This is a genomic window from Nocardioides sp. (assembly GCF_014360585.1).
In the GTDB taxonomy this organism is placed as follows: Bacteria; Actinomycetota; Actinomycetes; order Propionibacteriales; family Nocardioidaceae; genus Nocardioides.
Genome location: NZ_JACIXG010000001.1, coordinates 57240 through 114335 on the forward strand (window position 1 = coordinate 57240; position 57096 = coordinate 114335).

The 57096-nt window shown below is 68.9% G+C and carries 52 protein-coding genes and 2 tRNA genes (2 of these 54 running past the window's edge); 36 read left to right on the forward strand and 18 right to left on the reverse strand.

What is annotated here, in order from left to right:
* The 5 genes from H5T77_RS00270 to H5T77_RS00290 all read left to right on the forward strand — a co-directional run.
* On the forward strand, nt 1-370 hold the 3' portion of the coding sequence (locus H5T77_RS00270) for a hypothetical protein (protein WP_292643787.1). It extends 194 nt beyond the left edge of the window; the window shows 370 of its 564 coding nt (coding positions 195-564); its start codon lies off the left edge, out of view; its stop codon occupies nt 368-370.
* Complete coding sequence (locus tag H5T77_RS00275) at nt 367-1185, forward strand: hypothetical protein (RefSeq protein ID WP_292643789.1); 819 nt, start codon at nt 367-369, stop codon at nt 1183-1185. Before H5T77_RS00270 ends, H5T77_RS00275 begins: the two co-directional genes overlap by 4 nt.
* Before the next feature lie 28 nt (nt 1186-1213).
* Nucleotides 1214-1459 (forward strand): hypothetical protein, encoded by a 246-nt coding sequence (locus H5T77_RS00280; RefSeq protein ID WP_292643790.1) that lies wholly within the window; start codon nt 1214-1216, stop codon nt 1457-1459.
* Between the two features lie 53 nt (nt 1460-1512).
* Complete coding sequence (locus tag H5T77_RS00285) at nt 1513-1926, forward strand: DUF5709 domain-containing protein (RefSeq protein WP_292643792.1); 414 nt, start codon at nt 1513-1515, stop codon at nt 1924-1926.
* Nucleotides 1927-1989: 63 nt separating this feature from the next.
* Nucleotides 1990-2544 carry a hemerythrin domain-containing protein gene (locus H5T77_RS00290; protein WP_292643793.1) on the forward strand — a complete coding sequence of 185 codons (555 nt, stop codon included), beginning with the start codon at nt 1990-1992 and terminating at the stop codon, nt 2542-2544.
* Between the two features lie 12 nt (nt 2545-2556).
* On the opposite strand, the gene H5T77_RS00295 is transcribed toward H5T77_RS00290, so the two are convergent.
* Nucleotides 2557-3018, reverse strand: a complete 462-nt coding sequence (locus H5T77_RS00295; RefSeq protein ID WP_292643795.1) for a DUF3817 domain-containing protein — start codon at nt 3016-3018, stop codon at nt 2557-2559.
* 64 nt (nt 3019-3082) lie between these two features.
* Between H5T77_RS00295 and H5T77_RS00300 the strand changes: the two genes are divergently transcribed.
* Complete coding sequence (locus H5T77_RS00300; protein WP_292643797.1) at nt 3083-3637, forward strand: Dps family protein; 555 nt, start codon at nt 3083-3085, stop codon at nt 3635-3637.
* A gap of 27 nt (nt 3638-3664) precedes the next feature.
* On the opposite strand, the gene H5T77_RS00305 is transcribed toward H5T77_RS00300, so the two are convergent.
* Genes H5T77_RS00305 through H5T77_RS00325 form a run of 5 tightly spaced genes read right to left on the reverse strand, consistent with a single transcriptional unit; the run spans nt 3665 to nt 7684 of the window.
* On the reverse strand, nt 3665-4681 hold the full coding sequence (locus H5T77_RS00305; RefSeq protein ID WP_292643799.1) for a DNA topoisomerase IB: 1017 nt from the start codon (nt 4679-4681) through the stop codon (nt 3665-3667).
* Nucleotides 4682-4691: 10 nt separating this feature from the next.
* The gene (locus H5T77_RS00310) at nt 4692-4913 is read right to left on the reverse strand and encodes a CDGSH iron-sulfur domain-containing protein (protein ID WP_292643801.1); all 222 of its coding nucleotides are present in this window, start codon (nt 4911-4913) and stop codon (nt 4692-4694) included.
* Nucleotides 4910-5845, reverse strand: a complete 936-nt coding sequence (locus tag H5T77_RS00315; protein ID WP_292643803.1) for an iron-containing redox enzyme family protein — start codon at nt 5843-5845, stop codon at nt 4910-4912. Before H5T77_RS00315 ends, H5T77_RS00310 begins: the two co-directional genes overlap by 4 nt.
* 17 nt (nt 5846-5862) lie before the next feature.
* Nucleotides 5863-6507 carry a methyltransferase gene (locus H5T77_RS00320; RefSeq protein WP_292643805.1) on the reverse strand — a complete coding sequence of 215 codons (645 nt, stop codon included), beginning with the start codon at nt 6505-6507 and terminating at the stop codon, nt 5863-5865.
* A 37-nt stretch (nt 6508-6544) separates the two neighbouring features.
* Nucleotides 6545-7684: a carboxylate-amine ligase gene (locus H5T77_RS00325; protein WP_292643807.1), complete on the reverse strand. Its 1140-nt coding sequence runs from the start codon at nt 7682-7684 to the stop codon at nt 6545-6547.
* 35 nt (nt 7685-7719) lie between these two features.
* Between H5T77_RS00325 and H5T77_RS00330 the strand changes: the two genes are divergently transcribed.
* From H5T77_RS00330 to H5T77_RS00340, 3 genes are all read left to right on the forward strand, one after another.
* Nucleotides 7720-8544, forward strand: coding sequence for a class II glutamine amidotransferase (locus H5T77_RS00330; protein ID WP_292643809.1), 825 nt, complete (start codon nt 7720-7722; stop codon nt 8542-8544).
* 338 nt (nt 8545-8882) lie between these two features.
* Nucleotides 8883-9752, forward strand: a complete 870-nt coding sequence (locus tag H5T77_RS00335) for a glycoside hydrolase family 16 protein (protein ID WP_292643811.1) — start codon at nt 8883-8885, stop codon at nt 9750-9752.
* 151 nt (nt 9753-9903) lie between these two features.
* Nucleotides 9904-10371, forward strand: coding sequence for a peptidoglycan-binding domain-containing protein (locus H5T77_RS00340; RefSeq protein WP_292643812.1), 468 nt, complete (start codon nt 9904-9906; stop codon nt 10369-10371).
* Between the two features lie 158 nt (nt 10372-10529).
* Here the strand turns inward: H5T77_RS00340 and H5T77_RS00345 are convergent, their stop codons facing one another.
* Nucleotides 10530-11228 (reverse strand): NAD(P)H-dependent oxidoreductase, encoded by a 699-nt coding sequence (locus tag H5T77_RS00345; protein ID WP_292643814.1) that lies wholly within the window; start codon nt 11226-11228, stop codon nt 10530-10532.
* 178 nt (nt 11229-11406) lie between these two features.
* On the opposite strand from H5T77_RS00345, the gene H5T77_RS00350 reads away from it, so the two are divergent.
* The 4 genes from H5T77_RS00350 to rhaS are packed head-to-tail and all read left to right on the forward strand — an operon-like array spanning nt 11407 to nt 16082.
* Complete coding sequence (locus tag H5T77_RS00350; RefSeq protein ID WP_292643816.1) at nt 11407-12933, forward strand: sugar ABC transporter ATP-binding protein; 1527 nt, start codon at nt 11407-11409, stop codon at nt 12931-12933.
* Nucleotides 12930-13973: an ABC transporter permease gene (locus H5T77_RS00355; RefSeq protein WP_292643818.1), complete on the forward strand. Its 1044-nt coding sequence runs from the start codon at nt 12930-12932 to the stop codon at nt 13971-13973. Before H5T77_RS00350 ends, H5T77_RS00355 begins: the two co-directional genes overlap by 4 nt.
* Entirely contained in the window at nt 13970-15049 is a 1080-nt protein-coding gene (locus H5T77_RS00360; RefSeq protein ID WP_292643820.1) for an ABC transporter permease, read from the forward strand. The genes H5T77_RS00355 and H5T77_RS00360 overlap by 4 nt, the downstream gene beginning before the upstream one ends.
* A 1-nt stretch (nt 15050) precedes the next feature.
* The gene (rhaS, locus tag H5T77_RS00365) at nt 15051-16082 is read left to right on the forward strand and encodes a rhamnose ABC transporter substrate-binding protein (RefSeq protein ID WP_292643822.1); all 1032 of its coding nucleotides are present in this window, start codon (nt 15051-15053) and stop codon (nt 16080-16082) included.
* A gap of 128 nt (nt 16083-16210) precedes the next feature.
* Here the strand turns inward: rhaS and H5T77_RS00370 are convergent, their stop codons facing one another.
* From H5T77_RS00370 to H5T77_RS00390, 5 genes are all read right to left on the reverse strand, one after another.
* Nucleotides 16211-17062 (reverse strand): sugar phosphate isomerase/epimerase family protein, encoded by an 852-nt coding sequence (locus tag H5T77_RS00370; RefSeq protein ID WP_292643823.1) that lies wholly within the window; start codon nt 17060-17062, stop codon nt 16211-16213.
* Nucleotides 17059-18243 carry a dihydrodipicolinate synthase family protein gene (locus H5T77_RS00375; RefSeq protein ID WP_292643825.1) on the reverse strand — a complete coding sequence of 395 codons (1185 nt, stop codon included), beginning with the start codon at nt 18241-18243 and terminating at the stop codon, nt 17059-17061. The genes H5T77_RS00370 and H5T77_RS00375 overlap by 4 nt, the downstream gene beginning before the upstream one ends.
* A complete protein-coding gene (locus tag H5T77_RS00380; RefSeq protein ID WP_292643826.1) occupies nt 18240-19391 on the reverse strand; it encodes a Gfo/Idh/MocA family protein in 1152 nt (383 codons plus the stop codon). Before H5T77_RS00380 ends, H5T77_RS00375 begins: the two co-directional genes overlap by 4 nt.
* 299 nt (nt 19392-19690) lie before the next feature.
* Nucleotides 19691-20725 carry a LacI family DNA-binding transcriptional regulator gene (locus tag H5T77_RS00385; RefSeq protein ID WP_292643828.1) on the reverse strand — a complete coding sequence of 345 codons (1035 nt, stop codon included), beginning with the start codon at nt 20723-20725 and terminating at the stop codon, nt 19691-19693.
* A 73-nt stretch (nt 20726-20798) separates the two neighbouring features.
* Nucleotides 20799-21845, reverse strand: coding sequence for a LacI family DNA-binding transcriptional regulator (locus H5T77_RS00390; protein ID WP_292643830.1), 1047 nt, complete (start codon nt 21843-21845; stop codon nt 20799-20801).
* 136 nt (nt 21846-21981) lie between these two features.
* On the opposite strand from H5T77_RS00390, the gene H5T77_RS00395 reads away from it, so the two are divergent.
* From H5T77_RS00395 to H5T77_RS00445, 11 genes are all read left to right on the forward strand, one after another.
* A complete protein-coding gene (locus tag H5T77_RS00395) occupies nt 21982-22320 on the forward strand; it encodes an L-rhamnose mutarotase (protein ID WP_292643832.1) in 339 nt (112 codons plus the stop codon).
* A 323-nt stretch (nt 22321-22643) separates the two neighbouring features.
* Complete coding sequence (gene rhaI, locus H5T77_RS00400; RefSeq protein ID WP_292643834.1) at nt 22644-23813, forward strand: L-rhamnose isomerase; 1170 nt, start codon at nt 22644-22646, stop codon at nt 23811-23813.
* Nucleotides 23810-25840, forward strand: coding sequence for a bifunctional aldolase/short-chain dehydrogenase (locus tag H5T77_RS00405; RefSeq protein ID WP_292643836.1), 2031 nt, complete (start codon nt 23810-23812; stop codon nt 25838-25840). The genes rhaI and H5T77_RS00405 overlap by 4 nt, the downstream gene beginning before the upstream one ends.
* On the forward strand, nt 25837-27324 hold the full coding sequence (locus tag H5T77_RS00410) for a rhamnulokinase (protein ID WP_292643838.1): 1488 nt from the start codon (nt 25837-25839) through the stop codon (nt 27322-27324). Before H5T77_RS00405 ends, H5T77_RS00410 begins: the two co-directional genes overlap by 4 nt.
* A gap of 32 nt (nt 27325-27356) precedes the next feature.
* Nucleotides 27357-30461: a glycosyl hydrolase gene (locus H5T77_RS00415; RefSeq protein WP_292643840.1), complete on the forward strand. Its 3105-nt coding sequence runs from the start codon at nt 27357-27359 to the stop codon at nt 30459-30461.
* 88 nt (nt 30462-30549) lie between these two features.
* Nucleotides 30550-30771, forward strand: coding sequence for a response regulator transcription factor (locus H5T77_RS00420; RefSeq protein WP_292643842.1), 222 nt, complete (start codon nt 30550-30552; stop codon nt 30769-30771).
* Nucleotides 30772-30816: 45 nt separating this feature from the next.
* Entirely contained in the window at nt 30817-31605 is a 789-nt protein-coding gene (locus H5T77_RS00425) for a (Fe-S)-binding protein (protein WP_292643844.1), read from the forward strand.
* Complete coding sequence (locus H5T77_RS00430) at nt 31602-33059, forward strand: lactate utilization protein B (protein WP_292643847.1); 1458 nt, start codon at nt 31602-31604, stop codon at nt 33057-33059. Before H5T77_RS00425 ends, H5T77_RS00430 begins: the two co-directional genes overlap by 4 nt.
* Nucleotides 33060-33061: 2 nt before the next feature.
* Nucleotides 33062-33679: a LutC/YkgG family protein gene (locus H5T77_RS00435; protein ID WP_292643849.1), complete on the forward strand. Its 618-nt coding sequence runs from the start codon at nt 33062-33064 to the stop codon at nt 33677-33679.
* 251 nt (nt 33680-33930) lie between these two features.
* Nucleotides 33931-37095: a family 78 glycoside hydrolase catalytic domain gene (locus H5T77_RS00440; protein ID WP_292643851.1), complete on the forward strand. Its 3165-nt coding sequence runs from the start codon at nt 33931-33933 to the stop codon at nt 37093-37095.
* A 59-nt stretch (nt 37096-37154) separates the two neighbouring features.
* On the forward strand, nt 37155-39929 hold the full coding sequence (locus H5T77_RS00445) for a family 78 glycoside hydrolase catalytic domain (RefSeq protein ID WP_292643853.1): 2775 nt from the start codon (nt 37155-37157) through the stop codon (nt 39927-39929).
* A gap of 201 nt (nt 39930-40130) precedes the next feature.
* On the opposite strand, the gene H5T77_RS00450 is transcribed toward H5T77_RS00445, so the two are convergent.
* Nucleotides 40131-40883 (reverse strand): GAP family protein, encoded by a 753-nt coding sequence (locus tag H5T77_RS00450; protein ID WP_292643855.1) that lies wholly within the window; start codon nt 40881-40883, stop codon nt 40131-40133.
* A gap of 119 nt (nt 40884-41002) precedes the next feature.
* Between H5T77_RS00450 and H5T77_RS00455 the strand changes: the two genes are divergently transcribed.
* The 5 genes from H5T77_RS00455 to H5T77_RS00475 all read left to right on the forward strand — a co-directional run bounded on the left by H5T77_RS00455 (nt 41003) and on the right by H5T77_RS00475 (nt 47096).
* Entirely contained in the window at nt 41003-42307 is a 1305-nt protein-coding gene (locus H5T77_RS00455; RefSeq protein WP_292643856.1) for a sensor histidine kinase, read from the forward strand.
* The gene (locus tag H5T77_RS00460; RefSeq protein ID WP_292643858.1) at nt 42304-42957 is read left to right on the forward strand and encodes a response regulator; all 654 of its coding nucleotides are present in this window, start codon (nt 42304-42306) and stop codon (nt 42955-42957) included. The genes H5T77_RS00455 and H5T77_RS00460 overlap by 4 nt, the downstream gene beginning before the upstream one ends.
* 122 nt (nt 42958-43079) lie before the next feature.
* Nucleotides 43080-43505: a ribonuclease domain-containing protein gene (locus H5T77_RS00465; protein ID WP_292643860.1), complete on the forward strand. Its 426-nt coding sequence runs from the start codon at nt 43080-43082 to the stop codon at nt 43503-43505.
* A 211-nt stretch (nt 43506-43716) separates the two neighbouring features.
* The gene (locus H5T77_RS00470; RefSeq protein ID WP_292643861.1) at nt 43717-46029 is read left to right on the forward strand and encodes a transglycosylase domain-containing protein; all 2313 of its coding nucleotides are present in this window, start codon (nt 43717-43719) and stop codon (nt 46027-46029) included.
* Nucleotides 46030-46133: 104 nt separating this feature from the next.
* Complete coding sequence (locus tag H5T77_RS00475; RefSeq protein ID WP_292643863.1) at nt 46134-47096, forward strand: GNAT family N-acetyltransferase; 963 nt, start codon at nt 46134-46136, stop codon at nt 47094-47096.
* A 27-nt stretch (nt 47097-47123) separates the two neighbouring features.
* On the opposite strand, the gene H5T77_RS00480 is transcribed toward H5T77_RS00475, so the two are convergent.
* Nucleotides 47124-47783, reverse strand: coding sequence for an HAD family hydrolase (locus H5T77_RS00480; RefSeq protein ID WP_292643865.1), 660 nt, complete (start codon nt 47781-47783; stop codon nt 47124-47126).
* A gap of 157 nt (nt 47784-47940) precedes the next feature.
* Between H5T77_RS00480 and H5T77_RS00485 the strand changes: the two genes are divergently transcribed.
* Nucleotides 47941-48759: an MBL fold metallo-hydrolase gene (locus H5T77_RS00485; protein WP_292643866.1), complete on the forward strand. Its 819-nt coding sequence runs from the start codon at nt 47941-47943 to the stop codon at nt 48757-48759.
* On the opposite strand, the gene H5T77_RS00490 is transcribed toward H5T77_RS00485, so the two are convergent.
* Nucleotides 48757-48823: transfer RNA gene (locus tag H5T77_RS00490), tRNA-Ser, on the reverse strand. The two genes, H5T77_RS00485 and H5T77_RS00490, sit on opposite strands and share 3 nt — an antisense overlap.
* 618 nt (nt 48824-49441) lie before the next feature.
* On the opposite strand from H5T77_RS00490, the gene H5T77_RS00495 reads away from it, so the two are divergent.
* Nucleotides 49442-49795, forward strand: a complete 354-nt coding sequence (locus tag H5T77_RS00495; RefSeq protein ID WP_292643868.1) for a peptidoglycan-binding domain-containing protein — start codon at nt 49442-49444, stop codon at nt 49793-49795.
* A 140-nt stretch (nt 49796-49935) separates the two neighbouring features.
* Entirely contained in the window at nt 49936-50886 is a 951-nt protein-coding gene (locus H5T77_RS00500) for an HNH endonuclease signature motif containing protein (protein WP_292643870.1), read from the forward strand.
* 125 nt (nt 50887-51011) lie between these two features.
* Here H5T77_RS00500 and H5T77_RS00505 read toward each other — a convergent pair.
* Nucleotides 51012-51085: transfer RNA gene (locus H5T77_RS00505), tRNA-Ile, on the reverse strand.
* Nucleotides 51086-51125: 40 nt separating this feature from the next.
* Nucleotides 51126-51515 carry a site-specific integrase gene (locus H5T77_RS00510; protein ID WP_292643872.1) on the reverse strand — a complete coding sequence of 130 codons (390 nt, stop codon included), beginning with the start codon at nt 51513-51515 and terminating at the stop codon, nt 51126-51128.
* Nucleotides 51516-51566: 51 nt separating this feature from the next.
* On the opposite strand from H5T77_RS00510, the gene H5T77_RS00515 reads away from it, so the two are divergent.
* The 3 genes from H5T77_RS00515 to H5T77_RS00525 are packed head-to-tail and all read left to right on the forward strand — an operon-like array spanning nt 51567 to nt 53867.
* Complete coding sequence (locus H5T77_RS00515) at nt 51567-52712, forward strand: hypothetical protein (protein WP_292643874.1); 1146 nt, start codon at nt 51567-51569, stop codon at nt 52710-52712.
* Nucleotides 52709-53059, forward strand: a complete 351-nt coding sequence (locus H5T77_RS00520) for a cupin domain-containing protein (RefSeq protein WP_292643876.1) — start codon at nt 52709-52711, stop codon at nt 53057-53059. Before H5T77_RS00515 ends, H5T77_RS00520 begins: the two co-directional genes overlap by 4 nt.
* 4 nt (nt 53060-53063) lie before the next feature.
* On the forward strand, nt 53064-53867 hold the full coding sequence (locus H5T77_RS00525; RefSeq protein WP_292643878.1) for a hypothetical protein: 804 nt from the start codon (nt 53064-53066) through the stop codon (nt 53865-53867).
* Nucleotides 53868-54040: 173 nt separating this feature from the next.
* Here the strand turns inward: H5T77_RS00525 and H5T77_RS00530 are convergent, their stop codons facing one another.
* Nucleotides 54041-55372, reverse strand: a complete 1332-nt coding sequence (locus H5T77_RS00530) for a hypothetical protein (protein WP_292643880.1) — start codon at nt 55370-55372, stop codon at nt 54041-54043.
* A gap of 523 nt (nt 55373-55895) precedes the next feature.
* Between H5T77_RS00530 and H5T77_RS00535 the strand changes: the two genes are divergently transcribed.
* Nucleotides 55896-57096, forward strand: the beginning of a protein-coding gene (locus H5T77_RS00535) for a DEAD/DEAH box helicase (protein ID WP_292643882.1). It continues 3599 nt past the right edge of the window; 1201 of the gene's 4800 nt are visible here — the first part of the coding sequence; the start codon lies at nt 55896-55898; its stop codon lies off the right edge, out of view.

Sequence of the window (57096 nt, forward strand, 5' to 3'; positions counted from 1 at the left end):
CTTCGACGCTCCAGGGGCCGGATCGGCGTACCTGATCGGGCTGACCGTGCTGCTCGAGCTGCTCTCCCTGCTTTCGCTCGGTCTCGTACGTCCGTGGGGCGAGGTGGTGCCTCGGTGGGTGCCGCTGCTGGGTGGTCGGGGGATCCCGCCCCGCGCGGTCGTCATTTCGGCGGCCGCGGGCGCAGTTGCCCTCACCGCGTTGTGGGTCCCCTTCGCGGTGCTGTGGTGGTGGAGCGACGGCGACGGACACCTGACCGGGACGGCACACACGCTGGTGGGACTGACCTACCTGCCATTGGCACTGTGGGGGCCCCTTCTGGGCGCACTCGCCTTCTCATATCACCGCCGCCACAAGAAAGGTCGACCATGACCACAACCAGCTCTCCAACTCTGACGATGACCGGGCCGCGCGGCTTGGCCGCCTGGTCCGCGGCGGCGACAGGGGTGGCAGGACTCGTGCTGCTGGTGAGCGGCCAGTCCGCGTACGTCGATCGCATCGCGCCGATCTGGACTCCCGTGCTCGGCGCTGTGCTCGCCTTCGTCTGCGCGGCCACGGTCAGGCATCGACGCGCGGCCGCGGTGGCGGCCACGGTGTTCCTCCTGCCGTCTGCGATCGCGGGCATCTTCCATGTGATGCGAGCGCTGGGAGCGATCCCGCTTCCGGTCGACTGGTTGGCCCTCGTGGTCTCCATCGGTGCGGTGGTGACGCTCTGGGCGACGTGGCGGCTGTCCCATCCGCTGCAGGGCGACGACGGACTCCCGCTCGATACGCCGCGGTGGGTCGCGCTGGTCGGCGTTCTCGCCGCTCTGGCCTATCCGGCCATCAAGACGTCCTGGGTAGTGGGCTCCAGCTGGTTGGCGCCCCGAGGCGTCGGGCACGAGGTGGACGCGGCGTACGTCGTCCCGGTCGCCCTCGCGCTGCTGGGCTCTGCCGCGATGGTCGTCGCCCTGCGGTGGTGGGACCGCCCTTCGCCCCGCTGGGCGCACCATGCCGCTGCGGCCGGCGGCCTGGCACTCATCGGGCTCGGGGTGAGTGGGGTCAACGCCACCTTCACCAACTCGCCTCCGGAGGGGCCGGCGCTGGGCGTCCTCGTCTATGGGGGCTGGGGTCTGTGGGGCCTGGCCACGCTGGCGGTGGCTGCCCGACTCTCGCCACGACGGGCGACGGTCACAGAATCTGCATGACCGAGGCCGGGCCGGGTACCGCGAGCACATGACTGAGACGAACCAGGACGATGCCCGCGTACAGGCGCTTCGAGGTGTGATCGAGCGAGTCAACGCATGGCAGGAGACCGCGCCCGACGGAACGATCCGGGAGGAGCTCGACAAGGCGCTCCAGGAGGCCGGGGTGACCCTCACCGAGGAGCAGCAGGAGCGCGTGACGGAGCAGATCTCGCGTCAGGAGGAGGTGGACGTCGATCTGCTCGCCGCTCACAGCGGCGAAGGCGGTCCTGCCTGAAGTCACGCTGGTTTCGGAGCATCGCCGGGCCGGTCGGGGGTACCGGTCGGACCATGAGTGGAGACCAGCTTCAGCCAGAGGACACCCTCGACGACCGCGGCGTGGACGACGTCCTGGACGAGGGCTACTCCCCGCCCGAGCGGCCCCGGGGCGTCACCGCGAAAGGTGTCACGCCGCGAGAGGAGATCGAGGGCGAGACCATCGATGAGCGCCTCGCTCAGGAGGAGCCTGAGGTCTGGGAGGACGCGGAGGCGGAAGCCGATGCCGACATCCTGGACGGCCCGGTGTCCGGAGAGGTGGGGGAGGCCCGTTCCGGTCGGCTCACCAGCCCCGACATGGGTATGGGCGAGGACGACGAGAGTCAGCTCATCGGCCACGACGAGGGGATCGACGGGGCCGGGGCGTCGGCTGAAGAGGCGGCCGTGCACGTCGTCGTGGATGAAGTCGTCGTTGAAGACGTCGACTGAGCATGCGCTTTCCGGGGTACCGGTGCAGGGCTGGATCCCTTTCAACCGCAGAGGAGAGCTGCCGTGTCCGAAGACGTGACCGACCTGATCATGCAGGACCATCGGGAGGTGGAGAGTCTGTTCGAGAAGCTTCAGCGCGAGCCGGAGGTACGTGCCGGGTTGACCCCGGTCCTGGTGACGCTGCTGGCCGCCCACAGTCGTGCCGAGGAGGCCGAGGTCTACCCGGCCGCCCGTGACGAGGCGGGTGAGAAGGACGACGTCGCACACAGCCAGGAGGAGCACCTGCTGGCTGATCGTCTGCTCGGCGAGCTCTCCGAGTGCGATCCCTTTTCCGCGGCATACGAAAACAAGCTGTCCGAGGTCGTCGACGCGGTCACCCACCACGTCAAGGAGGAGGAGGAGACCGTGCTGCCGGGTCTTCGCGACCGACTCGACGACACGCGTCGCGCCGAGCTGGGCAAGGCCTTCCTGAAGAGCCGGCAGGAGCACCTCGGCGAGATGCCTCAGGACATCACCCGCGACGAGATGCGCCGCCAAGCCGCCAACGCGGACATCCCGGTCGGCGACAAGGACAAGCAGGCCCTACGCGAGGAGCTGGACCAGCACGCCGACAGCTGAGCGCTCCCAGGGTCAGCCGACCGGCGGCCCGACGACGAGCGCGACGGCCGTCAGCGCGGCGACGCTCGCCAGGCCCGCGGCCAGGCCGCGTACCGGGTTGTGGAGCAGCCAGGCCAGCGGACGCTCGAGCGGGCGGGTCGGCGACTCGTCGAGCAGTCGCCACGTCGGGGCGAGCAGGCCGCGGCGCGCCGCATGGCGCTCGAACCAGAGGGTGAGGAACGGTGGGATCGAGGACGCGAGACCAGCGATGAGTCGACCGGTCGACCATCGCTGGTCGATCGCGACCACGGTCGTGGTCACGCAGTAGGCGATGAACACGATCCCGTGCAGCATGCCGAAGATGCTGACCCCCAGCTCGGTGGTCTCGGTGACGTACTTCAGGAACATGCCGCCGAGCAGTCCGGCCCAGGTCACCGCCTCGGCGGTGGCGACGATCCGATAGAAGCGTGACGGCGAGCTGAGGAGTGGGGACACGGGGCAAGTTTATTCGCGCCCGTGTCCAGGCATTAATCGAGTCGCCAGGGGTACCGATCTCGACATGACGAACGACAAGCTGCACTACACGATCCCTGGCCTCGACGAGGATGCTGCCCGGACGATCATCGGCCTGCTGCAGTCTCGCCTTCACGCCGCCAACGACCTCCAGCTCACCCTCAAGCATGTGCACTGGAACGTCGTGGGCCCGCACTTCATCGCCGTGCACCAGATGCTCGATCCCCAGGTTGAAGCGGTGCGCGGGATGGCCGACGCTCTCGCCGAGCGCATCGCGACCCTCGGGGGTGCCCCGCGAGGCACCCCGGGTGCGCTCGTCGAGGAGCGTACGTGGAACGACTACAGCATCGGCAGGGCCACCACTCAGGAGCATCTCGCCGCGCTCGACGTCACCTACCAGGGCGTGATCGTCTCCTACCGGGAGGCGATCAAGGCCCTCGAGGACCTCGACGTGGTGACCCAGGACGTCTTGATCGGCCAGGTCGAGCAGCTCGAGCTCTTCCACTGGTTTGTCCGCGCCCACCTGGAGGACCAGGGTGGCCAGCTGCAGACCAGCGGCGAGTCCACGGAGGCCGGCGCGGCACGCGCCGCCCACGACTGAGGACGGAACCCGGGGCTCGACGGGGAGTCAGCGGTCCTGCGCCAGCAGACGCAGGACCGCACGCTCCGCCGCGGCTTGGCGCGCCTGCGGGTCGTCGCTCGCTCCTCTGCGTACCTGGATCGTCCGCCCCTGCTCGTGCAGCTCGAGCACCCGCGGGTCGACGTAGGAGCTGCGGGCCACCGCGGGAGTATTGCCGAGGTACTCCGCCACCTCCTTGATCGCGGCGACCTGCTGCTTGCGGCGCGACTTGGCCGTCGGGGTGGCCCGTTTCGCGGCTTCCGGGTCCTCGGACAGCGCGAGTGCGGCTAGCACGGTGGCGTGCCACGTGCGGAAGTCCTTCGCCGACACCTCCAAGCCGCTCACCTCGCGCATGTAGTCGTTGACCAGAGCCGGCGTCAGCCGCTGCCACCGCCGGCCCTGCTGATAGGCGAGGATCTCCTCGAAGCCGGCATGGCGGCGGCGCAGCTGGGCGACCGCCTCCACCGAGAGCGGGTCGTCGATGGTGATGGTGTGGTGGACACCGGACTTACCGGTGAAGTCGAAGACGTACGAGTCGCCTCGTCTGCGCACGTGGCGACGCCCCAGCGTCGTCAGGCCGAAGCCGCCGTTGTCGTCGGCGTAGGCGTCGCTGCCGATCCGGAAGCACCCCAGGTCCAGCAGGCGCAGCGCGAGGGCGGATGCCCGGTCGAGGTTCATCCCGGTGGTGGCGAGGTCCCGTTCCGTCCGCCGGCGTACGCGGGGCAGGACGGCCCCGAGCTCCAGGACCCGGTCGAACTTCTCCTGGTCACGCTTGGCGCGCCAGTCGGGGTGGTAGAGATACTGGCGGCGCCCGGCCTCGTCGGTCCCGACGGCCTGGAGGTGCCCGTTCTCGCGGGGACAGATCCAGACGTCCTCCCAGGCAGGCGGGATGGCGAGAGCGCGGACGCGCTCGATCGCATCATCAGGCAACCGGGTGCCGGACTCGTCGAGATACACGAAACCCCGGCCCGCCCGGCGGCGGGTCCACCCCGGCTCCTCCGCCGAGACCCGACGAAGCCGAACCACCTGGGGGCCCTCAGTCGGTGGTCTCGTCGCTGTCGCGTGCTCGCGCGGCCAGCAGGCGGTGCGTGCCGTCACACCACGGTTTGATCGCCGAACCACCGCACATGCACACGGCGCTGACCGGCCTGACCGTGTGGTGGATCTTTCCGTCGGCATCCTGGACCTTGTGCTTCCCGCGCAGCAGCATCGGCCCCGCAGGGCACATCACGATCGAAGCGTGCTCGAAGTCGGTCATGACACACCCCATCGGGTGAGCATCGCCCGGGCGTACCGAGCCTCCAGGTCGAGACTGGTGAAGGCGCCGAGGAGCAGATTGTCGCGCTCGATCGGCTCCTCGTCCAAGAAGGCTCCACAGACGTCGCGCACGGCGACCTGCTCGTGGGCGGCGTCGGCCTCGACGTGCTCGTCGTAGTAGGCAGCCATCTCCTCTGGGAAGTCCAGGCGACGCAACCCTTGGGCGAGCTGCCGTGACGGCACCGAGCTCGTCATCTCGAACGCGGCGAAGTGGCCGAGGGCCGCCGCCCGCAGCCGACGATGCAGCCCGAACAGCGACTGCGCGTTGTTCATCGCCAGGATCTCGACAGGCGCCTCGTCGACGTAGCAGGCGTGTTCTGAACGCAGCCCGACCGCCTCCAGGCCACAGCGGAACAGATGGTGGTGCAGCCGGTTCGGGTCGCCGTCGCCGTACTCGTCGAACAGGATCTCCATCAGCGCGGCCTTGGGCCTGGTCTCGAGGCGCGGGACGACCCAGCTGGTGGGATCGGTCTCCTTGAGGTGGTAAAGGGAGCGGTGCTGCAGGAGCTCGAGCACCTGCTCCCGATCCGCCCGGCGCTGCACGAACCGTGCCAACGACGGGCTGTCGTGCTTGTCGACCAGGTCGGTCAGGCCCAGCTCGCTGTCCTCACGCAAGGGGCTCTGCTCCCAGCGCCGACGCAGCTCGGCCTCGAACGACCTCTCCAGACCACGGCGCACACGCAGCAGGTCCGGGTCCCACTCCAGGTCGGGATCGACTTCGTCGAAACCGCGGTAGTGGAGCTCGTAGAGAGCCCACAGCGCGATCTGCGCGTCCTCCTCGGACTCCGGAGCCGACTCCAGGCTCTCGGTCGCGCCGCTCTGCAGCGCGGTGAAAACAGCAGCACTCAACGTGCCGCGCGACTTCGGCAGCATCTCCACCCACCTTCCCCTCAGGCCGTTCGGTACCCGGCGTCCGCGCCGGCCATGCTCGCCGCCCGGGTGAGGTGGACGAGCACTCCTTCGCCCGGTGAGTCACGGACCTCCTGGATCGTCAGACCGCTGCCCTCGACCATATCCGGCAGACGATCGGCCTGCTCGGCCGTGCCGAGCTGCAGGACGGCCGAGCCGCCGGGGGAGAGGTGCCGGGCGGTCGCCGTCAGGCACGCCTCGGCGACGAACATCCCATCGGCCCCGCCGTCGATGGCCGTCCGTGGGTCCTCGGGGTAACGCTCGACCTGCGCCGTCGGGACCCACGGCGGATCGGCTATCACCAGGCAGTAGCGCTCGTCCGGGGCGAGCGCGTTCTCGATGCTGCCCTCGCGTACGTCGACCAGATGGCTGAGCCCGGCGCGGTCGGCGTTGGCCCGGTTGAACGCGCATGCGGCCGGGTTCGCGTCGACGCACACCAGCGGGCGCCCGGCCATCGCGGCCGCGAGGAGGCCGATCTGGCCGGCGCCGGAGCAGAGCTCGAGCATCGGCCCGTCCGGCAGGCCGGCCGACAGCTCGGCCGCCCATTCGGACTGACGGGCGGTCCAGGTACGCGGGGTGAGCACGCGATCGTCGTAGTCGATGTCGAGATGACCGAATCGGATCATGACAGCGAGTATCTCCTGTTCTGGTCGGGTCGGAGGGTCAGGAGAGCTCGGCAAGCCGGACGACGGCGCCGGGGAGCTCGCCCTCCTCGGCGAGGATCCGGCGCTGGGTCGAGGAGCCGGTCCCGCGGGTGAAGACCCGGTCGATGCCCGTCTCGACACGGGCGAGGTCCCCGGTCTCGCGCAGTGCCGGGGAGACGTGCTCGACCAGAGTCTCGACCACCTCGCGCGCCGGCCTCGGCCGGTGGGTCCGCCGGTCGAGCAGATCACCGGTGATCCCGTGCTTCCCAGCCTGCCACATGGCGAGCCGGAGCACCGCGACCGAAACCGGATCGGCCGGCTGACCCTGTGCCCACTCCTTGGCCGCGGTGTCGACCAGCGCTCGCGCCAGCGCCGCGATGAGGACGGTGTCGCGAGGATCCAGACAGACGTCGGCTACCCGGACCTCGAGGGTCGGGTAGTGGCGCGACGGGCGGGCATCGAAGTAGGCCATCCCCTCGTCCAGAGGGACTCCGGTGTCGACGAGCAGACGCAGGTGGTCGAGGTAGGCCTGGCTGCTGCCGAAGATCTCGGTCGGTCCATTGGTCGGCCAACGTGTCATCGCCTGGGATCGGTAGCTCTGGTAGCCCGAGTCCTCGCCCTGCCAGAACGGTGAGTTGGCGCTCACCGCGAGCAGCACGGGCAGCCAGGTGCGGATCCGGTCGAGGGCCCCCACTGCCTCGTCGTCGGAGTCGACCGAGACATGCACGTGGCAGCCGCAGGTGAGCTGCTCGCTGGCCGTCAGCCCGAACTGCTCGGTGATCGCCGCGTAGCGCTCGTCGTCGAAGGTCTGGGGGCGCACCGGCAGCGGGGTCGTGCCGCTGGCCAGGATCAGCGCGCCCACCTCGGCCGCGGCAGCGCGGGACTTGTCGCGCCACTGCCGCAGGTCCATCTCGAGCAACCCGAGGTGCTCCTCCGGTGGAGTGTCGGTCTCGACCTGCTGCTCCTGCATCTCGGGCCCCACCGAACCGCCGGCCTCGCCGGCATCGGTCTCGGTGTCGCCGCGGCGGCTGGCCACCCGCAGCACCTCGCTGGCCACCGATCGCGGGACACCGGTCTGAGCGTCGACGAGGAGGAGCTCCTCCTCGACCCCGACTGTCCGGACCTGGTCATGGGTACTGCTCGAAGAGCGTGTATTCACCGCTCGCACCTTTCTCTGGAAGGAGTTACCAGACGATGTGTCGTCTTTTCGGATATGTGTCCGACTCTCCCTGTGCCGTTGCCGATCTGCTCGGAGAGGAGGGGCTGGAGGCGTTCACCTCGCTCACCGCCGTGCATTCCGACGGTTGGGGGATGGCATGGCGCACGCCCGAGGGCACGTGCACGACGAGCTCGCCGCGTTCGGCTGATGTCGACCCGACCTATCGCAGGCTTGTGGAGGCTCCGCTCTCGCACGCCGGGTTCGTGCACCTGCGCTGGGCGACCGGTGGGCTCGACGTACGTCCGGAGAACACCCACCCCTTCTTGACCGACGGGGCCGCGTTCGCGCACAACGGCCACGTCTCCCCGATCGCCGATCTCGAGGCGCTGCTCACCCCGGAGTCCCGCGAGCGGCTGCGGGGCGACACCGACAGCGAGCGCTACTTCCACTTCGTGCACCAGAACGTCGAGCAGTGTGGCGACGAGGCCGAGGGAGTCAACCGAGCTCTGGCCACGCTGGTCCAGAAGTTCCCGCGATGCAGCTTGAACGCGCTGATGCTCACCCGGACTCACATGTTCGCGATCCACATCAACTCGCGTGCCGACTCGCCCCTGCGTGCGTTGCGTCGCCTCTTCGACGACGAGGGCGAGATCCCGCCCCGACACACCACGGAGTACTTCGCGATGGACTACCGCAGGACTGACCGCGGTCTCGAGATCGTCTCCAGCGGTCTCGGACAACCCGGGTGGACCCCGGTGCCCGCGGACACCGCGGTGATGGTCGATCTGGCCACCCGGGAAGTCACCAGGTTGGATCCGATCGCGCAGCTCGGCGCCGACGCGATGCCGGCCCGCGACTGACGACGGGGCGTCGCCGACCTGGTGTGGGGTGGGTTCGGCCATGCCCAGAGGTACCCCGTCCGGAGCAGTTTCATTCTGAGCCGTACGCAGGGGCGGCGCCCGCTGTCACCGTGCAGGCGGCTGGCCAGATAACCGGCCCGGCTGCTGGTCTGGTCGTCGGTGTCGGTCATCGACTCGCTCCCGGTCCGGAGTGCGGCGGCTCGGGTACGTCCTTGAAGAGGAGCCATCCGCATCGAGCGGGATCTCGCGGTGATCGGACGTCGCCGGCCGCTTCCGTTCCGCCGACGAGCCAGCAACAGTAAGGTCTCCTTACAAATAACCCCATAAAGGAGCGTTCGATGCGTAGCTCGAGGATCCGCACCATCCGCACCACACTCACCGTGACCGCCGCACTGGCTCTCGTCCTGGTCGCCCCGCTGGCAGCACCGGGCGCCGTGCCCAGCCCGGACGCCGACGGCGCAACCACCCGTACCGGAGACGTCGAGGCGGCCGCCCTGACCTGGTCCGACGAGTTCGACGGGCCCGCTGGCAGCGCCCCCAACGCCGCCAGCTGGAACCTCGAGACCGGAGGCGGGGGCTGGGGCAACAACGAGCTGCAGACCTACACCGACTCCCGCGACAACTCCGCGCTCGACGGCAACGGAAACCTGGTCATCACCGCCCGCCAGAGCGGGAACGGCTACACCTCGGCCCGGCTCACCACCAAGGGCAAGGTCCAGCCGAAGTTCGGGCGCCTGGAGGCGCGGATCCAGATTCCGCGCGGCCAGGGGATCTGGCCGGCGTTCTGGATGCTGGGCGGCCAGTTCCCGAACACGCCGTGGCCGAACGCCGGCGAGATCGACATCATGGAGAACGTCGGCTACGAGCCCCACCTGGTCCACGGCACCCTGCACGGTCCGGGATACTCCGGCGGCAACGGCATCACCGGGCAGTACATGCACCCGCAGGGCTGGTCCTTCGCCGACACCTTCCACACCTTCGCCATCGACTGGCGGCCCGGCTCGATCACCTGGTCCGTCGACGGGGTCGCCTACCAGACCTTCACCACGGCCAACACCGGCGCCAACCCCTGGGTCTACGACCAGCCGTTCTTCTTCATCCTCAACGTCGCGGTCGGTGGCAACTGGCCCGGTAACCCCGACGGCACGACCCAGTTCCCGCAGAGCATGGTCGTGGACTACGTACGCGTCTACGACTCACAGCTCTGAGCGACCTCGATGGGTGCGGGGCGTCCGGGCCGTCCCGCACCGGTCGCTCGGGCCGAACGAACCGGCGACTACGGGTTTGGTACGGGCACGGGATCTCGTCCGGACCTGTCAACCTGAGCCGTCCGATTCACCCTTCGTCACAGGAGGAACGTTGCTCAGGTCATTGATCCAGAAGCTCACGTTCGTGCTCGCCGCGCTGGCCGCGGTGGGGGCGACATTCGTGTTCAGCTCGCCACCGGCTTCCGCTGCCGGTGTGTGCGACGGCAGCGCCAGCGGGTGGGTGTACAACAACTACAACTACCGGATGGCGATGGTGAAGGACGCCGACAACGGGAACACGCCGCTGTGCTACCTGAACCCGGGCCACCGAGGCGCTGCCGTCAAGACCCTTCAGCGTGCGCTGAACCGGTGCTACGGCCGCAGCCTCGAGGTCGACGGGATCTACGGCGAGGCCACCAAGGCCGCGGTGAAGGTGGCGCAGGGTCGCCACGGGCTCTTCAAAGATGGCCTGTTCGGCCCGAACACCAGCCGAGCGATGACCTGGCCTTGGAACGACGACATCAGGTACCGCGGCTGCGAGACCCGCGCAGCGGCGAACTTCAAGTGGGTCTGGGTCTGAGCGGCCGCGCTCGGATTCCTGGCTACGACGGTTCCTAGGCCCCACCGCGGACCAAGGAACCGGATCACGGCGCGTTCGTCGTGACGCACCCGGGCACGCACGCCTTGTCCTCGAGGAGGGCGTCGGCGAGCACTGCCCGGGTGCACTTCAGTGGTCGATCAACTCTCGCGGTGGGCGCTCAGCCCGTCCTCCCCGGGCGCGACCGAGTCGTGGAGCCTGATTGTGTGGTCGTAGTGGGTCTCGGTCATCGGCAGGTAGTCGATCCGGGGCTCCGCCATCACGCCCTCGAGGCGTACCCGCAGCTCCTCCTCGATCCGGGCCATGGCCTGGGCGTCGAGGTCGTCGGCGGTGGTGATCAGGTGCGGGCGCAGCGGGTCCATGCCGGTGTACCAGAAGGTGCCGTGCAGCAGCGGCCACAGGACGTCCTCGATGTCGCCGCTGATCCCGCGCGGTCCGAGGGTCGCGGCCCGGTCTCCGGCGGTGACGACGGTCAGCGCGCGCTTGCCGGCCAGGCCGCCCTTGCCGTACTTGAGCGGCTTGCCGGTCTCCGGGTCCGGTACGTCGAAGGCGAATCCCGACTCGAAGACCCGGTCGATCCAGCCCTTGAGGATGGCCGGTACCGAGTACCACCACAGCGGGAACTGGACGACCAGTAGATCGGCTCGTCTGAGGCGGTCCTGGTGGCGACGTACGTCAGCGTCGCCACGCTCCACCAGGAGTGGATTGAAACCTTCACGATAGAGATCGATCTCGTCGACGCTCCAGCCGGCCGCGCCGAGCGCGCTCACGCCCACCTCCCGCAGTCGACCGTTGAGCGATGACGCGTGCGGATGTGCCCATACCCAGAGTGCGTGCATGGGCCTCTCAACGCTGCCTGACGCGGTGAGATTCCCCTCCGGCGGTGGGCGGTCGATCCCGCCGCCCGAGGACAAAGTCCGAACCTTGCTCAAATTAGCGGCCGAAGAGTGTTGACGTATGTGATTGCCATCACTAGCGTAAACCAGGCTTGAAACCTTTCAATTCGAGGAGCTGCCCATGCCGGACACACCCGCCGCACTGGAGCTGCGGGACGTGGCCAAGTCGTTCGGCCCCGTACGCGCTCTCCGGACCGGAAGCCTTAGGGTCGAGGCCGGATCCATCCACGCGCTCGTGGGGGAGAACGGTGCCGGGAAGTCGACCCTGGTCAAGATCGTCGCCGGGCTCTACCGCCGCGACGCCGGCGACTACCTGCTCGCCGGGGAGCAGGTCGACTTCCGCAACACCGCAGACGCCAAGCAGGCCGGCGTCGCGGTCATCTACCAGGAGCCGACCCTCTTCCCCGACCTCTCGGTCACCGAGAACATCTTCATGGGGCGCCAGCCGACCAACCGCTGGGGCAAGATCGACCGCGCCGCGATGCGCACCGAGGTCGTCGAGCTCTTCGCCAGGCTCGGCGTCCCCATCGAGCCCGACCGTCCGACCGAGGGCCTCTCGATCGCCGACCAGCAGCTGATCGAGATCGCCAAGGCGCTCTCGCTCGATGCCAAGGTCCTGATCATGGACGAGCCGACCGCGGCGCTGTCCGGCAACGAGGTCGACCGGCTGATGACCGTGGCGCGCACGCTGCGCGACCAGGGCTGCGCAGTCGTCTTCATCTCGCACCGGTTCGACGAGGTGTTCGCGCTGTGCGACACGATCACGGTGATGCGCGACGGCGCCTACATCTCCACCGACCCCATCTCGGCCGTCACCGAGGACGAGATCGTCCAGCGGCTGGTCGGGCGCGAGGTCTCCAACCTCTACCCGAAGCTCGAGGCCACCGTCGGCAAGCCCATGCTCGAGGTCAAGGGCCTCACCCGCACCGGCCTGTTCCACGACATCAGCCTCACCGTCCGCGAAGGTGAGATCGTCGGCCTGGCCGGCCTCGTCGGTGCCGGACGCAGCGAGGTGGCGCAGGCGATCTTCGGGGTCGACCCCTACGAGAGCGGCGAGGTCATTCTCGACGGCCGGCCGGTCCCGCCGGGAGAACCGAGACGGGCGATAGAGATGGGTCTGGCGTTCGTCCCCGAGGACCGTCGTCAGCACGGTCTCGTCCTGGACGCGCCGATCTCGCGCAACATCACCCTGCCGACGAGCGGCCGGCTCGCCCGCACCGGGCTGATCAGCACCGGCATCGAGAACCGTTCGGCCGCCGACTGGGCCGCGCGGCTCGAGGTCAAGGCCGCGACGCTGGACACGGTTGCCGGCACCCTCTCGGGCGGCAACCAGCAGAAGGTCGTCCTGGCCAAGTGGCTCTCGACCCAGCCGAAGGTGCTGATCATCGACGAGCCCACCCGAGGCATCGACGTCGGCACCAAGTCCGAGGTCCACCGGCTGCTGTCGACGCTGGCCCAAGAGGGCCTCGCGATCCTGATGATCTCCTCCGAGCTCCCCGAGGTGCTCGGTATGGCCGACCGCGTGATCGTCCTCAGCGAGGGTCACCAGACGGCCGAGCTGAGCCGCGAGGAGGCGACCCCCGAGGCCGTCATGCGCGCGGCGACGGCCCACCACTCCACCACCCTGAACGTCAGCGAGGCATCATGACCACCACGCTCGACGCGCCCGCCCCCGCCGCGCCGCAGCCCCGTAACCGAGCCGCCGGTCGGCTGACCTCGCTCCTGAAGCAGCGCGAGACCGGCATCGCCATCGCCTTCGTCGCCCTGCTCGTGGTGACCACGGCGGTGAACCCCAACTTCCTGTTCAGCACGGACGGCTGGCGCGACCTCACCCTGACCCCCGCGATCCTCGTCTGCCTGGCGATCGGCCAGGCGATGGTGATCGTCACCCGCAACGTCGACCTCAGCGTCGGCTCGACGCTCGGGCTGACGGCGTACCTCGCCGGGCGGCTCTTCCTCGACACCGGCCTCCCGGTGATCGTCGTCGTCCTGATCGCCGTCGCCGCGGGTGCCGTGCTCGGCCTGATCAACGGGGTCCTGGTCGCCTTCGCCAAGGTGCCGGCGCTGGTCATCACCCTCGGCACGCTCTACATCTACCGCGGCATCATGCTCGAATGGGCCGGCAGCGACCGGATCAACGCCTCCGACATCCCGCCCGGGCTGCTCGACTTCGGCACCGGATCCTTCCTGTTCATCCCCAACCTCGCCTGGATCTCGCTCGCGCTGCTGGCCGCCGCGATCTACCTGATGCGCTCGACCCGCGTCGGCCGCGAGTTCTACGCGATCGGCTCCGACCCCGCCGCCGCCACCCTCTACGGGCTGCGCGACAAGCGCCGGGTCCTGCAGGCGTTCGCCACCTCGGGTGCGCTCGCCGGCCTCGCCGGGATCCTGTACGTCTCTCGCTACGGCACCATCAGCTCCGGTGTCGGACAGGGCATCGAGCTCGAGGCGGTCGGCGCCGCGGTCGTCGGTGGCGTGGCCATCTTCGGTGGCAGCGGCACGGTCCTCGGGGCAGCCCTCGGGGCGTACCTCCTCACCACCATCAACCGGGCGCTTCCGGTCCTGGGCATCCCCGACTTCTGGCAGCAGGCCGTCGTCGGCGCGCTGATCATCGGCGCGATCGTCCTGGACCGCTACTTCGCCCGCCGTCAGCACGACAAGCTCCTCGCAGAGAGGGAAGAGGCATGAGTCTGCTCGCCGAAAAGGTCGAGCCGCGGACGTACGCCGCCCACGCCAAGCCGTGGTGGCAGCGCACCCTGATGACCAGGGACGCGGCGATCATCGCCCTGCTCGTGGTGGTGTGGACGTACGCGTCGATCGTGATCCTCAACTTCTCCGACCCGATCACGGTCTACTTCCTGGTCCTGGACATCACGCCGATCCTGCTGATCGCGCTGCCGATGACGCTGATCATCATCACCGGCGAGATCGACCTCTCCGTGGCGAGCGTCGTCGGGCTCTCCAGCGTCCTGTTCGGGGTGCTGCACCGCGAGGGCGTGCCGATGGTCGCCGCGATGGTGCTGGCCCTGCTCGCCTGCGCGGTCGCGGGAGCGTTCAACGGGGTGCTCGTCACCCGATTCGGGCTGCCGTCGCTGGCCGTCACGATCGGCACGATGGCGCTCTTCCGCGGCATCGCCGTCGGCGCGCTCGGCACCACGGCGATCACCGACTGGCCCGACGCCTGGGGTGACGTCGTACAGGCCCGGATCGGCGACAGCCAGATCCCGCTGATGACGGTTCCGCTGGTCGTCCTGATCGTGATCTTCGCCGTGGTCCTGCACTTCACGCCCTTCGGCCGCGGCATCTTCGCCGCCGGTCTCAGCAAGGACGCGGCTCGCTTCTCGGGCGTCAACGTCGACCGTACGAAGCTGATCCTGTTCACGCTCAGCGGGCTGGTCTCGGGGCTGGCGGGCATCTACTTCACGCTGCGCTACGGCAGCGCGCGGGGCGACAACGCCACCGGTCTGGAGCTCCAGGTCGTGGCGGCGGTGCTGCTCGGCGGGGTGTCCATCTTCGGTGGCCGCGGGGCCATCCCCGGGGTCATCGCCGGCGTCGTCCTGATCGGCACGATCGGCAGCGCGCTGCGCCTCGACGGTCTCAGCGCCAACATCATCCAGATCATCACCGGCGTACTTCTCATCGCAGCGGTCATCGCGGCCAGCGTCCTCGGCTGGACCGGTCGCATCGTCGGCACCTATCGCCGACACCACAGCTCGGAAGAACCATCCTCAAAGCAGTCTCCTGAAAGAAAGCGGAGTGAGTGACATGACCAGCAAGTTCCGACGCGCAGGCAGTGCCGTCGCCATCGTTGCGGCCCTCGGCCTCGCCCTGTCCGCCTGCGGTGGCGGGAGCGACAGCGGCAGCGATGGTGAGGGTGGCAGCGACACCAGCAGCATCACCTTCATCCCCAAGAACCTCGGCAACCCCTACTTCGACGCCTCCGACAAGGGCGGCAAGAACGCCGCGAAGGAGATCGGCACGAAGTGGTCGCAGGTCGGCCCGACCGAGTCGACCCCCGACTCCCAGGTCAGCTTCATCAACACCGCGACCCAGCAGCGCGCCGGCGCGCTCGTGGTCTCCGCCAATGACCCGACCGCCATCGGAGACGCCCTCGAGGAGGCCCGCAACGCCGGCACCAAGGTCGTCACGATGGACTCCGACACCGAGCCGCAGTTCCGCGACATCTTCGTCAGTCAGGCCGACGCCGCCGGCATCGCCAAGAGCCAGGTCGAACTGATCGCCGAGCAGATCGGTGGAAAGGGCGAGATCGCGGTCCTCTCCGCGGCGGCCAACGCCACCAACCAGAACGAGTGGATCAAGCTGATGGAGGAGGAGCTGACCGCCAACCACCCCGACATCAAGCTCGTCCAGACCGTCTACGGTGACGACGACGACCAGAAGTCGTTCGACAAGACCGCCGGTCTGCTTCAGTCCCACCCGAACCTCAAGGGCATCATCAGCCCGACCACGGTGGGCATCGCCGCGGCCGCGCGCTACCTGTCCGACTCGCAGTACAAGGGCAAGGTCGCGCTGACCGGTCTCGGCACCCCGAACCAGATGCGGGAGTACATCAAGGACGGCACCGTGAAGTCCTTCGCCCTGTGGGACCCCGAGCAGCTCGGCTACCTGTCCGCGTACGCCGCCGACGCGCTCGCCTCCGGTGACATCGAGGGCAAGGAGGGCGACAAGTTCGAGGCCGGTGACCTCGGGGAGTACACCGTCGGTGCCGACGGCGTCGTCGTCCTGGGGGAGCCGACAGTCTTCGACGAGTCGAACATCGACGACTTCGACTTCTGAGCGATCCCACCACGTGTAACACGCTGTTCGTAGGTCTACTCGCCCGTTATAACGACCGGATAGTCCTACGAACGACGTGTTACACGCAAGCGCCGCCGAGCTGTGAGAGCAGCTCGGCGGCGTTTTTCTCACAGGTGAGGCAGCACGAGGTCGCGGTAGCGCTGCGCCATGGTGGCCAGCACGTCGTCGGGGTCGCCGGCCCAGATCGCCTCGTTGAAGATCTCGACCTCGACGTCGCCGGTGTAGCCGGTCGCGGCGACCATCCGCGTGATCGGTGCGAAGTCGATGACCCCGTCGCCCATCATCCCGCGCGCCAGCAGCGCGTCGGCGGGGATCGGCAGGTTGAAGTCGCAGACCTGGTACGCCGCGACCCGGCCCTCCGCGCCGGCCCGCTCGATCTGGGCCGCGAGGTCGGGGTCCCAGAAGACGTGGAAAGTGTCCACGACGACCGCGACCGCGTCGACCGGGTGCGGTGCGGCCAGATCGAGCGCCTGGCCGAGGGTCGAGATGACCGCCCGGTCGGCGACGTACATCGGGTGCAGCGCCTCCAGGACCAGCTTCACGCCGTGGTCGCGGGCGTACGGTGCCAGCTCGGCGAGCCGCTCGGCGACCCGCTCCCGGGCACCGGCCAGATCCAGATCGCCCTCGGGGAGGCCGCCGACGACCATCACCAGCGTGTCGGTGCCCAGCGTGGCGGCCTCGTCGACCGCCCGCTTGTTGTCCTCGAGGGCGCCGGCGATCCCGGCCTCGTCGGAGGCCGTCAGGAAGCCGCCGCGGCAGAGCGAGGAGATGCGCAGCCCGGCGTCGCGTACGAGCTTGGCGGCCTTCTCCACCCCGGCCTCGTGCACGCGGTCGCGCCACAGCCCCAGGCCGGGGATGCCGGCACGAGCCGCACCGTCGACGGCCTCGGCGAGGGTCCAGGAGTTGGTGGTCTTGGTGTTGAGCGAGAGGCGTTCCAACCCGGTGATGCTGTCGGTCACTGGTCGACTCCTTGCACGGTGAGGAAGGCGCGCATGCGTGCGGCCGCGAGGTCGGGGCTGGTCAGCAGGCCGGCCGCGTCGGCCAGCCGGAAGACCTCGACCAGATGGGGCACCGAGCGACCGGCGTGCAGGCCGCCGGCCATCGAGAATCCGGGCTGGTGCCCACCCAGCCAGGAGAGGAACGCGATCCCGGTCTTGTAGTAGTAGGTCGGCGCCTCGAAGATCTTCCGGCCGAGCGCCTGGGTGCTCTCCAGCAGCTCGCGTGCGCCCTCGCGATCCCCGTCGTCGAGCGCCTGCAGCGCGGCCGAGGCGGCCGGGTAGATGGCGGCGAAGATGCCGAGCAGGGCGTGCGAGAACTCGCCCTCCCCGGTTCCCTCGCCGACGATCAGCTCGGGATAGTTGAAGTCGTCCCCCGTGTAGAGCCGTACGCCGCCGGGCAGCGCCCGGCGCAGCCCGACCTCGTGCTCGGCGTCGAGGAGCGAGACCTTGACGCCGTCCACCTTGCCGGCACGGGCCCGGATGACGTCGAGGAAGGTCTCGGTCGCCTCCGCGACCGAGGAGGAGCCCCAGTAGCCCGCCAGCGCCGGGTCGAACATGTCGCCCAGCCAGTGCAGGATCACCGGGCCCTCGGCCTCGTCGAGGAGGGTGGCGTAGACCTCGGCATAGTCCTCGGGGCTGCGGGCGACCCGGGCGAGTGCGCGCGAGGCCATCACGATCGTGGTCGCGCCGTTGTCGGCGACCACCTTCATCTGCTCGCGGTAGGCGTCGATGACGGTGGCCAGACCGGCCCTGCCCTCGGGGACGGCGTCGAGGGCGAGCTGGTCGGTGCCGGCGCCGCAGGCGATCGACCCGCCGACGGTGGCCGCCTCGGCGGCCGATCGGCGGATCAGCTCGGCCGCGGCGGTCCAGTCGAGCCCCATCCCGCGCTGCGCGGTGTCCATCGCCTCGGCGACGCCGAGACCGTAGGACCACAGCTCGTGCCGGTAGGCCAGGGTGCGGTCCCAGTCGATGTCCGCCGGGGCGCCGGGCACGTTCTCCGCCAGCGTGCGGGGGACGACGTGGGCGGCGGCGTAGGCGGTGCGGGAGGTGAACGGCGCCCTCGGCTTCGTCCACGCCCTGGGGGCCGCGAGCGTGTGGAGCTCGGTGCCGCCGTCGGGCAGCGGGAGGCGTACGGAGGTCACAGCCGGATCTCTCCCAGCACGACGCGGCGGCCCTCGGCCGAGGAGGCGAGTCCGGCCTCGGCGAGCCTGACTCCGCGCACGCCCGCCATGAAGTCGTAGGGGTGGTCGCCGTCGCCCTCGACGTAGCGGATGAACTGCTCCCACTGGGCCTTGAAGCCGTTGTCGAAGGGCTGGTTGTCGGGCACCTCGTTCCACAGCTCCCGGAACTGGATCGACTCGACCAGGTCGGGGTTCCAGACCGGCTTCGGGGTCAGGTTGCGGTCCTGGGTGACGCAGTGGTGCAGGCCGGCGACGGCGGAGCCGTGGGTGCCGTCGACGTGGAACTCCACCAGCTCGCCGCGGTTGACCCGGGTGGCCCACGAGGAGTTGATCTGCGCGACGATCCCGCCCTCGAGCTCGAAGATGCCGTACGCGGAGTCGTCGGCGGTCGCGGCGTACGAGCTGCCCTTCTCGTCCCAGCGCTCGGGGATGTGGGTGACAACCTTGGCGGTGACGGCCTCGACCTTGCCGAAGAGGTTCTCCAGGACGTAGTTCCAGTGGGGGAACATGTCCATGGTGATGCCGCCGCCGTCCTCCTTGCGGTAGTTCCAGCTCGGCCGCTGGGAGGGCTGCAGGTCGCCCTCGAAGACCCAGTAGCCGAACTCGCCGCGCACGCTGAGGATGCGGCCGAAGAACCCGGACTCGACCAGGCGGCGGAGCTTGAGCAGGCCCGGGAGGTAGAGCTTGTCGTGGACGACGCCGCTCTTCACGCCCGCGTCGGCCGCCAGGCGGGCCAGGCGCAGCGAGCCCTCGACGTCGTCGGCGATCGGCTTCTCGGTGTAGACGTGCTTGCCGGCCGCGACCGCCTTGGTGATGGCGGGCTCACGGACGCCGGTCAGCTGGGAGTCGAAGTAGACGGTGTCCTCGGAGTTGGCGAGGGCCTCGTCGAGGTCGGTGGTCCAACGGTCCAGGCCATGCTCCTTGGCGATGTCCTGGAGCTTCTCGGCATTGCGCCCGACCAGGATCGGGTCGGGGAGGATCCGGGTGCCGTCGGAGAGCTCGACGCCGCCCTGCGCCTGGATCGCCAGGATGCTGCGCACCAGATGCTGGCGGTAGCCCATGCGTCCGGTGACGCCGTTCATGATGATGCCGAGCCGTCGTGTGGCCATGTGAGGGTTCCTCGTCTGCTGGAGAGCCGTATGGGAAAGCGCTTTCCGATACGGTAGGACAGATGTGACGCCCGTCGCAAGAGCGTGATCCGTCCTGCCAATCGCCGACTCGGCGCATCTGTCTCAGCCAGGAACGTCGAGTCGGCGCGTTCTGACCCGGAATCTGGCCGAGTCGTCGCATCCTGACCGAGAAATCTGCCGAGTCGGCTCGTTATGACGCGCCGACTCGGCGCGACATCTCGTCAGTTTGCGCCGACTCGGCGCCGATCGTTGGGACAGTTGCGCCGAGTCGAGCTGTGTCAGGAGCGTGGGGGAGTGCTCTCCCGCAGCACGACCTCGCCGTGGACGGACCGCTTGCGAAGCTCCGCCGAGGGCTCGCCGAGGACGAGCTCGAGCGCCAGCCGGCCGATGTCGGCCAGTGGAAGACGTACGGTGGTCAGCCCCGGGGTCACGTCGCGCAGCGTGGCGATGTCGTCGAAGCCGGCGACGGCCAGCTCAGGCCCCACCTCGATACCGGCCTGTCGGCAGGCGGCCAGGGCGCCGAGCGCCATGAGGTCGTTGACCGCGAAGACGCAGTCCACCTCTGAGCCGTTGTTCCGGCCGTTCTCGAGCAGCCGGGTCATCGCCCGGCGTCCGCCGTCGCGGCTGAACTCGTCGGAGACGTACGTCGGCGTCGAGCCGGTCGCCTCCAGCCACCCCTCCGCGAAGCCGGCGTGACGCTCGGCCGAGACCAGCAGGTCCGCGGGGCCGGTGAGCACCGCAGCGCGGCGGTAGCCGAGGCCGGCCAAGCGCTCGGCCAGCGCCTTGGCGCCGCCGTGGTTGTCGATCACCACGGTGTCGACCGGGAGACGCGGCTGGCTGATCGCGGCCGCCCGGCCGCCACCCTCCAGGTAGGACGTCAGCAGGTCGGCGACCTCGCTGGTGTGGCGTACGCCGGCCGTATCGCTTCCCGAGAGCACGATCGCGCGGCTGCGCTGGCGCCGCAGCGCGGCCAGGAACTTCTGTTCGCGCTCGGGCTGGCCGCCGGTGTTGCACAGCATCACCAGCAGGCCGTGCTTCTCGGCCTCGTCGGCCAGGCCGCCGGCGATGGTGGAGAAGTAGGGGTCGGAGATGTCCTTCACCAGGAGTCCGACCGTCTCGGTCGAGCCGCGTGCCATCGCCTGGGCGTTGGCGTTGGGCGTGTAGCCGAGCTTGTCCGCCGCCGCCAGGACGCGCTCCTGCAGCTCGGGGCGTACCACCCGGTCGCTCCCGTTCAGCGCGCGTGACGCGGTGGCCAGCGAGACCCCTGCCTCGCGGGCGACATCGCTCAGCGTCGCTGCGCGTTCTCCGGCCAACTGACTCTCCTTCGGCTTCCGCTCCTGGAGCCTAAGGCATCCGAGGAAGGCCTACGTCTGGCCGAGTCGGCGGTCAGGAGGACCGGCCGCGGGTGGAGGAACGGGCGACGAGCTCGGGGGTGAAGAGGACCTGCTCGTGCTGGTGGGCGGGGTTGCCGACCTCGTCGAGCAGCAGCTCGGCAGCTCGGCGGCCGAGGTCGTGACGGGGCTGACGCACGGAGGTGAGCGGCACGGCCGCGGCGGCGGCGAACTCGATGTCGTCGTAACCGACGATCGCGAGGTCGCCGGGAACGGTCCGGCCGCTGGAGATCGTCTGCTGGAGCAGTCCGAGCGCGATCAGGTCGTTGGCGCAGAACGCGGCGGTGGGACGGCGCCGGGCGGGCAGCCCGACAAGTCGCTCGCCGGCGGCACGACCACTGGCGACGGTCGGGGCCTCGCAGGAGAGCGTCACCAGGTCCTCGGGAGGGAGGCCGGCCTCGGCCCAGGCCTGCCGGGCGCCCTCGCCCCGGTCGCGGACCTGTCCGATCGACGCCGGCCCGCCGACGTACGCCACTCGCCGGTGCCCGACGTCGATGAGGTGCTCGACAGCGAGCCGCCCGCCGAGGACGTCGTCGACGGCGACCGAGCAGAAGGAGGAGCCCGCACGGGTGCGGTCGACGATGACGACCGGGGTGCCGCGCTCGATCAGCTGGTCGATCTGCGGATCGTCGGGGTCGACAGGGGTGATCAGGATGCCCTGGACCCGCTGTTGCTGCAGGTGAGCCAGGTGGGCGCCCTCGCGGGCCGAGCGGCCGTCGCTGTTGCAGAGGAACAGCGAGAGCCCCGCCGTCTCGGCGGCCAGCTCGATGCCACGGGCCACGTCGGTGAAGAACGGGTTGCCTGCGTCGAGCATGACGTAGGCCAGCGAATGGGTGCTGCCGGTGCGCAGCGACCGGGCGGACTCGTTGCGCACGAATCCGAGGTCGGCCATCGCGCGCTCCACCCGCTCGCGCGTGGTTCGGCTGACCCGATCGGGGCGGTTGAGCACGTTGGACACGGTGCCGAGGGAGACGCCGGCGGTGGCCGCGACATCCTTGACCGAGGCGCTGCGAGATGAGCCCGCAGCCGGGGTGATCGCCACCTGGGCTCCTTCCTGAAACGTTCAATCGCAGCATAGAGCCTGGCTGGCGCTGTGACGAGGAAGCGGGGCACGCCGATTGACCGATTCGGGCATGCTCACTAGCGTCCGTTCCTAAATCGTTTCATCGGAGGTCGTCATGGAGCGCGTCTGCTTCCAGCTGCAGGTCAAGCCCGAGCGCATCGAGGAGTACAAGCAGCGCCATGCCGCCGTCTGGCCCGACATGCTCCAGGCGCTCGCGGAGACCGGGTGGCACAACTACTCGCTGTTCCTCCGACCCGACGGGCTGCTCATCGGCTATGTCGAGACGCCCTCCATCGAGGCCGCCCAGGCTGGGATGGCGGCGACCGAGGTCAATGCCCGCTGGCAGGCGGAGATGGCGGAGTTCTTCGAGGACCTCGACGGCGTCGCGCCCGACGAGGGTTTCCTGCGCCTCGAGGAGGTCTTCCACCTCGAGGACCAGCTCGGGGACGCCTGACGCCGAAGCGTCCCTTCTTGACCCCGAGAAGTCGGTTCTTGACGCCGAGGGGTCAGTTCGTGACGTCGACGGGTCAGTTTCTGACCGCGTGGGGTCAGGTTTCTGACATCGAGGAGTCGATCCCTGTACGCGGAACGTGCCCCGCGGCCAGGAACTGACCTCTCGGGGCCAAGAACTGACGTCTCGCGGTCGGAAACTGACTTCTCGCGCGGTGGGCGCTGAAACGCAACGAACCCCACTGTCCTCTTGACGCACGTGACGTGCGCCACTAACGTCGGATCCGCGCTTTGAAACCTTTCAACCGCACACAGAGAGGCTCACCGATGACGACGTTCGACCAGATCTCGGGCGACCTGGCCGCTCTCGAGATCGAGGTCCCCTCATGGGCCTACGGAAACTCGGGGACCCGGTTCAAGGTCTTCGGCACCCCCGGAACTCCGCGCACCCCTGAGGAGAAGGTCGCCGACGCGGCCACCGTGCACCGTTTCACCGGCCTGGCGCCGAGCGTGGCGCTGCACATCCCGTGGGACCGGGTCGATGACTACGCGGCGCTGCGTAGCTATGCCGAGGACCAGGGGATCGCGCTCGGCACGATCAACTCCAACACCTTCCAGGACGACGACTACAAGCTCGGTGCACTGACCCACACCGACGCGAAGATCCGGCAGAAGGCGATCGACCATCACTTCGAGTGCATCGAGGTGATGGGAGCGACGGCCTCGCGAGACCTGAAGATCTGGCTCGCCGAGGGTTCCAACTACCCGGGCCAGGCCGACATGCGCGGCCGCCAGGACCGGCTCGCCGAGTCGTTGGCGACCATCTATGAGCGCATCGGTGAGGACCAGCGCCTGGTGCTGGAGTACAAGTTCTTCGAGCCGGCGTTCTACCACACCGACGTCCCGGACTGGGGCACGTCGTTCGCCCAGGTCAGTGCTCTCGGTGAGCGCGCGGTGGTCTGCCTCGACACCGGCCACCACGCACCCGGCACCAACATCGAGTTCATCGTGATGCAGCTGCTGCGGCTCGGGAAGCTCGGCTCCTTCGACTTCAACAGCCGCTTCTACGCCGACGACGACCTGATCGTCGGTGCGGCCGACCCGTTCCAGCTCTTCCGGATCATCGTCGAGGTGGTCCGTGGGGGCGGGTTCAAGCCGGTGGCCCAGGGCGGGGTCGCGTTCATGCTCGACCAGTGCCACAACATCGAGAAGAAGATCCCGGGCCAGATCCGGTCGGTGCTCAACGTCCAGGAGATGTCCGCGCGGGCGCTGCTGCTCGACACCGATGCACTCGCCGAGGCACAGAAGGACGGCGACGTACTCCTGGCCAACGAGATCTTCATGGACGCCTTCTACACAGACGTACGCGCCGATCTCGGCGGGTGGCGTGAGGACCGTGGCCTGGCCGCGGACCCGATGCGCGCCTACCTCGCCAGCGGCTACCAGGAACAGATCGAGACCGCCCGAGTCGGCGGCACACAGGCAGGATGGTCATGACCACGGCAGAAGAACTGATCGCGCGCTCGAACCGTCTCGGCGCCGACCCGAAGAACACCAACTACGCCGGCGGCAACACCTCCGCCAAGGGCATCGCGACCGACCCCGTGACCGGCGAGGACGTCGAGCTGCTCTGGGTGAAGGGCTCGGGCGGTGACCTGGGAACGCTCAAGGAGAGCGGCCTCGCCGTCCTCCGCCTGGACCGGATGCGTGCCCTCGTCGACGTATACCCGGGTGTCGAGCGCGAGGACGAGATGGTCGCCGCGTTCGACTACTGCCTGCACGGCAAGGGCGGCGCGGCGCCGTCGATCGACACTGCGATGCACGGGCTCGTGGACGCCGCCCACGTCGACCACCTCCACCCCGACTCCGGCATCGCGATCGCGACGGCCGCCGACGGCGAGAACCTCACCACGGAGATCTTCGGCGACCAGGTCGTCTGGGTGCCCTGGCGCCGCCCCGGTTTTCAGCTCGGCCTCGACATCGCCGAGATCAAGGCGAAGAACAGCCAGGCCGTCGGCTGCATCCTCGGAGGTCACGGCATCACCGCGTGGGGTGACACCTCCGAGGAGGCCGAGAAGAACTCGCTGTGGATCATCGATACGGCCGCGGCCTACATCGAGGAGCACAGCAAGGCGGAGCCGTTCGGTCCCGCACTCGACGGCTATCAGGCCCTGCCGGACGGGGAGCGGCGTACGAAGGCAGCTGCTCTCGCTCCCACGATCCGTGGCATCGCCTCGGCGGACCAGCCGATGGTCGGCCACTTCGACGACTCCGACGTGGTCCTCGACTTCCTCGCGAGCGAGGACCACCCGCGCTTGGCCGAGCTCGGCACCTCCTGCCCCGACCACTTCCTGCGTACCAAGGTCAAGCCGCTGGTCCTCGACCTTCCGGCCACGGCCTCCGTCGAGGAGAGCATCGCCAGGCTGAAGGAGCTCGCGGTCGGCTACCGCGAGGACTACCAGGCCTACTACGACCGGCACGCGGACCAGAACAGCCCCGCGATCCGCGGCAAGGACCCGCTCATCGTCCTGGTGCCCGGCGTCGGGATGTTCTCCTTCGGGAAGAACAAGCAGACCGCGCGCGTGGCGGGGGAGTTCTACCTCAACGCCATCAACGTGATGCGCGGCGCCGAGGGGCTCTCGAGGTACGCCCCGATCGAGGAGTCGGAGAAGTTCCGGATCGAGTACTGGGCGCTCGAGGAGGCCAAGCTCCAGCGGATGCCGGCGCCCAAGCCGCTCGCGACCCGGGTCGGCCTGGTCACGGGTGCGGCCTCCGGCATCGGCAAGGCGACCGCGAAGCGGCTCGCCGCCGAGGGCGCCTGTGTCGTGATCGCCGACCTCGACCTCGCCAAGGCCGAAGCGGCCGCAGCCGAGATCGGCGGCCCTGACGTCGCCGTCGGCCTCGCCGCCGACGTCTCCGACGAGGCGGCCGTGCAGGCGATGTTCGACGCGGCGGTGCTCGCCTTCGGCGGCGTCGACCTGGTCGTCAACAACGCCGGCCTGTCGCTGTCCAAGTCCCTGCTGGATACCACCGAGCGCGACTGGGACCTCCAGCACGACGTGATGGCCAAGGGCTCGTTCCTGGTCTCCAAGGCGGCCGCGAAGGTGCTGATCGAGCAGGAGATGGGCGGCGACATCGTCTACATCTCCTCGAAGAACTCGCTCTTCGCCGGTCCCAACAACGTCGCGTACGGCGCGGCCAAGGCCGACCAGGCACACCAGGTCCGCCTGCTGGCCGCCGAGCTCGGTGCGTACGGGATCAAGGTCAACGGCATCAACCCCGACGGTGTGGTCCAGGGCTCCGGCATCTTCGCCGGCGGCTGGGGCGCCAAGCGGGCCGAGGTCTACGGGGTCCCGGAGGAGGAGCTCGGCAAGTTCTACGCCCAGCGCACCCTGCTCAAGCGCGAGGTGCTGCCGGAGAACATCGCCAACGCCGTCTTCGTGCTCTGCGGCCCCGACCTGACCCACACCACCGGACTGCACGTGCCCGTCGACGCAGGCGTGGCCGCCGCCTTCTTGCGATGAGTCTGCTGAGTCCGCACCTCAGGGTCGCGGCGGTCGACCTGGGTGCCACCTCCGGCCGGGTGATGTCCGGCCGGATCGGTGGCGGCCGGGTCGAGATCGACGAGATGCACCGCTTCCCCAACGGTGCGGTACGTGTCCGCGGCTCGCTCTTCTGGGACGTGCTCGGCATCCACCGCGAGATGCTCACCGGCATCCGCGAGGTGGCCCGGACCGGCCCGCTGCACGGCATCGGGATCGACTCCTGGGCCATCGACCACGGGCTGCTGGATCACGACGGCCAGCTCCTCGGCCAGGTCTTCAGTCACCGCGACGCCCGCGTCGAGGGGGTCGCGGAGAAGGTCCTCGCCCAGATCGGGGCGGCCACGCTCTACGGCACCACCGGTATCCAGCAGCTCCCGTTCAACACGCTCTACCAGCTCGTCGCGGCCCGCGGCACCACCGTGCTCGACGCGGCCGAGACGATGCTGCTGCTGCCGGACCTGCTCGGCTACTGGCTCACCGGTGCGATCGGCGCGGAGCGCACCAACGCCTCGACCACCCAGCTCTACGACGTCCGTCAGGGCACCTGGGCGGTCGACCTGTGCCGGGAGCTCGGGCTTCCCGAGGGGGTCCTCCCGCCCCTTCGGGACCCGGGCTCTCTCCTCGGCCCGCTGCTGCCCGACGTGGCCCAGGACCTGGGCGTCTCCGGCGACGTGCCCGTGGTCGCGGTGGGCTCGCACGACACCGCCTCGGCGGTCGTCGGTGTCCCCGCGGAGGCCAGCGACTTCGCCTACATCTCGTCCGGGACCTGGTCGCTGGTCGGCCTCGAGCTCGACCGGCCGGTGCTGACCGAGGAGGCCCGGCTCGCCGACTTCACCAACGAGGTCGGCATCGACAAGACCATCCGGTTCCTCAAGAACGTGATGGGCCTGTGGGTCCTGTCCGAGTCGCTGCGCTCCTGGAGCGAGCGGCGCTACCAGGGCTCCGAGCTGGACCCGCTGCTCGCTGCCGCGGCCGAGCTCGAGCCGCTGCGTACGGTGGTCGACATCAACGACCCGCGGCTGCTCTCGCCGGGCACCGCGGCGGACCCGATGCCCGAGCGGATCGCCGCGCTGGCCGCGGAGGCCGGGGAGGCGATCCCGCACTCGCCGGCGGCGATCACCCGCTGCATCCTCGACAGCCTCGCCGTCGCCTACCGACGACACGTACGCACCGCGGCCGCCCTCGCGGGCACCTCGCCCGAGGTCGTCCACGTCGTCGGCGGCGGCTCGCAGAACCAGCTGCTCTGCCAGCTCACCGCCGACGCCTGCGGTCTGCCGGTCCTCGCCGGACCGGTCGAGGCGGCCGCGCTCGGCAACGTCCTGGTCCAGGGCCGCGCCCTCGGGGCCGACCTGCCCGACCTGCCCGCGATGCGCGACCTCGTCCGCCGCTCCTACGACGTACGCCGCTTCGAGCCGCGCGACGGCCTCGACTGGGCCGCCGCCGAGGCCCGGCTGCCGTCCTGACCATCGTCCGAAACCGCCCGGAAGGCCCCCACATGACCGACTCGCTCCCCGACCCCCGGCTCGACCGGCGTACGTTGTTCGGCGCTGCCGCGGCGACGCTCGGCGCCACTGCTGTCCTCGGCAGCCCCTTCGTGGTCTCCGCGGCGGCGGCCGCCCCCGGCTCGGCCGGCCCCGGCTCGGCCGGCCTGCCGGACCAGCTCGTCAAGGCGTTCCGCCGACCGGGCACGGCCACCGCGGCTGGTTTCCGCTGGTGGTGGCCGCACGGGCTGGTCGACCCGGCCGAGATCGTCCGCGAGGTCGACCAGGTCACCGACGCCGGCTTCGGGGTCCTCGAGATCGCCGACGTCACCCACAGCCTCCGCGCCCGTGGCATCGACATCGACGTCGCGACACACGGGTGGGGGACCGCTCCGTGGGTGGCCGGCGTCAAGGCCGCCCTCGCGCAGGCGGCCAAGCGGGACGTCCGTGTCGACGTGACGGTCGGGCCCTCGTGGCCGGCCGCGGTCCCGACGATCACACCGGACGACGAGGCGGCCTGCACCGAGCTGGTGCACGGCCAGGCGACGGTCGCCGCCGGGTCGACCTACGACGACGCCCTGCCCGAGCCGGTCGTGGAACCCGCGGCCGAGGCGACCCGCGCAGAGCTTGTGACCGTCCAGGCGCACCGGGTCACCGGCTACGTACGCGACCGCATCAACAACATCACCAGCACGATCCTCGACCCGGCCTCCTACCTCGACCTCAGCACAGACGTCGAGGGCGAGCACCTCACCTGGACCGCTCCGGCAGACCCGGCCGGCGCCACCTGGGTGCTGCTGGCGACCTGGCAGCGGGGCTCGGGTCAGGAGCCCGAGGCGGGTCCGCACACCTCGCCCCGCTCCTACGTCGTCGACCACTTCAATCGCCGCGGTGCCCAGAAGGTCATCGACCTGTGGCAGGACCGGGTGCTCGACGGTGAGCTGCGTACGCTGCTGCGCGCCGCGGGCGGCTACCTCTTCGAGGACTCGCTCGAGATCGAGACCGAGGCGACGGTCTGGACACGGGACCTGCTCGTCGAGTTCGAGGCGAAGCACGGCTACGACCTGCGGCCGTGGCTGCCGTACGTGCTGGAGAAGGAGGAGAAGTACCAGTTCTCGATCGCCGCCACCGACCCCGCGACGGCCGACGGACTGCGCACCAACGAGGTCCGCGACGACTTCAACATCGTGCTCTCCGACCTCTACCGCGACGAGCACCTGCGCCCGATGCAGGAGTTCGCCAAGACGCTCGGCATGGGGATCCGGATCCAGCCCTACGGCCTGGAGACCGACACGATGCAGCACTCCGCGGTGGTCGACGTGCCGGAGACGGAGTCGCTCGGCTTCAAGAACCTCGACGACTACCGGGTCATGGCCGCGGGCCGCGACCTGGCCGGCCACAAGGTCCTGTCCTGCGAGGCGATCTGCTACAACGGCGCCGCCTACAACACGACCTGGGGCGCGAACAGCACCAGCCCGACGGCCCAGAACCAGGCGCTCTTCACGATCAACAGCATCTTCGCCGCCGGCGTGAACCAGCTGATGATCCACGGCTTCCCCTACGCGAAGGCGCCCGACGTCACCTGGCCCGGCTTCGCCGCGTTCTCGCCGTACTACAACAACGCCATCGGCTTCGGTGAGGCGTGGGGCCCGCGCACGCCGCAGTGGCAGCACGTCCCGGGCATCGCCGCCTACCTCGCCCGTACGCAGCTGGTGCTCCAGACCGGCGCCCCGAAGTACGACATCGCGTTCTGGGGCCACAAGGGCTGGGCCTCGACCGGCGTAGGCCCGCATTGGATCACCAACAACGGCACCAAGCTCGGCTGGTCGCACTCCTTCGTCAGCGCCTCGCTGCTCGCGTTCGACGGCGTCGACGTCGCGAACGGCCGGTTGGCACCCCAGGGGCCGGCCTACAAGGCCGTCGTCGTCGGCCCTGACAAGCTGCGCAGCAACGCGTTCACGATGGAGATCGACGGCGCGAAGCGGCTGCTCGCTCTCGGCCGCAAGGGCCTGCCGATCGTGCTCATCGGCGACTGGTCCCAGGCGACCGCGGCCGGTCGCGACGACGCCGCGGCGACGGCCGAGGTCCGCTCGCTGATGGCCGAGGTCGGCGCGCTGGCCACCACCCGCACCGTCCCCGAGGCGGAGGTCGGCGACGCGCTGGCAGCCCTCGGCGTCGTACGCGACGTCGAGCACGCCGACTCCACGGTGATGCACGTGCGCCGCAGCGCGGGCAAGGTCGACCTCTACTACCTGGCCAACGCCCGGCACGCCGAGAACCGGCGGCTCAGCCCGGTGCAGCAGGACGTCTGGCTGACCGCCGCCGACCGTGCCGCCGTCCCGTGGCTCCTGGACGCGTGGACGGGGGAGATCACCCGGATCGCCGCCTACGAGCGCGCCGGCGACCGGGTTCGGGTCCGTGTCGACCTCGTTCCCGGTCAGTCCACCGTGGTCGCCCTCGCGGCCCCGGGCGCGGGCGTCGCCCGCTCCGTACTCCCCGTCGCCACCGCTGGTCAGACCGTGGTGGCGCGGGGCGCCAACGTCGCCCTGCGCACCACGACTGCCGGTGCGTTCGAGCTCGCCAAGGCCGACGGACGGACGGCGAATGTCGTCGTCGACCGCGTCCGCGAGCCCGTCGTGCCGCAGTCGTGGAGCCTCGAGCTCGAGGACTGGAAGCCCGCGAACCCGGTCGACCCGAAGGACCTCGCGACGACCAAGGCGACCACCACCCGCGACCTCGCCTCGCTCCAGGGCTGGTCGAAGATCTCCGGCTTCGAGGACGTCTCCGGAATCGGCCGCTACCGCACCAGCGTCGACCTCGGCACCGACTGGACCGCGGACGACGGCGCCTACCTGGAGCTCGGCGAGGTCAACGACACCTTCCGGGTGCGTGTGAACGGCGAGCTGCTGCCCGCGCTCGACCCGATGGACCCGGTCGTCGACCTCGGCCACGCCCTGGTGCCCGGCGCCAACACGATCGAGATCGAGGTGGCCTCGACGCTGCTCAACCGGCTGCGCACCGTCACCCCGTCGGTCTACGGCGTGGCGGCCAGACAGAGCTACGGGCTCGCCGGGCCCGTACGTCTGGTGCCCTACGTCGAGAAGGTGGTGACCGGATGAGCACGATGTCGTCCCGGGCACGAACCCGTCACGCACCCGCCCTCCGGTCCACCTACCAGTCGGCGTCATGCTGAGACAGGAGTGAACCGTGGCAGCCTCGGGCGATGCACGACCGTCCGCCTCGACCGACCTTCCGTCGGACGAGGTGGAGGTGCTGGCACTGTTCGCCCGGGGCTACACGATCGAGCGGATCGCGCGTGCGCTGGGGATCTCCGAGCGCACCGTACGGCGCCGGCTGCGGGCGGCCGCCGACTCGCTGGGGGCGGGGACGAGTGTGGAAGCGGTCGTGAGGGCCGTACGCACGGACTGATCTGAACCGGACTGATCTGAACTGAACTGGTCCTGAACTGATTTGATGAACGAGACTGAGACGAAGGAGGCATGCCGGATGCGAGTCGCGCTGATGGTCACGTGCATCAACGACGCGCTCTACCCGAGCACGGGCCAGGCCGTCGTACGCCTCCTGCGCCGGCTCGGCGTCGAGGTCGAGTTCCCGCAGGCGCAGACGTGCTGCGGACAGCCGATGGTCAACACCGGCTATCTGGACGAGGCGGTCCCGGTGCTGCGTACGTTCGTGGACGCCTTCGCCGGCTATGACGCCGTCGTCACCCCGTCCGGATCCTGCGCCGGGTCGGCACGTCACCAGCACTCGATCGTGGCCGGCCGCTCCGGCGACGAGGCCCTCCAGGAGGCCGTCGCGAAACTCGCGCCCAACGTCTACGAGCTCTCCGAGTTCCTCGTCGACGTTCTCGGCGTGACGGACGTCGGCGCCTACTACCCGCACCGGGTGACCTACCACCCGACCTGCCACTCGCTGCGGATGCTGGGCGTGGGGAACAGGCCGCAGCGGCTGCTGGAGGCGGTGCGGGGGATCCGGCTGGTCGACCTGCCCGGCGCCGATCAGTGCTGCGGCTTCGGCGGCACCTTCGCGGTCAAGAACGCCGACACCTCGATCGCGATGGGGGCCGACAAGGCGCGCCACATCCGGGAGACCGGCGCCGAGATCGTGGTCGCCGGCGACAACTCCTGCCTCACCCACATCGGCGGTGTGCTCTCCCGGCAGCGCTCCGGCGTACGCACGGTCCATCTCGCCGAGATCCTCGCCTCGACCGAGGACAGCGCTGTCGCGGAGGTGACCCGATGAGCGGGACATTCGTGGGGATGCCGGCCTTCCCGGAGGCCGCACGCGAGGCGCTGACCGACTCCCAGCTGCGTCACAACCTCGCCCACGCGACCAGCACCATCCGCGCCAAGCGGGCCAAGGTCGTCGCCGAGGTCCCCGACTGGGAGGAGCTGCGCCTGGCCGGTGCCGCGGTCAAGGAGCGTGCGCTGCTCGACCTCGAGACCCAGCTCGTACGCCTCGAGGAGACCCTCACAGCCAACGGCGCGACCGTCCACTGGGCGCGTGACGCCGCGGAGGCCAACGCGATCGTCGCCGGCATCGCGAAGGCCCACGCCGCGACGGAGGTCGTGAAGGTCAAGTCGATGGTGACCCAGGAGATCGGCCTCAACGAGGCGCTGGCCGAAGAGGGCATCGCGGCCTGGGAGACCGACCTGGCCGAGCTGATCGTGCAGCTCGGCGACGACCTGCCATCGCACATTCTCGTACCCGCGATCCACCGCAACCGAGCCGAGATCCGGGACATCTTCCGTTCCAAGATGGGGGCCGCTGGCCGACCGGCGCCCGACGATCTCACCGACGAGCCGGCCGTCCTCGCGGCCGCCGCCCGGGAGCATCTGCGCGAGAAGTTCCTGCGTGCCAAGGTCGGGGTCTCCGGCGCCAACTTCGCGGTGGCCGAGACCGGCACTCTCGTCGTGGTCGAGTCGGAGGGCAACGGCCGGATGTGCCTGACCCTGCCCGAGGTGCTCGTCTCGGTGGTCGGCATCGAGAAGGTCGTCTCCCGCTGGGAGGACCTCGACCCGATGCTCCGGCTCCTGCCGAGGTCCTCGACCGGCGAGCGGATGAACCCCTACACCTCGATGTGGAGCGGGATCGCCCCCGGCGACGGCCCCCAGGAGGTGCACGTCGTGCTCCTCGACAACGGCCGCACCCGTGCGCTCGCCGACGAGGTCGGCCGGCAGGCGCTGCGCTGCATCCGCTGCTCGGCCTGCCTCAACGTCTGCCCGGTCTACGAGCGCACCGGCGGCCATGCGTACGGCTCGGTCTACCCGGGCCCGATCGGCGCCATCCTCAACCCGCTGCTGAAGGGGGTCGGGCACGACGAGCAGACCGACTCGCTGCCCTATGCCTCGACGCTGTGCGGTGCCTGCTTCGAGGTCTGCCCGGTACGCATCGACATCCCCTCGGTCCTGGTCGACCAGCGCGCCCAGGTCGTCGACGCCCACCGCGGTGGGGTGCCGAAGCCGGAGGCGATGGCGATGAAGGGGGCGGCGTACGTCCTGGGGCGCTCGCGCCGCCTCTCCGCCGTCGAGCGTCTCACCGGTATCGGCATGCGTTTCGCACGCCGCTTCGGCCCCACCGCCTGGACCGGCGCCCGCGACCTGCCCGACGCGCCGGGGGAGAGCTTCCGCGACTGGTGGCTGCGCACCGATGGCGGGCGCACGGACGGCGGCCGCAACGATGACCAGAAAGGGTGACGATGCCTGACGCACGCACCGAGATCCTCGCCCGAGTCCGCGAAGCACTGGTCGGCTCGGCGATCGATCCTGTCCAGACCGTCGCCCCGCGGGCGGCCACCCCCGTCGCGACCCGTGAGCTCGTCGACCTCTTCGCCGAGCGGGTGGCCGACTATCGGGCCGTGGTCGAACGCTGCTCGGCCGAAGACCTCGAGGACCGGATCGCCGCCGCCCTCCCGGCCGGCCAGGTGATCGTCCCGCCCGGCTTGTCGCTCCGCGTCCCCGACGCGATCGTCGACGACGGCACCCTCACCGCCGCGGAGCTGGACCTGATCGCGGCGGTCGTCACCGAGGCCCGGGTCGGCATCGCCGAGACCGGCACGATCGTCCTCGACCACACCCCCGACCAGGGCCGCCGGGCCATCTCCCTGGTCCCCGACACCCACATCTGCATCGTCCGCGAGGACCAGGTGGTCGCCGACGTACCCGAGGCCATCGCCCTCCTCGACCCCGCCCGCCCCCAGACCTGGATCAGCGGCCCCTCGGCCACCAGCGACATCGAGCTCGACCGAGTCGAAGGCGTCCACGGCCCCCGCACCCTCCACGTCCTGATAACCCCACCCCGAGACGTCACTTCCTGACCGCGAGAGGTCAGTTCCTGACTCCGAGGCGTCAGGTTCTGATCGCGAGGGGTCGGTTTCTGAGTTCTCATACCGCCGTCAGAAGTCGACCTCTCGCGCTCGAGAATCGACCCTTCGTACCCAAGAACTGACGCCTCGGCGTCCGGAACAGTCGGCGTGGCCGGATCCGGCCATCACCCTTCCGGAGCATGTGACGAGCGCCATAGTCTTCGACAAGCAGTGAAACGTATCAATCACGCTCCGGAGGAAACATGAAGCTCCGTCTGGCCGCGATCGTCACCAGCGCCCTCGTCGTGTTGGCCCCAGTTCCGGCGGTTGCTGTCGACGGCGCGGCAGCCACCCACCTCACCGTCTCGCAGCTGTCCTCACCGCGGGACGTGGAGGACCTCACCTCGCCGCTGCTCGCCTGGCACGTTCCGTTCGCCGAGCAGAGCGCCTACCGCGTGCAAGTTGCCCGGATCGGCGAAGGAATCGGTGCCGCCGGGGTGTGGGACTCCGGTCGCGTCACGTCCTCGGCGAGCACCAACGTGCCGTATGCCGGCCCGGAGCTCGAGCCGGAACAGACTTATCGGTGGCGGGTACGCACGTGGGACGGGCGTGGCAAGGGATCCGACTGGTCGGCCGTCTCCACCTTCACCACCGGTCCTGGCCAGGAGTGGGGTCAGGCCCAGCCCATCTGGCTGGCGCCCGCCCGCACGACCACGTGGGGCGATGTCACCATCGACACCACCTTCCGGATCGCGACCCAGAACGCCACCATCGTCTTCCGGGCCAAGGACGCCAGCAACTACTACATGTGGCAGTTCCGCGGAGACGGGGTGAACACCTTTGCTCCCCACAAACGAGTCAACGGCACCTTCACCCAGCTGGCCTCGGTGCCGCTGCCGCAGGCGCTCGTCCGCGGGACGTCCTACCGGCTGCGTATCCAGGCTGACGGCTCGACCATCCGCACCTGGCTCGATGACACCCTCATCGACACCCGCACCCTCACCGACTTCACCGTCGGCACGGTGGGCTTCCGTACGGGCGGGTCCGAACGCAACGCCTGGGACGACCTCCGGGTCACCTCCACCTCCGGCGAGACCCTTTACGCCAACGACTTCTCCGCCACAAGCGACTTCGCCTGCGGCGCCGTGGCGGGCGGCTGGCTCGAGGTCGGCACGAACGCCAACTGCGTCTACGGCGTCGAATCGCAGGACTGGGCCTTCCTCCGGCACGAGTTCACCTTGCCGGACAAGCCGATCGCGGCCGCCACCTTCTATGCGACCGCGTCCTCGACCGCGCCGGGCAGGCAGTACGTCTACAAGGCGTGGCTCAACGGCGAGTTCGTCGGTCTCGGCCCGACCCAGCCGATCCGCGGCGAGGCCCGATACGACGGCTTCGACGTGACCGCCGCGCTGCGACCGGGAACCGACAATGCGATCGGGGTGCTCGGCTGGACGAGCAGCGACCGGCGTTTCCTCGGGCGGCTCATCGTGGAGTACGCCGACGGGACCCATGACGCGATCGTGAGCGGCCCCCAGTGGCGGACCCGTGCCGGCGCGAACGTCTTCCCTGCTGCCGGCAGCATCGGGACCGGCTACTTCGCGGCGCCGAAGGAGAACCTGCAGTCCGCCGAGTGGCCGGAGGGCTTCGCGGAGCCCGGCTTTGACGACTCCACATGGCGCGTTGCAGCGGTACGCCCGGCCTTCGACGACCTCCGCGCCGCCCCGACGGCCAAGGTGGAGCAGCAGTTGAGGGCGCCCGTCAGTGCCGTGGAGAAAGCACCCGGCCACTACTTCATCGACTACGGACGTACCTGGATCGGCGGTCTCTCCATGGACCTCGACGGCAAGGCGGGACAGGTGCTCGACCTCCGATTCGGCGAAGAGCTGTCCGCACCCCAGACGGTGCGGTTCGCCATGCGCACGGGCAACACCTACCAGGACAAGTGGACGTTGCGCGCTGGAGAGCAGCACCTGGAGACCTGGGGAATGCGAGTCTTCCGCTACGTCGAGGTCATCGGCGCCCCGACGGGGTTGGGCGCCGAAGACTTCCCCGCTCTTGCGCAGGTTTATCCCTTCGACACCGACGAGGCAATCTTCGATTCGGCCGACGAAGGCCTTAACCGCGTGTGGGCGCTGTCGCGGGACACGATCGAGGCCACCAACCACAACCTCTACGTCGACTCCTGGACCCGGGAGCGCGACGCCTACGAGGCCGACAGCTACCTGCAGATGATGGCCAACTTCTTCGTCTCCAGCGACCCCACGTTGGGGAACTACTCCCTGGAGTACCTCCTCACCGACCGTACGTGGCCGACGGAGTGGCCGATGTACACGATCTTGGCGTTCCATGACTCCTGGCAGCAGACCGGTGACACCGCCGCGCTCGCGCGCAACTACGCCACGCTGCAGGACAAGCTGCCCCTGGAGTGGGTGGAACCGTCCACCGGACTCATTCGCAAGAACAGCGGATCCAACGGTGCCAACTCCTGTACCGACTGCGACATCGTCGACTGGCCCGCGTCCGAGCGTGACGGCTACGTCTTCCGCCCCTACAACACCGTCATCAACGCGATCGGGCACCGGTCGTTCCGTGACATGGCGGAGATCGCGACGGCGCTGGGCCACGACGCCGACGCGGCGACGTACACCGCCATCGCCGACCGACTTCGGAACGCGGCCAACGGCAGGCTGTGGGACCCGGCCAAGGGCGCGTTCCGCGACGGTCTCAACGCCGACGGCACCCCGATCCAGCACTGGGCGATCCAGGCGAGCGTCTTCGCCACGGCGTTCGGGCTTGCCCGAGGTGAGGTCGCGCAACGGGCCGCGGACTACATCGGCACCCGTGGCATGGCCTGCAGCGTCTACTGCGCCGCTTTCGTCCTCGAGGCCCTCTACGACGGCGACAGGGGCGACGTCGCGCACCGGATGCTGACGAGCACGGTCCTGCGCAGCTGGCTCAACATGATCGAGAAGGGAGCCGGCGCCACCGCCGAGGCCTGGGACACCTCGCTGAAGTCCAACATGACCTGGTCCCACCCCTGGGCGGCGTCTCCGGCCTACAACGTGCCTCAAGGCATGTTCGGCATCGAGCCTCTGGTGCCTGGCTACGAGGAGTTCCGTGTGCGGCCCCAGCCCGCTGGGGTCACCCGGGCACACGTCACTCTGCCGACTCTCCGCGGACGCATCGGTGCGGCGTACGCCACGACCGCACGCGGCATCGACGTCGGCGTGAGTGTGCCGGGCAACTCTCGGGCCGAGGTCCTCGTGCCTTCACAGTCCGGAGACCAGGTGTTCCTCGACGGGCGTCCGGTGCCCGCGACGCGTGAGGGCTCCTATCTCGTGGTCCAAGACGTGCCTTCCGGATGCCACGTGATCAGCACGAGCTCCGGCCAGAGTCCGGAGCTCGAGCGCCTTCGCGCCGTCTGCTGAACCCCAAAGGCTGTGGCCGGATCCGGCCACAGAAACGTATCAACTCACTCGGAGGACCCATGAAGCTCCGTCTGGCCGCGATCGTCACCAGCGCCCTCGTCGTCACCAGCCTTGCGGCGGCCGTGACCCCGACCGGGGCGGCGACCGCGAACACCGCACCTGCCGCCCCTGCCGCTCTGACCGTCGACGACCTCACCCACCCGCTCAACACGGATCTGACGCCACGGTTCGGCTGGCTGCCTCAGGACAGCGACGCCAACGAGGTGCAGTCCGCCTACAAGATCGAGGTACGCGACGCTGCCGGCGAGCTCGTCTGGGACTCCGACAAGGTGTCCTCGGCGCAGCAGGCCTACGTCGACTACGCCGGCGAGACCCTCACACCCGGCAGCCGCTACACGTGGCGGGTCAGGACCTGGGACCGCGGCAAGCTGCCGTCGCGCTGGTCGCCCAGTGCCGCCTTCGAGACCGGTCTCGACGACACCGACTGGGGCGGCGCCAGCTGGATCCGGCGCCCACCGGGCACCGCGGAGAACCCGGCCCAGGAGCGCGACGAGTGGACCCTGGCACGCACCGAGGTCGAGGTCCCGGCGGGCAAGATCGTCAGCGCCCGCAGCTACCTGTCGGCCAGCCACACCGCCGAGCTCTACCTCGGCGGCGAGCAGGCCGACCGGATGAGCAACTTCGGCTACCCGAGCGAGGGCTACTACCAGGCCGCGGACGTCACCGACCTGGTCACACCGGGGGAGACCCTCTCCCTCGGCGTAAAGCTGCACTGGTTCAGCGGCGGCCAGGGCCGCGCCGCGGGCATCCCCGGCGTACTCCTGAAGCTCGACCTCACCTACGCCGACGGCCAGACGACCACGATCGTCACCGACGGCTCGTGGAAGGTCCGCCGTGCTCCGTACGTCATCGTCGGCACCCGCAACGGCGAGGGTCTCTGGATCGAGCACCTCGACGGCCAGGCCGCCCAGGCGATCGGCGACTGGACCGAGCGAGGCTATGACGATTCGCAGTGGTCCGATGCCGTGGTGGTCGGCGCTCACCCGGTGGCGCCGTTCACCCGCCTCGAAGGCCAGCAGACAAGGCTCGAGGAGACCGTCGTCCGCCCCGAGCGCATGCTCCGAGCCGACGACGGCACCCCGGTCGCCGACTTCGGCACGATCATCCCGGCCCGACCCGGCGTGCACTTCGAGAACGGTACGGCCGGGCGGCAGGTCATGATCCGGGCCGGCTACGAGCTCGCCGACACCGGCCGGGTCTCGACGACCGGCCTCTCGACGCAGAGCACCAACATGTCCTTCCCCTACACCCAGGCCGCGGGGGAGCAGGACTATCTGGCCGTCGGCCACCTGGGCTTCCGCTACCTCGAGATCCCGGGCGCCGGCGAGGAGATCACCGCCGAGGACGTGACCGCCACGGTCGTCCACTCCGCCTACGACAAGGACGGCGCGGCGACGTTCGAGAGCTCCGACGCCACCCTCGACGACGTCTGGGACCTGATGGACCGCTCGCTGCGCTACTCGGTCCAGGAGACCTTCGTCGACACCCCGACCCGTGAGCAGGGCCAGTTCCTGCACGACACCGCCAACATCTCGATCGGCCTGATGTCCTCCCAGCGCGAGCGCGTCGCCTCCCGCCAGGCCATCCGGGAGTTCCTGCTCGGCCAGGAGCGCTACTGGACCACCGGAAACGACGCCGGCCGCTACAACGCGGTCTACCCCAACGGCGACGGCAAGCGCGACATCCCCGACTTCACCGAGGTCGTCCCGGACTGGATCTGGCGCTACTACCTCGAGACCGGCGACAAGGCCGTCCTCGAGGACACCTACGACAACCTCACCGCCACCGCCGACTACATCCGTCGCCACATCGCCACCAGCGGCCCGACCCAGGGCCTGGTCACCAACCTCTCCGGTGGCTCCGGCCAGTACCGCTACGGCATCGTCGACTGGCCCGCCCACGGCCGCTTCGGCTACGACATGAGCACCGCCGCCAGGACCACGGTCAACGCCCTCGGCGTCGACGTCCTGCGCAAGGTCGCGCTGGCCGGTGAGGAGCTGGGCCGGCCGGCCGCCGAGGTCGCCGCGCTGCGCTCCGACGCCGACGCGCTCGCTGCGCGGATGAACCAGAAGCTGCGCAAGACCGACGGGACCTACGTCGACGGCCTCCTCGCCGACGGCACCCAGTCGGCCCACGCGGGACAGCACGCGACCTCGTACGCGGTCACCTTCGGCATCGCTCCGAAGCAGGACGTCCCCGCGCTCGGTGAGCGGCTCGCCTCCCAGGGGATGAAGCAGGGGCCGATGACCGCGCACGTGCTGCTCGAGGCCCTGGCCGACGCAGACGCCGGCGACGGCGTGCTGAACCTGCTCACCAACGAGGACGACTACGGCTGGGCCGGCTGGCTCGCGAGCGGTGGCACCTTCACCCCCGAGGCCTGGGAGCTCAGCGGCTCGGCCAACAGCGCCTCCCACGGCTGGGGTTCGCGAGGGATCCTCGACATCACCGAGTCGGTCCTCGGGATCCGCACCACCGCCCCGGGAGCGGCCGAGGTCGAGATCAGCGTCCCGGCCACCGGCCTGACCCACGCCAAGGGCTCGGTCGCGACGCAGCGTGGCCGGGTCGCGTCCGCCTGGACCCGCGGCGAGGACGGCATCGCCCTCCAGACCACGGTCCCGGTCAACGTCACCGCGGTCGTACGCCTCCCCGAAGGCTCCTACCTGGCCACCGGGCCCGGCGGGGCGGCCCCGGAGAGCCTCGGCACCGAGAACGGCATCACCTCGTACCGGATCGGCTCCGGTGAGTGGACCTTCGAGACCGGGGGACGACCGTGAACCGGCAGCGCCGGTGACGCGTACGTACGCCTGATCAACGACACCGGCACCTCGATCAGGGTCTCTCGCCTCGAGGTGAGCAGCGACCGGTTCCGGGCCCGACCAGCGGGCTCGGAATCGGTCGACCCGGAGATGGACGTCGACTTCGACTTGCCCTCTACGAATTCCTTCCGCTCCACTGCGGCTGGGAGCGAGCCACGCTCAGCCGAAGAGCGGACCGAGCGCGGCCCGGGCGAGCAGGAACCCGACGATGCCAACCGCCCACGCCGTCGCGCTCGCGGCGTGCTTGACCAGCCAGGCATCGAGGATGGCCAGCGGTCGCTCCACCAGCGGAGCGGCGAAGACGCGGGCGGCGGTGAGCAAGAGCGCCGGAGCGATCATCACGGCGCAGTAGCCGACCACCCACAGCCCCGACACCGGCCAGCCCGGCCCCTGGGTCCCGATGATCCCGATCGCAGCGAGATAGGGGAGCATCGAGGCCGCCTCGACCAGCCCGGCGAGCACCGCAAGCCCCGCGAGCGCAGAGGCCGAGCCGGACTCCGAGGCGACCGCCCGCTCGCGCCAGCGGAGCAGGCGGGCCGGGACCTGCGGCTCGTCGGTTCTCCCCTTCCCCGACCTGGGCGGATCCAGCTTGAAGCTCCAAGCGAACAGTGCGACCCCCACGAGCAGCTGCCCCCACAGGAACGGTCGCGAGCTGCTCACGCCTGCGAGCGTGTCGGCGACGGCCGAGCCGCCCAGCAGGATCGCGATGCCGAGGAGCGCGTAGAACCCGGCGATCGCGCCCAGGTAGACCAGGATCCGGCCCGGCCGCACCCGGCCGGGCGCCATCAGCAGCCACACCGGGATCAGCAGCGTGCCGAAGCTGGTCGAGTCGATCAGCGCCAGCACCGCCAGGGCGACGTACGTCGCGGTGCCACCGAGGTCGCCGGTCAGTGGGCCGAGATCGATGTCCATGCCCCTGAGGTTCGCGCACCGCCCGCGTCGCGCGCGTCGGCCGAACCGGTGATCCTTCCGCGCGGGGATACATCCTTCGGATGACCCCGGGGACGCGGCGTACGTGCTGAGATGGTGTCGTGGACCGCCCGACCGTGCTGCAGCAGCTGCCCGCGGCGCTTCTCGGCGGTGGCACGAGCCTGCGCGCCGGGGACCGCCGGCTGGCCTGGGTCGACGCCGTGGTCGTCCTCCTCGCCGGTCTCGCGCTGCACGCCCTGGGGCAGGTCGGGGGCGTACGCGGCCTGCACCCCTTCGGCATCGACCTGGACAGCATGCCGACCTGGTGGCACCTCGTCCCGCTGACTCTCGCGGCCGGGGCGCTCGTGCTCAAGCGGCGCCGACCGCTCGCGGTCCTGGCCGTCGTCGCGCTGTGCTTCGGGGGAGACGTGCTGGTCGGGGGCAGCGTCGCGATGATCGTGGCGCTCTGGGACGCGCTCTTCGCCGCCCAGCTGTACGGCTCGCCGGTGGCACGACGCATCAGCACCGTGACCGTCGGGATGGCCATCGCGGCCGCGGTCGTCGCCTCCGCCGCGGCCACCTCCGACCCCCGCACCCCCGCCGTGCTCGCGCTCACCCTCTTCGCGATCGTCGTCACTCCGATGTGGTGGGGCAGCAACGTACGCCAGGGCAGCGAGCTCGCCGACGCCGCCGATGACAGGGCCCGGCTCGAACGGGAACGCAGCGCCGCGCTGCTGCGCCTGGCCGAGGCCGAACGGCACGACGCGGTCCGCGCCGAGCGCTCCGCGGTTGCCCGGGACCTGCACGACGTCGTCGCCTCGCACCTGTCCGCCATCGCGCTGACCTCGGGTGCGGCGCTGGCCGGTGAGCGTGACCCGGAGCGGGACCGGGCGGCGTTGCGGTTGGTACGGGCGGAGAGCCTGGCCTCGCTGAACGACATGCAGGCGATGATCCGTGTCCTGCGCTCCGACGGCCATCCCGGCGACGCCGAGGAGCTCACCGCTGCCTCTCGTGCCGCCAACCTCGGCCCGGTCCTGGAGCAGGCGCGCCTGGCAGGTCTGCCGCTACGGGTCGAGGACCCCGCCGGGCTTCTCGACGGCGCCGATCTCGCGCTGCCGGTCGCGGTCGACCACGCCGTCTACCGGATCGTGCGCGAGTCATTGACCAACGTGCTCAAGCACGGCGGCGGCACCACGACGCTCCGACTGACTCCGGGAGACGCCCTCGAGATCGAGGTGACCGATGCCGGTGGCGCGAAGGAGCCCGAGGCCGGGACCGGCACCGGTCTGGTGTCGATGCGCGAACGTGCCGAAGCGCTCGGCGGCACGTTCGAGGCGGGCCCTCACGGCCCCGGCTGGCGGGTCCGAGCGATCCTGCCGCTACCGGCGTACGCCGGTGGCCCAACGGACGGAGGAGCGAGCGCATGATCCGGGTCCTGCTCGCCGACGACCACGCCGCCATCCGCGCGGGCCTGCGCATGCTGCTCGCCACCGCCGGCGACATCGAGGTGGTGGGGGAGGCGGCCGACGGCGCGACGGCGGTCGCCAACGCGAGAGCTCTGCGCCCCGATGTCGTGCTGATGGACGTACGCATGCCCGGCACCGACGGCGTGACCGCGACCAGGCAGGTCGTGGACGAGGGGCTCGCCGACGTACTCGTGCTCACCACCTTCGACCTGGACGAGTACGTCTTCGGAGCCCTCCGCGCCGGCGCGGCGGGGTTCCTGCTCAAGTCGGCAGAGGCGTCCGACCTGGTCGACGCGGTCCGCCACGTCGCTGCGGGCGATGGCGTGGTCGCCCCGGAGGTGACCCGCCGGGTGCTCGCCGAGCTCGCCGGCGCGCCGGACCGATCCGGCCCGGCGGCCACACCCGGCGCACCGCTTCCCGCTGACCTCACGCCCCGGGAGAGGGACGTGCTCGCGGCCCTGGGGCAGGGCCTGTCCAACGCCGACATCGCCCAGCGGCTGGTGATCTCCGAGGCGACCACGAAGACCCACGTGTCCCGTGTCCTGACGAAGCTCGGGGTCGCCTCGCGGGTCCAGGCGGCGATCGTCGCCCGTGAGGCGGGCATCGTCTGAGACGCGCTCATCACCGGAGCTGATCTCCCAGAGTTCACCGGTTCGTGACCTTCGGGCTCCCCCATCCGGGCGACCCATGTAGCAGGATTACCGGGGTCCGTAACGCACACTCAGGAGGATTCATGTCCGGGAAGAACCGCTCCGTGCTCACGATGATCAAGCTGCTCCTCGCAGCTCTCGTCGCCACCACCGGCCTGCTCGCCGGCAGCGTCGCGCTGGCGCCCGCCGCTCAGGCCGACTGGTACGAGAGCTGCACCCACAAGGGCTGCGCCGAGGCCCTCGAGTCCAACCGGGTCTGGGCCTCGCTCGGCTACCCGTCCAACCGGGGCTGGCACACCTGGCCGCCGACCGGGACATGCAACTTCTCCGGCGGCACGTACCGGAACTACGAGGGCGAGCTGCCCTCTGGCCACGCTTACCTCGAGTTCGACGTGACCCCCCGCGAGTGTGGCGCGCAGCGCCAGTCCTACCGGCTCGTGGTGGACACCACAACGCGTGATGTCTACTTCACCCCCGACCACTACAGCACCTTCTACCGTCTGGTCTGAATCCTCGGGTAAACGGGCCTCTGACCTGGGCAGACACGGCGTCGCCGGCCCAGGTCAGCGGCCCGTTCGTACGTCCGCGGAACCCTGAGGCCAGGCTGTGACCAGGCTGTGGGCCGGCTGAGACACCCCGGAAACCGGGTCGAGGATCGCGAAGTGCCTGGGAGCCGGCCATACTCTAGGAACGCTTGTGACCGTGGGGGAAGGGAACATCTTGAGCTGGCAGGACAATCCGCCTTATACACCCGTTCCGACGCCGACGCCGAAGAAGGCGCGGGGGAAGAAGGTCTTGAAGACCTTCTTCGTCGTGATCCTGGTGGGTGCGCTGATCAGCGCCCTGGGCGTGATCGTGGCCTACAACGCCATCCAGATCCCCAGCGCCAACGCGGCCTACGAGAAGGAGACCTCCTTCGTCTACTACCGCGGCGGCAAGGACGAGCTCGGGCGTTACATCGCCGACTCGCAGGACCGCGACTCGCTTCCCTATGAGGAGATCCCGCAGCTGATGCGGGATGCCGCGGTCGCCGCCGAGGACCGTACGTTCTGGGACAACAGCGGCATCGACGTCAAGGGCATCCTGCGCGCGGTGGTCAACAACAACACCGGCGGCGCCCAGTCCGGTGCCTCGACGATCACCCAGCAGTACGTCAAGAACCTCTACCTCACCCAGGAGCGCACCTACACCCGAAAGGTGAAGGAGGCGATCATCTCGTTGAAGATCAGCCGGCAGAAGTCCAAGGAGGACATCCTGGCGGGCTACCTCAACACCATCTACTTCGGCCGCGGCGCCTACGGCGTCGAGGCCGCCTCGAACGCCTACTTCGGCAAGCCGGCCGCGGACATCAACCTCCGTGAGGCCGCCACGCTGGCCGCGATCCTCAACGACCCCAACGACCTGGACCCGAGCAACGGCGAGGAGGCGGTCACCGAGCTGGAGGGCCGCTACCGCTACGTGATCAACTCGATGGTCAAGATGGGCATGGCCGACGAGGCCGAGGGCGAGAAGGCCAAGGAGTCGCTGCCGAAGTTCAAGAAGCCGCGCTCCGACAGCCGCTACGGCGGCCAGAAGGGGCATGCGCTCAAGATGGTCCGCGACGAGCTCCTGCGTCTCGAGGACGAGCAGGGCAACCCGCTGGTGAGCGAGGACGAGATCAACGGTGGCGGGCTGCGGATCACCACCACGCTGACCAGGAAGACGATGAAGACCGCCGAGGAGGCGGTCGAGGACGTGCGCCCCGACGACAAGAAGGCCTTCGACCCGGGCAACGAGATGGACGAGCTCCACGTCGGCGCGGCGACGGTCGATGTGAAGAGCGGCGCGCTGCGTGGCTTCTACGGCGGCCAGGACTACCTCGACTCGCAGATCAACTGGGCTTCCAGCGGAGCCACCATGGCCGGCTCGACGATGAAACCGTTCACGCTCGCTGCCGCGCTGAAGGCGGGCTACTCGCTCAAGGACACCTGGAACGGCAACTCGCCGATGGAGTTCCCCGGCGGCGTGAGAATCCGCAACTCGGGTCAGAGCGCCGCCGACCCGTACGGCCACAGCTACGGCTCCAACGTGAGCAGCCTCCAGGCGATGGAGGACTCGATCAACACCGCCTTCGTCGAGATGTCCGACTCGCTGCCCAACGGCAGCAAGGACGTCTACGACATGGCCGTACGCTCCGGAATCCCGCGGGGGGACCGCATCGACCCTTCCTACCCGGGCATCCCGACGAAGTCAGGCGCGGACATGGAGCCCGACAACTTCCTGCTCACCCTGGGCAACGCCACGGTCAGCCCGGTCAACATGGCCAACGCCTACGCCACCATCGCCAACGGCGGCATGCACAACGACGTCCATGTCGTCTCCAAGGTCGTCGACGCCGACGGCACCGTCATCTACGAGCGCGACGACAAGGGCAGCAGCAAGCGGGCGATGGACGAGGACATCGCGGCCGACACGTCCTACTCGCTCCAGCAAGTCGTCTCCAGCGGCACCGGCCAGGCGGCCAACGCCGTCGTCCAGCCGGCCGGCGGCAAGACCGGAACGGCGACCAACGACAAGGACGAGGTCTCCTCGGCCTGGTTCGTCGGCTATACCCCGCAGCTCTCCACCGCTGTCGCCTACAGCCGCGGCAAGGGCAGCGGCGCCCTCGACGGCTGGCTCGACACCTTCTTCGGCGCGGACTACCCGGCCGACACCTGGGTCGCGATCATGGGCGCGCTGACCGACGAGCTCGAGCGCGAGGAGTTCCCGCCCCCGGCCTGGCTCGACGGCGACGCTCCGGAGGAGGGTCACGCCCCCTACGTCCCGCCCGCGCCCGACCCCGAGCCCACGAGGGAGCCGGAGCCGACGAAGAAGCCGGAGCCCTCCAAGGAGCCCACGCCCACGCCGACGCCGACTCCGACTCCGACGCCTACGCCGACTCCGACGCAGACCGAACCACCCGACCCGGAGCTGCCGCCGACCGAGCCGTCTGATCCGGAGGAGACCGACGACGGCGGGCCGCCGAACCCGCCGGGTCCGCGCCGGGACGGCTGATCCGATCTGGCAGACCGAGATCGAGGTACGGGAGCGGTCGTGAGCAGGGCAGCCGAGGGGACCTCATTTCCCTCGGCTTTGCCTGACACGGTTAGATAGAGCCCGTGTCTGTGATCGCCCCCGTCGACGTCCACGATGACACCGCTCTGAAGGCCTGGTACGCCGTGGAGGCGGCATCGATGGCTTTCGATCGACCCTACGCGTCACATCGCACCTTCGAGGCGCTGGCAAACTCCGTGCGTACCCTGCACGACCACGGCCGCCGCGTCCTTCTCGCCGCGAAGGAGCAGGGGGAGACGATCGGCATCGCCGAGCTCGATCTCCCCGAGGAAGAACGCAGCCACATCGTCGAGCTCGGCATCCATGTCCTGCCCGTGCACCGCTGGCGCGGGGTCGGCACCGAGCTGTGGCGGGCCGCCGACGACGTACGCCGCACCAGCGGCCGCACCCTGACGACCGCCGAGGTGACCATCCCCCCGAAGTCGTCCCTGGCCTTCGCCCGGGCGCTGGGCTTCAAGTCCGTACGCCGCGAGGACCACCTTGCCGCCGACCTCCCGCTGCGCCACAAGCCCTTCAACGTGCTCGGCTACGAGATCCTGATGTGGGAGGACCGCACCCCCGAGGACCTGCTCGCCCAGTTCGTCGGCCTGCGCAACCAGATGGGCAAGGAGATGCCCGGCAAGTCCGAGGAGGACGTGGTCGCTCACACCGCCGACCGCATCCGCTCGGCCGAGAAGAGCACCGCCCGCTCCTACGACCGCATCACCGCCGCCGCCCGCGAGATCCTCACCGGCGAGCTGGTCGGCTACTCGGTCATCTTCCTGGCCCACGGCAGCGTCGAGGCCATCCAGGACGACACCTTCGTCAAGACCTCCCACCGCGGCAACAAGCTGGGCCTGGCCCTCAAGGTGGCGACTCTCGCCGCCGTCCAGCGCGACCACCCCGAGCGCACCAGCATCCACACCTGGACCGACCCGTCCAACGACGTGATGCAGCGCATCAACAAGCAGTTCGGCTTCCGCAAGATCGAGCTCATGCACGAGGTCCAGCGCACCGATCGTTGGTAGCGGCGCGACAGCGACAGAAGGTTGCTTCTACGCCGGCGAACTGGCGACGGCGAGCTCGATCGCCTGCTGACACGTGTCGGCCGTCATCGTGGGAGCAAAGGCTTCCTCTTGCCATGGTCGCCCCCTGCGGACCCACACGCTGCGAAGGGACAGGTTGTACGCCCCGGCGATGTCGGCATGGGCTGAGTCTCCGATCATCCACGCGCCGTCGAGCTCTGTGCCTGCGCTGCGGGCTGCGTGGCGGAAGATCTCCGGGTCAGGCTTCTTGACGCCAACGGCCGCAGAGATGACCCAGGTGTCGACTTCCTCGTCGAGCTTCGTCAGACGCAGCTTTCGTTCCTGCTGCTCGACGTCTCCGTTGGTGACGACGGCAACCGTCCAACCTCCGGTGCGCGCGGCCTTCAGCGCCGCTGGCACCTGTGGGTCGACTTCGAGGTGGTCCGCCATACCCTGTCGCAGGTCGTTCACGAGTTCGCTGTAGGCCCTGGGGCTCAGGCCGAAGCGGTCACGGACCGACAGTGCCAGACGATCGCGCGGTTCGTAGCCGTCTGCGTCTGCGTGAACCAGCCATGCGACAGCCGAGGGGTCGGCCGGAACATATCGGCGGTGGAACAACTCGGCCCAGGTGCGGAACGCCGCAGCGCGATCCACCAATGTGTTGTCCAGGTCGATCATCAGGAGTGGCACCCACCGAAGCGTAGCGACGCGGATTGCCTGATGGTCGACCAACCAGTCGCGCCGTGTCCCGAGCGCGACCTTCGCCTACGCCCGCGACAGTAGTCGTCACCCGGGCGAACGAATTTTCGTTCGCCCGGCTCGCCTGGATCCCCGGTAGCATTCCGCCGTGCCAAACGAGCCCCTTCGCCTCACGGTCCTCGGATCCGCGACGCCCTACCCGAGCGTGGACAACCCATGCTCGGGCTATCTGGTGTCGAGCGGAGACTCACGGATCTGGGTGGACGCCGGCAGCGGCACGCTCGGCCCGCTGCAGCAGCACACGAGGCTTGATGAGCTCGACGCGATCTGGATCTCGCATCTTCACGCAGACCACAGCGCCGACCTGCTCACCGCCTACTACGGCGCCCTGTACGCCGACATCCGCCTGACCGCTCCCATCCCTCTCTACGGGCCGCCCGGAATCGCCGAGCGGCTGGCGGGATTCCTCACCAACTCATCGGCCCGCAGCCCGATCGAATCCGCGTTCGCCGTCACCGAGCTGAGCGACGGACACCAGGCCACCGTCGGCTCCCTCCGACTGACCACTCGGGCGGTCGTCCACGACGTCCCAGCCTTCGCCGTACGCATCGAAGCGGCCGGCCGCTCCTTGGTCTACTCCGGCGACTCCGCCCCCTGCCCGAGTCTCACCGAGCTGGCCGCAGGATGCGACGTACTGCTGTGCGAGGCCGAGAGCCCACACGCATCCGATGAGGGGGAGCAGGTGCACCACACCCCCGAAGACGCAGGCGACACCGCAACCGCCGGCCGGGCGGGCCGTCTGATCATCACTCACGTCGGCCGCGCGCTGACACCGCAAAAGGCGGTGGCGCGCGCCGCGGCCCGGTTCGACGGCCACGTCGCCCATGCCGACCCCGGCGCCACCTTCACGATCGGCGAGGCGCCGACACCCACGAATCCTGACGTCGGCGCCCGACCATTCTCGTAGGCCGTGCGGGGCTCGAACCCGCGACCCAAGGATTATGAGTCCTCTTGTTCCATCGCTCTGACCTGCGGGTTCCTCCAGATTTCCGTCGCCCATGACGCAGTGAGTACGCGATACCGCCCCGTTGGCTTCGCGAACCGTCCATGTTCCGAGTGGACCTCTCAGGCAAATCGGGTGGCTAGGGAAGTTTCGCCTGGCCCTGATCGCCTACCGGTGGTTAGTACGTACGCCAGCGTGCGTCAGATTCGCTGTGATGAGCAGGGCGATAGCGATCACGGATGCGATGCACCGGTGACATGGGCCGATCGTCGGGCGTACGCTCCGAGGTGTGGCTCCTCGATGGGTGAATCGGTGCCGCTCGGGGGCCTCGGCGTCGTTGCTCGTACTCCTATGCCTGCTGCTGCCCGCCTGCGGGTCCGGGCAGGAGGGAACGCAAACTTCGTCCGACGACGTCGCGCAGGAGTGCGGCCCGGACGAGGAGCCGGTCTGGGGATTCGGAGAGTGCGCTCCGGTCATCTCGGAGCTGACACCAACGCCTCCCGTGGAGACCACTCCACCAGAGTTGCAAGAACAATCGAGTTGGCTGGTATCGCCGCAGTACACGGCGATCATGAGGCTGCCTAGCGCGCCGGGATCGTACCTCAGCACGCACTTGCGAGCGGTTGCCTACCGTGAGGTCGCGATCGTGCAGTTGCTGCTGAACAACGTCGACTCGAGCGGCCTGGTTGTGGACGGCCATTACGGTCCCGCGACGCAGGTTGCGGTCAGCGCCTTCCAAGCGGCGCACGGTCACTTGGACGAAGACGGCGTGGTCGGCGAGCAGACCGCGATGGCCATCCTCGACGAGGTCGGCAAGCTCAACGTCGGCTCGGCGGGCCCGCCGACCCTGCCGCTTCCAGAAACACCGGCGATGCCCGACCTTCCGCCGGTCACTGTCCCCGACCGGAGCTACACCTTCGGTGGGACGCTCTGCGCGGATGGATGGGTGTCTTCCTCCAGCGGCCGGGGTACCTGTTCCTGGCACGGTGGAGTGAGTTGACGAGAGGTGGCTTCGAACTCTCAACCTCAGTGGTGCCCGTGCGGGCTCATGCAGTTGGGGATCTGGTCGTAGTGATCCCCCATGTCGGTGGGGCGCGCTAAGTTCGCCCGTTGTGATCACACCGAGCTGGGATGACGAGGATGGATGGCCCGTTGATGGGTGACCGGCGTCCGAATGCTGCCGCCGAGGCACTCCTGTTTGCAGTGTCGACGCGCTGCGCGTACCCGAACTGCAGGGTTCCGACAGTCAGTTTGACCGTCGACAAGAAGGCGAACAAGAACGTACAGGCGGCGCACATCGTGCCTGTTTCTCAGTCGATGCCGCGGTGGCGACCAATGGACGCGGCAGATCGTGACAACTACCAGAATCTCGTCCTGCTGTGTTCGGCGCACCATCTGATGGTGGACAAGGGACCCCGTGCTCGCGATTTCACCGAAGCCATGTTGCTGGCCTGGAAGGAGGAAGCCGAACATGATTTGCGGGAGAAGTTCGACGGTATCGACCGCTATACCTTCGAGGACGTAGAAGACATGATCGGCTTAGCGGCAGCCCAGGGCACCGAAGTGATCACGTCGGGTATTGGGAAGTTGGGAGCCAAGGTCGACTCGGCGACAGCGGAGATCCTGACGGTGCTCTACGAGCAATTCGCCGACAAGCACCGTGATTACGAGGTTGCCGCGATGCTGAACGCCGCGAGCGAGCGGCTCGCCTCGGAAGGTTTCGCTGAAACAGTGGGCCTCCTTGACCAGGCCTCGGATCGCTTGGCGAACCTCGATGATCAGGTCTCGGTGTTCGATGACACATTCAGACCCCTCAAGGAGTTCAAGCTCAACACCTTCGTCACCGCCGCAGACCAATCGAAGTCTGCTGCCGACACGCTCGAGGTCCACGCCAGGACTCTCTCGCACGCGATCGCACCCCGGGTTCAAGCCGCGCTCGACCCACACAGCCATCGCTGGCAGAGCCCCTTGGTGAACGCTACGACGCCGCGTATCGACAGAATGCACATCTTCCTTCTAGGCCTCGTGATCGGCGTCATCCTGTCAGTGGCCTTGGCCTGGGCCGTCGTCCGGATCGCTCATGCGTCGTAGCTGGGTTTCATATGCCGGGTCATCCGAGGATGAAAGCTTCCATACGACACCGATAGGACCCCAAAGGCAGGAAGTGCCGAGCGCGCGGTCCCCTGCGAACGGTGCGGGAACCGCGCTCGGCGCGGTAGGCCGTGCGGGACTTGAACCCGCGACTGGAGAATTATGAGTTCCCTGCTCTAACCAACTGAGCTAACGGCCCGGGCAGATCCTAGCGGCACGCCTCGGAGACTGTGCACGCACTACGCGGCTTCGTCGTCATCGGCGAGCGCCTGCTCGATCCGCATGCGCGCTGCCTCCTCCTGACCGTCGACGGCGTGGGCGTAGACCGTCAGGAGGACCGCCACGCTGTGGCCGGCCCACTTCGCCACGAGGGGCGGCGGCGTTCCCGCCGCGAGCCAGGTCGAGACCGCAGCGTGCCGGAGGTCGTACGCCCGGCGCGCGAGCGGCGACTTCTGCTCGTCCTCGGTGAACGCTTCGGCTCGAGCGTTCTTCATCACCCGGCCGACAGCAGAGAGTGGAACCGGGCGCGAGAGCGACTTGGGCAGCGTGTGGCCCCACTTGCCCACGCGCGTGACGAACAGCCGGCCGTCCGCGCCGGTCTCGTACGTGTCCAGGTGCCGGCGCAGCATCTCAACCAGCGGCGGAGGGAGAGGTACAGGCCGGGTGGATTTGCGGGCGCGGTGCTTCAGGCCGCGCTCCTCGCCGAGCTCGCCGTCGTCGGTCCAGTCCTTGCCGACGGCTTCGTCGGTCGGCATCCAGTCCGGATCGACCTCGACGACGCAGCCATCGACCTCACGATCCTCAGTGCCGATGACTGGATCAGCAGCGCAGTCGACCTCCAGGGGGACGAGGCCGGCCAGCGATTCACGTACGACCACGATGCCGCCGCGGTGCCGCGACCCGCTTCCGAGACCTGGCGGCGAGCAGCAGAGACAAGGCTCGCCGAATGCCTGGTCCAGGAGACCCGATTCGTCGACGGCCAGCTCTACCGGATGACCGGCTGGGAGCCGCGGTCTGACGGCGTGCGTACGTTCTTCACCACCGGGTCATTCGCTCAGTACGCGCTCACCGCCGATCTCCTCGAGGCCGAGACTCTCGCTGCCGTGCAGGCCGGGGAAGAGGCGCCCCCGCTGCGCGATCTGATGATGCCGACCGTCGAGTCCGTGCTCGAGCCGGGATCGCGCAACTGCATGGGAGGCGCGCTCGCTCTGACAGCTTTCGCGCGGTCGGCACAAGGCGCGCGCCCGGCCGACTTCGCCCTGATCATCCAGGAGCGCGGTGCGAAGGTCCTCAACGCGTCCCGGCGCCTCGCCGTGATCCCGAAGTGCTTCCACGAACCGACCTCAGAGCCGACCTGGGAAGTCAGTGTCGGCACGTCCCTCGCGCGCGAGCTCGAGGAGGAGCTCTTCGGCAAGGCAGAGGTCGACACGACCCTCGACACGCGTCGCAGGATCGATCCGATGCATCCGGATCTGCTGACCGGGCCGATGCGCTACCTGACCGAGGCTGGGCCGAGCGCCTGGTCGATGGAGTGCACGGGATTCGGCTTCAACCTCCTCACCGGAAACTACGAATTTCCGTGTCTTGTCGCCGTGCACGACGAGGGTTTCTGGCAGCGTTGTGGGGGTGACGTCGAGAGCAACTGGGAGTCCGAGCGGATCACCTTGGTCTCGTCACAGGACGAGGCCGGGCTGCGAGCTCTCACCCACAACCCAGCGTGGTCGGACGAGGGCCTCTTCGCCTTCGTCCTTGGCCTGCGACGTCTCCACGAGCTGCACCCCGAGCGCGTAGCGCTGCCCCACTTCGAGATTGGATTCACCCAGTGACGACCGCCTCAGGCAATGCGTACGATGACGGCGGAGAGCGCCGCGGCTGGCTCATCGGCCACTTCATCGACCCCGAGACGAGCCCGCTCCACTCAACCGACGTCGAGGTCAAGTGGGGCACGCACCAGGCCGGTGAGGAGCGCCACGAGTGGACCGTAGCCGAGGAGGAGGTCCGCACCACCATGGTCATGCTCCTCCGTGGCCACTTCGCCGTACGCCTCCCCGATGGCGACCAGGAGATGAAGCGCGAAGGCGACTTCGTCGTCTTCGGCCCCGGCACCTCCCACTCCTGGCAGGCATTCTACGACTCGATCGTCCTGACCGTTCGCTGGCCCTCGGTCGTCTGAGTCCATGTCTAAGAACGAGCACAAGACTGAATCTGGCGACATCGAGCACGAGGCGGCGGAGACGGCCGCGTCACAGCAGTCGGACGCCCAGGAATCGGATGGCAGCGGCGGACGCAACGCCATCTCCCTCGAAGAACTCCGTGAACGGGCGCGCAGTGCGCCTAAGGCATCACCATCCGAGTTGACCCAACGCCTCAGTGCGGCGGTGTCCAAACCCTTTGATGACTTCAATCGTCAGGTCGACTCCGCATTAAAGTTCACGCAGTCGCCAGCGATCACCCGCCTGGCCGAGCAGCAAGCAGCCATGGCGAAGTGGGGCGAGCAGAATCGCGTCGCGATGGAGGACCTTTCAACGAGCATCGCGGAGCAGAAGCAGCGCGAAGAGCAGCGTGCTGACGCCCAGGCCGAAGCCACCCTCGATATTGCGCGTGCACAACAGCGGCTCCAGGACCTTCAGGCGCAGGGAGTTGAGCTCGCCACCGCCCAGGCTGAGGCGACTGCAGAGGTTGCCCGAGCACAGCAGGAGACCCTGGCTGCAATCCACGAAGAGCTTGACGTGTTGCGGCAGCAGCACGCCACCCTTGAGGAGCAGGTGGACGGGCAGCGGAGCCTTATCAGCGCCAGCTGGGCGGGAGGCGTGATTATGGAGTGGACACTCCTAGTGGCGGTCATAGCGGCTGTTGCATCGGTCGCGCTCGGCGTCGCTGGCGACCGAGGCATCACGATCGCTGCCTGGATTTCGTTCGGCGTTGCAGTCTCTGCGGCCTGTGGCGTTTTGACCATCTCGCAGATCCGCCGGAAGCCATAACGAGTCCCGATAGAGCGCCCGGTGACGATCTCGCTGGCGTCCAGGTGGATTGGCTCCTAGGTGCCAAAAGCGCGAAACGAGAGGCCGTCACAGATCTGCGACGCACGGCGGATGTCAGAACGCGCGCGATCTGGGTATCAGTGCAGCAAGCCTGCGGTCGGGCTGCTGCGGTGTCATGGCAGAAGGTTGGTGCGGGCCCCCACGCGTCCCCGCGCCCGTCGCCATGTGCTGAGGAGTTCCCGCGGAGCGCTGTCCTGCAGTTTCGACAGGACGCCTGGTCGATGCGGTGCCGTCTGGTCGAAGGTGTCCAGGAAGGCGTCCAATTGAACAGGGTGGCCGTGCAACGCTCCGGCGTATACGAGTCCTACCGCTGCGAGAGACGCTTGGACGCTGCTGCTTGCGGTGCCGCGGCAGATGTCCTCGGTCTGAGGTCCACCCTGGGGTATCGAAGTCGGACTGACCATCGGAAGGCGCCCGAGTTTCTGCCACCAAGTTCGGACCATGTCGAAGATCTCGGAGGCGCAGACGAGCTTCTCCTCGGGCGCAATGCCTTGGAATGGCTCGCTCGCCGCAGTAGTGCTGATCAAAAGGCCGGCGGTGTCGAGTGCTGTCTGCGATGGCAGATCGGCCATGCGCGCTAGTGCCTGCGCGCCGATCATTCGTGCAGGCGACCCTGACCAGAGGTAGCCGTCAATCGCGCGTATGTCCTGGGCGCCGCGATCCCATTCGTCTGAGGGTCGTCCGAGTCCTCGGGCAAGTGCAGCGGTCAAGGCGACTGTGGCCGCAGAGGCTGACCAACCAGCGCCGCGTACGTCGAGGCGGCTCGGACGGGAACCGGCTTGTGCTTCTGCGAGTCTGAGGAGTAGTGGTGCCTCTGAGGTGAACCGGGCGAGCACCGAACCAGCGGAGTGGCGGGAGAGCGTCAAGATCGTTGGATGCACGATGTGGTTAGAAAGAACCGTGTACGTCTCCTCGTAGAGGAGCATCGCCAGCTTGCCGTCGGCAAAGGGCATGTGGCGGTCGAGTTCCTCGCAGATCGAGTACAGACTGCGGCCCTTGCGCACGTCTTGAAGTCGCGGCGCCAACGCATCCGAAATGATCGGAATGTCAGGCAGTAGGTCGATCCCCGCCAAGGACCGGCTCTCCTTGAAGCGCGTCTGCAGCCTCCGGGCGTATGTTTCGAGCCCTTTCATCATGCGATCTGCGATGTCTCCATCGTCGGAGAGCGCCAGGTACGACCCGACCAGGGCCGTCTCGACGCACATGCGAGCCACGGCTGTGGCCGCTTCTGGAGCCTTCTTCTCGATCGTCGTGAACTCCGTCTGGAGGTAGTGACATCGAGCTAGCGACAGTTGCGCCAATTGCAGGTCGGGCCGAGTCTCGTCGATGTCCTCTGTGAGGATCTCGACGGTGTCGCGCCAGACGTTCTTACGCTCGCTCTTGGGAGCAATCCATGGCCTAGCCCGATCGCCTGATTGGCGGGCGATGTAGACCGAAAGGCTCATCGGTCTGGGTCTGGATCGTCGCATCTGGCAGTCGTATCGTGGCCGGCGCATCTCGGGGTAGAGGCGCGGGAGTACATCCCTGATCTGTAGTACGACGCCGAGCCCGCCGATGGTGGGGAGTGAGGTGAGTTCAGCCGACGGTTTGATGCCGGGCTCATTCGGCCGAGGTCTAGTCCGCAGGTTCGATCAGGTCGCCGTGCAACCAGCGCTGACTAACGTCCCACTGGCCAGTGGCTGGGGTATGACTGGCGTAGATGACGAGGCCCTCCCACTTTGAGACACCGCCACGGTCGCGCTTCGGCCGCCACTCGAGCAGGATTGCGGGGCACCGAGTGTGGCCGAACCGAACAAAGCAGTGCCTCGGCGGACGAAATCGCCAGTCCTTCGCAGCTAGTTCGGGGATCGTGCTCACTCCAGCACGATAGAACATATGTTCGATCGTGCGGATTGTGGGATCGACTCGATGTCCGTCGAGCCTCCCCAAGATAGAGGATGGGCGTCCGGACTCCGCACAATCCGGAGCGTGGTCGTCTGGATCATCGCTCGCGTGTCCGTGACGATTAATGAGGTACTCGGGGAACTGCGCGCTACAGCGTTGGACGAGCGGGACAAGGGTGACAAGTTCGAGCGACTGATCAAGGCGTACCTGAAGACTGATCCGGAGTGGGCCGCTCGCTTCTCTGACGTGTGGCTGTGGCCGGAGTGGCCCGGACGCCACGGGGTCGCGGACATCGGCGTCGACCTGGTCGCGAAGAACAGGGACGTCGACGGTTTCTCGGCGATCCAGTGCAAGTTCTACGACGCTGAGAAGAAAGTCGCCAAGAGCGACATCGACTCATTCCTCGCAGCTTCGATGCGGCCGGACTTCGGCTTTTCCCAGCGCTACGTCTTCGATACGGCGGCCGGGTGGTCGCACAACGTCGAAGCCGAGGTGCAGGGCGTGGTACAGCGCGTGGACATTGCCTACCTCGACGATGCTGCGATCGACTGGGAGCAGTTTCGCTGGGAGACGCCTGAGGTCGTCGTACCCACAGGCAAGAAGGTCCTACGGCCGCACCAGGAGCGTGCTTTGGAGGACGTCTTCAAGGGCCTGCAGACCTACGATCGCGGAAAGCTCGTCATGGCCTGCGGAACGGGCAAGACGTTCACCAGCCTGAAGATCGCGGAGCACCTGGCGGGCGCCGGCCAGTCAGTACTCTTTCTCGTCCCGAGCATCCAGTTGCTGTCCCAGACCCTGCGTGAGTGGATGGCCAACGCCGAGGTCGGCATCCGCCCGCTGGCGGTCTGTTCGGACGTACGCGTCGGTCGCAAGACCAGCACGGACGACGCCGATATGTCGACGATCGACCTGACCGAGCCTGCCACGACGGACGCCGACACTCTGATTGCTCGGCTCAACGTCGGCAAGCATGCGACGGAGCGGATGACGGTCGTCTTCTCGACCTACCAATCGATCGATGTGATCGCGGAGGCGCAGAAGAAGGGGCTGGGGGAGTTCGATCTGGTCATCTGCGACGAGGCGCACCGCACGACAGGCGTGACCCTCGCCGGCGGCGATGACTCGGCGTTCGTCAAGATTCACGACAACCAAGCGATCGCGGCGACGAAGCGTCTCTACATGACCGCCACGCCGCGGGTGTTCGGGGAGGACGTGCGCCGCAAGGCCAAGGAATCTGAGGCGATCCTCGCCGACATGAACGACGAGACGCTCTTCGGCCCCGAAC

What these genes read in the sequence shown, in the direction of transcription:
- H5T77_RS00275 (WP_292643789.1), top strand. Translation starts at nt 367, where the DNA reads ATGACCACAACCAGCTCTCCAACTCTGACGATGACCGGGCCGCGCGGC.
- H5T77_RS00280 (WP_292643790.1), top strand. Translation starts at nt 1,214, where the DNA reads ATGACTGAGACGAACCAGGACGATGCCCGCGTACAGGCGCTTCGAGGT.
- H5T77_RS00285 (WP_292643792.1), top strand. Translation starts at nt 1,513, where the DNA reads ATGAGTGGAGACCAGCTTCAGCCAGAGGACACCCTCGACGACCGCGGC.
- H5T77_RS00300 (WP_292643797.1), top strand. Translation starts at nt 3,083, where the DNA reads ATGACGAACGACAAGCTGCACTACACGATCCCTGGCCTCGACGAGGAT.
- H5T77_RS00310 (WP_292643801.1), bottom strand. Translation starts at nt 4,913, where the DNA reads ATGACCGACTTCGAGCACGCTTCGATCGTGATGTGCCCTGCGGGGCCG.
- H5T77_RS00315 (WP_292643803.1), bottom strand. Translation starts at nt 5,845, where the DNA reads ATGCTGCCGAAGTCGCGCGGCACGTTGAGTGCTGCTGTTTTCACCGCG.
- H5T77_RS00320 (WP_292643805.1), bottom strand. Translation starts at nt 6,507, where the DNA reads ATGATCCGATTCGGTCATCTCGACATCGACTACGACGATCGCGTGCTC.
- H5T77_RS00330 (WP_292643809.1), top strand. Translation starts at nt 7,720, where the DNA reads ATGTGTCGTCTTTTCGGATATGTGTCCGACTCTCCCTGTGCCGTTGCC.
- H5T77_RS00335 (WP_292643811.1), top strand. Translation starts at nt 8,883, where the DNA reads ATGCGTAGCTCGAGGATCCGCACCATCCGCACCACACTCACCGTGACC.
- H5T77_RS00345 (WP_292643814.1), bottom strand. Translation starts at nt 11,228, where the DNA reads ATGCACGCACTCTGGGTATGGGCACATCCGCACGCGTCATCGCTCAAC.
- H5T77_RS00350 (WP_292643816.1), top strand. Translation starts at nt 11,407, where the DNA reads ATGCCGGACACACCCGCCGCACTGGAGCTGCGGGACGTGGCCAAGTCG.
- H5T77_RS00355 (WP_292643818.1), top strand. Translation starts at nt 12,930, where the DNA reads ATGACCACCACGCTCGACGCGCCCGCCCCCGCCGCGCCGCAGCCCCGT.
- H5T77_RS00360 (WP_292643820.1), top strand. Translation starts at nt 13,970, where the DNA reads ATGAGTCTGCTCGCCGAAAAGGTCGAGCCGCGGACGTACGCCGCCCAC.
- rhaS (WP_292643822.1), top strand. Translation starts at nt 15,051, where the DNA reads ATGACCAGCAAGTTCCGACGCGCAGGCAGTGCCGTCGCCATCGTTGCG.
- H5T77_RS00380 (WP_292643826.1), bottom strand. Translation starts at nt 19,391, where the DNA reads ATGGCCACACGACGGCTCGGCATCATCATGAACGGCGTCACCGGACGC.
- H5T77_RS00395 (WP_292643832.1), top strand. Translation starts at nt 21,982, where the DNA reads ATGGAGCGCGTCTGCTTCCAGCTGCAGGTCAAGCCCGAGCGCATCGAG.
- rhaI (WP_292643834.1), top strand. Translation starts at nt 22,644, where the DNA reads ATGACGACGTTCGACCAGATCTCGGGCGACCTGGCCGCTCTCGAGATC.
- H5T77_RS00405 (WP_292643836.1), top strand. Translation starts at nt 23,810, where the DNA reads ATGACCACGGCAGAAGAACTGATCGCGCGCTCGAACCGTCTCGGCGCC.
- H5T77_RS00410 (WP_292643838.1), top strand. Translation starts at nt 25,837, where the DNA reads ATGAGTCTGCTGAGTCCGCACCTCAGGGTCGCGGCGGTCGACCTGGGT.
- H5T77_RS00415 (WP_292643840.1), top strand. Translation starts at nt 27,357, where the DNA reads ATGACCGACTCGCTCCCCGACCCCCGGCTCGACCGGCGTACGTTGTTC.
- H5T77_RS00425 (WP_292643844.1), top strand. Translation starts at nt 30,817, where the DNA reads ATGAACGAGACTGAGACGAAGGAGGCATGCCGGATGCGAGTCGCGCTG.
- H5T77_RS00430 (WP_292643847.1), top strand. Translation starts at nt 31,602, where the DNA reads ATGAGCGGGACATTCGTGGGGATGCCGGCCTTCCCGGAGGCCGCACGC.
- H5T77_RS00435 (WP_292643849.1), top strand. Translation starts at nt 33,062, where the DNA reads ATGCCTGACGCACGCACCGAGATCCTCGCCCGAGTCCGCGAAGCACTG.
- H5T77_RS00440 (WP_292643851.1), top strand. Translation starts at nt 33,931, where the DNA reads ATGAAGCTCCGTCTGGCCGCGATCGTCACCAGCGCCCTCGTCGTGTTG.
- H5T77_RS00445 (WP_292643853.1), top strand. Translation starts at nt 37,155, where the DNA reads ATGAAGCTCCGTCTGGCCGCGATCGTCACCAGCGCCCTCGTCGTCACC.
- H5T77_RS00450 (WP_292643855.1), bottom strand. Translation starts at nt 40,883, where the DNA reads ATGGACATCGATCTCGGCCCACTGACCGGCGACCTCGGTGGCACCGCG.
- H5T77_RS00460 (WP_292643858.1), top strand. Translation starts at nt 42,304, where the DNA reads ATGATCCGGGTCCTGCTCGCCGACGACCACGCCGCCATCCGCGCGGGC.
- H5T77_RS00465 (WP_292643860.1), top strand. Translation starts at nt 43,080, where the DNA reads ATGTCCGGGAAGAACCGCTCCGTGCTCACGATGATCAAGCTGCTCCTC.
- H5T77_RS00500 (WP_292643870.1), top strand. Translation starts at nt 49,936, where the DNA reads ATGGATGGCCCGTTGATGGGTGACCGGCGTCCGAATGCTGCCGCCGAG.
- H5T77_RS00510 (WP_292643872.1), bottom strand. Translation starts at nt 51,515, where the DNA reads ATGCTGCGCCGGCACCTGGACACGTACGAGACCGGCGCGGACGGCCGG.
- H5T77_RS00525 (WP_292643878.1), top strand. Translation starts at nt 53,064, where the DNA reads ATGTCTAAGAACGAGCACAAGACTGAATCTGGCGACATCGAGCACGAG.
- H5T77_RS00530 (WP_292643880.1), bottom strand. Translation starts at nt 55,372, where the DNA reads ATGAGCCTTTCGGTCTACATCGCCCGCCAATCAGGCGATCGGGCTAGG.